Here is a 56,489-nt window from a genome sequence, read left to right as displayed (position 1 = left end):
TCCAGTGCCGAGATGGCGCAGGCCGCCGCCGCGCGCGGACTGGCCTACCGCGACATCCCGGTTGTGCCCGGGCAGTACGAAGCCGCCGTCATCGAAGCCATGGCACGGGCGGTGGCGGAACTGCCTGCGCCGGTGCTGGCCTTCTGCCGCACCGGCACGCGTTCGACCACGTTGTGGGCGCTACAGGCCGCCCGCGCCGGCGACGCCGACGCGATCGTGAAGGCGGCCGGCGAGGCAGGCTATGACATCGCGGCCCTCGCGCCACGGCTGCGGGCGATGCGGCATGCCTGATCCAACGCGGTCCGGCGACGTGTCCCGCTGTGGGGCGGCCCCGTGAGCCTGGTGCCCGGGATCGGCGAACTGCTGGCGGTGCTGTGCGGCTCCGCCGTGGGGTTTTCGCTGGCCCTCATCGGTGGCGGCGGGTCGATCCTGGCCACGCCGCTGCTGCTGTACGTCGTCGGCGTGCGCGATCCGCACCTGGCGATCGGCACCAGCGCGGTGGCCGTGTCGGCCAACGCCTTCGCCAACCTGCTACCGCACGCGCGCGCCGGCCACGTGCGCTGGCGCGCGGGATTCGTGTTCGCCGCGGCCGGCGTGCTCGGCGCCTGGCTGGGATCGAGCGTGGGCAAGGCGATGGACGGCCATCGGCTGCTGGCGTTGTTCGCGTTGCTGATGCTGGTGGTGGCGTTCCTGATGTTGCGCGGGCGGCGCGACGGGGCGGCGGATCGCTATCCATTGCCCAATACCCTGCCGCGGCTGGGCGCCGTCGGTATCGGCGCTGGCGGCCTGGCCGGGTTCTTCGGGATCGGCGGCGGCTTCCTGATCGTGCCCGGGCTGATGTTCGCCAGCGGCATGGAGATCATCAACGCGATCGGCACCTCGTTGTTCTCCGTCGGTACCTTCGCCGCGACCACCGCGGGCAACTACGCGGCGTCGGGCCTGGTCGACTGGCGCATCGCGGCCGAGTTCATCGGCGGTGGCGTGATCGGTGGTTGGCTGGGTGCCCTGGGCGCGCGGCGCCTGGCCGGCACGCGCGGTGCGCTCAACGTGGTCTTCGCCGGCGTGATCGTGGTCGTGGCGATCTACATGCTTTACCGCTCGCTGACGCACGTCGCCTGAGCAGGCTTTCGCAGCCCACCCTATGACCTACGGCGCGGGTGGCGTCTTGTGCCGGTACTTGCAGAGGTCGCGGATCGGGCAGATCGGGCAGTCGGGCTTGCGCGCCTTGCACACGTAGCGGCCGTGCAGGATCAGCCAGTGGTGTGCGTCCTTCTTGAACTCGGCCGGCACCACTTTTTCCAGCTTGTCCTCGACCGCGCGCACGTCCTTGCCCGGCGCGAGGCCGGTGCGGTTGGAGACGCGGAAGATGTGCGTGTCCACCGCGATGGTGGGCTCGCCGAAGGCGGTATTGAGCACCACGTTGGCGGTCTTGCGGCCGACGCCTGGCAGGGCTTCCAGCGCTTCGCGCGTGCGTGGCACCTCGCCGCCGTGCTGCTCGATGAGGATGCGGCACAGCGCGATCACGTTTTTCGCCTTGGCGTTGAACAGGCCGATCGTGCTGATGTAGCGCTTCAGGCCCTCCTCGCCCAGCGCCAGGATCGCCTGCGGCGTGCTGGCCTTGGGGTAGAGCTTGCGGGTCGCCTTGTTGACACCCACGTCGGTGGCCTGCGCCGAGAGCACCACCGCCACCAGCAGTTCGAAGGGCGTGCGGTATTCCAGTTCGGTGGTCGGGTGGGGATTGAGCTCGCGCAGGCGCGTGAACAGTTCGACGATATCGGCGCGCTTCATGCGGAGCCCTGTTTGGCGCGGGCGCGGGCGAGTGCGGCCAGCACCGGGTTTGTCGGCGTGGTGGGCGCATCGACCGCAGCCTTGCGCGCGGCCAGTTCGGCCTCGCGCTCGGCGCGTTCGCGGGCAAGGCGAGACTCGCGGCGCAGGAAATGCGCGCGGGAAGCTTCCGCGTGCGCCGGATCCTCGACCTGCGCCAGCGGCATGGGTTCGAGCACGATGCAGTCGACCGGACAGGCCGGCACGCACAGTTCGCAACCGGTGCAGTGGTCGGGCAGTACCGTGTGCATGAGTTTCGCCGCGCCGACGATCGCATCGACCGGACACGCCTGGATGCACTTGGTGCAGCCGATGCAATCGGCTTCGACCACGCGCGCGAGCATGCGCGGCTTCTCCACTCCGTGGGCGGGATCGAGCGGCAGCACGGGCGTGTCCAGCAGCGCCGCCAGCCTGGCGATGCCGGCCACGCCGCCGGGCGGGCAGCGGTTGATCGGGGCATCGCCGCGCGCCATCGCCTCGGCATACGGGCGACAGCCATGGAAGCCGCACTGCTCGCATTGGGTCTGCGGCAGCAGGGCGTCGATGCGGATGGCAAGATCGGTGACGTCGTTCATGGTGTTCCGGGCGCGTTGCCGGACGGGCATCGGCATAATCGGCGCTCTATTGTCCCGCAAGTCGGCAGGAGCTTCCCATGACCTTTTCCCGTCCTTCCGTGCGTGTCGCCTCGCTGCTGCTCGCCGCAGCGGTCGGCATGACCGGCACGCTGTTGCTCACCCATGCCGCGCCGGTTCGGGCGGAAGCCGTGTCGGGCGATACCGTCACGGTGTTCGTCGACGCCACGCTGGGTTTCCGCAAGAACCACATGGCGAAGAAGTTGACCGAGACGCACGCCGAATACGCCGCGCGCGGCTACCACGTGGTCGACCTGTCGGCGTACAACGAGAACGGCGACCTGGTGGGTTTCTTCGTCACCTACGCGCGTTGAGTTTTCCTGCAGGACATCCTGCCTAGCGGACGGTGGCGCCGGGCTTGGCGCCCTGGTCGGCGTCCAGCAGGAACAGGTCGCCGCCGCCGTCGCCGGCGGACAGGATCATGCCCTCGGACAGGCCGAAGCGCATCTTCCGCGGCGCCAGGTTCGCGATGAACACCACGTTGCGGCCCACCAGCTTTTCCGGCTCCTGGTAGGCGGCGCGGATGCCGGAGAAGATCTGGCGCGTGCCCAGCGGGCCCGCGTCCAGCTCGAAGCGAAGCAGTTTGTCCGAGCCTTCCACGAACTCGCAGGCGACGACCTTGCCGATGCGCAGGTCGAGCCTGGCGAAGTCGTCGATGGAAATGGTGGCGGGCGTGGCGGAGGGCGGGTTTGCGGCGGGCGCGGCAGGTTCGGTCATGGGCTTGCGGTTTTCTCTGGATGGCTTGGGTGCGGCCGCCGGGGCGGGCGTGAGCGATTCCCTGGACGCATCGACCATCGACTCGATGCGCTTGGGATCGATGCGGCCGAGGAGCGGCTCGAACGGGCCGATCGAATGGTTGTGCAGCTCCGCACGGGCCTCGTCGAAGTCGACGATGGGTGCGTTGAGGAAGGCTTCGGCCGCCGCCACGGTGGTCGGCAGGATCGGCTTCAGCAATCCGGCCAGCAGCCGGAAGGCGGCCAGTGCGAACGAACACACCTGGTGCAGCTCGACCCGGCGCGATTCGTCCTTGGCCATCGTCCAAGGCGCGGTAGCGGCGATGTGGCCGTTGACCAGGTCGGCCATCAGCACGAAGCGGCGGGTGACTTCGGCGAAATCGCCCGCGTCGTAGAGTGCGTCGATGCCGTCGTAGTGCTCCAGCAGCGTGTTCCACAGCGCCTGTTCGGCGGCGCCGTGGCGCGTGGCCAGGCGCCCGTCGAAGAACTTGTGCACGAAGCCGGCGGTGCGGCTGGCGATGTTTACCCACTTGCCGACCAGGTGCGAGTTGACGCGTTCCTCGAAGGCCTTGAGGTCCAGGTCCACGTCCACCGGCGCGTCGTCCAGCATGCTGGCGAAGTAGTAGCGCAGGAACTCGGGGTTGAGGCCGGCGTCTAGATAGGTGCGCGCCTGGATGAAGGTGCCGCGCGACTTGGACATCTTCGCGCCGTTGACGGTGAGGTAGCCGTTGACGTGCAGCGCGGTCGGCGTGCGGAAACCGGCGCCGTGCAGCATCGCCGGCCAGAACAGGCCATGGAAGTTGATGATGTCCTTGCCGATGAAGTGGTGCATCTCGGCATGGCTGGACGGGGCGAGGAAGTCGTCGAACTTCAGGCCGCGCTTGTCGCACAGCGCCTTGAAGCTGGCCAGGTAGCCGACCGGCGCGTCCAGCCAGACGTAGAAGAACTTGCCCGGTGCGTCGGGAATCGGGAAACCGAAGTAGGGCGCGTCGCGCGAGATGTCCCAGTCCTTCAGCCCACCGTCCAGCCACTCGCGCAGCTTGGCCGCGACGCCCGCATTGGCGACCGGCTTGCCGTCGGTGTAGCGGCCGGCGAACCAGTCGCGCAGCAGCGCCTCGAACTTGGACAGCTCGAAGAAGTAGTGCTCCGAATCGCGCAGCACCGGCGCGGCGCCGGAAACCACCGAGTACGGCTCGATCAGGTCGGTCGGCGCGTAGGTGGCGCCGCAGTTCTCGCAATTGTCGCCGTACTGGTCGGGCGTCCCGCAGCGCGGGCAGGTGCCCTTGATGTAGCGGTCCGGCAGGAACATTTCCTTTTCCGGATCGAACAGCTGCTTGATGCTGCGCCGCGCGATGGCGCCGCCCTCGCGCAGTCGCGTATAGATCAGCGTCGCCAGTTCGCGGTTCTCTTCCGAGTGGGTCGAGTGGTAGTGGTCGAAGTGCACGCCGAAGTCGGCGAAGTCGGCCTCGTGCCCGGCGCGGATGCCCTCGATGAAGGCCTCCGGCGTCATGCCGGCCTTCTGCGCGGCCAACATGATCGGCGTGCCGTGGGCGTCGTCGGCGCAGACGTACACCACCTCGTTGCCTGCCATGCGCTGCGCACGCACCCAGATGTCGGCCTGGATGTAGCCCAGCAGGTGGCCCATGTGCAGCGGGCCGTTGGCGTAGGGCAGGGCGTTGGTGACGAGCAGGCGGCGGGTCATGGCGGGTGGCGTTGCGACGGGATCGCGCATTATGGCATGCGCGGTTTGGATGGCTGAACGCGCGAAGCCCCTGTGGGAGCGCACCCTGCGCGCGGCCGGGGTGCGGGCGGTTGCGGACGGGGTGCGCTCCTGCCACGGCAGTTCGATGTTGCAGCGCAGCGTCAGGGGTTCGATAATTGCGGGACGCAGGCTGTTCCTGCCGGAAACACAACTGTCATGCACCTGAACATGCTCAAGGCCAAGATCCACCGCGCCACGGTGACCCACGCGGAGCTGCACTACGAGGGCTCGATCGCGATCGACGGCCTGTTGCTGGATGCCTCGGGCATCCGCGAGTACGAGCAGATCCACGCGTGGAACATCAACAGCGGGCAGCGCTTCGTGACCTACGCGCTGCGCGCCGAGGAAGGCTCGGGGATCATCTCGGTCAACGGCAGCGCCGCACGCAGTGCGCAGGCCGGCGACCTGATCATCATCGCCGCGTTCGTGCAGCTCAGCGAGGCGGAGCTGGAGAAGTTCCAGCCGACGCTGGTGTACGTGGGCGCCGGCAACCGGATCAGCCACACCAATCGGTCGATCCCCAAGCAGATGGCTGTCGCCTGATCCGCGCCAGACAGCAGGGTGGGCATCAGCCCACCCGCAAGGGGCGACAAGGCGCGGTGGGTTGAAGCCCATGCTGCGTGGGTCCTACGTGTTCCTCACGCGTGCACGGCTTAAGATGCAAGGCTTCCCTTGCCAGCGCGTCTGCCCATGCCAGCCAACGTCCCGACGTACGCCTCGCTGTTCGCCGACCACGCCCGCCGCCTTTCGCAGACCCACCTGCGCACGCTGATCGCCGACCCCGGCCGCGGGGCGCGCCTGCGTCATCGCGCGGGGCCGCTGCTGCTCGACCTCAGCCGGCAGAAGCTGGACCTGGCGGCGCTCGATGCGCTGGGCGCGCAGTTGGAAGCCGGTGGCTGGCAGGCCGCCCGGGACGCGATGTTCGCCGGCAAGCCGATCAACACGTCCGAGGGGCGCGCGGTGTTGCATACGGCGCTGCGTGCCGGTGGTTCATCCATGCCTTCGCCCGCGCCCGCCGAGGCACGCAGCGAGATCGAGGCCACGCTCGATCGCATCGGCGAGCTGGTCGATGCCATCCATGACGGTCGCCAGGAGGCGCTCGGCCTGCCCGGGACGGTCACCGACGTCGTCAACATCGGCATCGGCGGCTCGGACCTGGGCCCGCGCCTGGCGGTGGCCGCGCTGGCTCCGTTCCGCATGCCGAAGGTGCGCAGCCATTTCCTGACCAACGTCGATGGCCAGGCGGCCTACGACCTGACCAACCGGCTGGATCCGAAGACCACGCTCGTAGTGATGGTCTCCAAGACCTTCACCACGCAGGAGACGCTGCTCAACGGCAACGTGCTGCGCGGCTGGATTTCGGAAGCCTGCGGCGGTGACGAGCGCGCGGTGGCGCGCCATTTCCTGGCGGTCAGCGCCAACACCGAGGTGGCGGGCAGCTGGGGCGTGCCACTCAGGCAGATCTTCCCGATGTGGGATTTCGTCGGCGGGCGCTATTCGCTGTGGTCGGCGGTCGGGCTGTCGCTGGCGCTGGCGATCGGCATGCAGGGCTTTCGTGCCGTGCTGGCCGGTGCCGCTCGGATGGACGATCACTTCCGCAGCGCGCCCTGGCAGGAAAACCTGCCGGCGCTGCTGGCCTTGACCGAAATCTGGAACCGCGACGTGCTGGGGTTCCCCACGCGCGCGGTGGTGCCGTATGCGGACCTGCTCGGCGACTTGCCGAGCTACCTGCAGCAGCTGGAGATGGAAAGCCTGGGCAAGTCGGTCACGCCACAGGGCGCGCCGGTGGGACAGCCGACCGTGCCGGTGGTGTGGGGCAGCGTCGGCACCAACGCGCAGCACGCCTATTTCCAGGCGCTGCACCAGGGCACCGAGGTGGTGCCGCTGGACCTGATCGGTGTCGTCAATCCCGCGCACCCGCTGCACGGCAACCACGATGCGCTGCTGTCCAACCTGCTCGCGCAGGCGGCTGCGCTTGCGCTGGGCAAGACCGCGGACGAGGCGCTGGCCGAGAATCCCGCCGGCGGTCGCGAACTGGCCGCACAGCGGACGTTCCCGGGCGACCGCCCGAGCTCGGTGATCCTGCTCGATGCACTCACGCCCGAAAGCCTGGGTGCGCTGATCGCGATGTACGAGCACAAGGTGTTCCTGCTGGGCCACCTGTGGGGCATCAACGCGTTCGACCAGTGGGGCGTGGAGTTGGGCAAGAGCATCGCGCGGCAGATCCTGCCGGCGCTGCGCGGCGAAGCGTCGGACGTGCCGCCGCTGGATGCGGCAACCTGCGAGTTGATCGCAGCGATCCGCGAGCGCCGCAAGTAGCGGCGGTGGGCTGAAGCCCGCCTACAAAGGCTGCTCGCCGTGTCGGGCCAGCGCCCAGGCCACGTGTTCGCGGACGACCGGGGAGGAATGGCCAGCTCGCGTACGCAGAGCGGCAATCACCTCGAAGGTATGTGGCGCATTGCCCAACGCCACCGCGATGTTGCGCAGCCAGCCCTCGTAACCGGTGCGCCGTATTGCCATGCCTTCGGTGCGGCGCAGGAACTCCTCTTCGCTCCAAGCGAACAGCTCCACCAGCTTCGCACCGTCCAGGCTGTGCCGCGGCGCGAAGTCCGGCTCGGTGGCGTCCTGCGCGAACTTGTTCCAGGGACACACCAGCTGACAGTCGTCGCAGCCGAAGATGCGGTTGCCCATCGGCGCACGCAATTCCTCGGGGATCGAGCCCTTGAGCTCGATCGTGAGGTAGGAAATGCAACGACGGGCGTCGAGCCGGTAGGGCCCCAGGATCGCCTGGGTCGGGCACACGTCGATGCAGCGCGAGCAGGTGCCGCAGTGGGCCGTGGCGGGCGGATCGACCGGCAACGGCAGGTCGGTGTAGAGCTCGCCGAGAAAGAAATACGACCCGGCATCCTTGTTGATCAGTACCGTGTGCTTGCCGATCCAGCCCAGGCCCGCGTTGCGCGCGAGCGCCTTCTCCAGCACCGGCGCCGAGTCCACATAGGCGCGATAGCCGAACTCGCCGATGGCCTCGCGGATGCGTTCGGCAAGCTTCTGCAGCCGGTTGCGCATCAGCTTGTGGTAATCGCGGCCCAGCGCGTAGCGCGCCACGTAGCCGGCCTCGCCGTCGTCGATCACGTCCCAGGCGTGCCTCGTGCCGGGCGCGAGGTAATCCATGCGCACCGAGATCACCCGCAAGGTGCCCGGTTCCAGCTCCGCCGGGCGGCTGCGGCGGGTGCCGTGGCGGGCCATGTAATCCATTTCGCCATGCAGGCCATCGCCCAGCCACTGCTCGAGGTGCGACTCGTCCTCGCCCAGTTCGACGCCGCTGATGGCGGTCTGGGCAAATCCCAGCTCGCGCGCCCACTGCTTGATGTCATGGGCCAGCGCGGCGTAGTCGTGGGAGGGAACAACGGACATGACGCCATTGTAAGGGCGAGCCCGCACCTATAATCGCCCGATGACCGCGCCGCATCGCCACGCCCTCTATACCGTCGCCCAGGTGCGCGCACTGGACCGGCGCGCGATCGGGGAGCTGGGCATTCCCGGTTATGAGCTCATGCGCCGCGCGGCCGCCGCGGCGTTCGCCAGCTTGCGCCGCCATTGGCCGCAGGCGCAGCGCATCGCGGTGTATTGCGGGCCCGGGAACAACGGTGGCGACGGCTACCTGCTCGCGCTGCTGGCGCATGAGTCCGGGCTGGTCGCCGACGTGCTCGCGCTGGCGGAGTCCCCGGGCGAGGGCGATGCCGGCAGCGCCCGGACCGCCTGCGAGCAGGCCGGCGTGCCGATGCATCGCTGGCATGGAACATCATCGTTGCCGGACGCCGACGTCCATGTCGATGCGCTCTATGGCACCGGCCTGAACCGGCCGCCGCAACCGGCCGCGGCCGGCTTGATCGAACGGCTCAACGCCAGCGGCAAGCCGATCCTGGCGCTGGATGTGCCCTCGGGCCTGAATGCCGACACCGGGCATTGCCCGGGCGCGGCGATCCGCGCCAGCCTCACGGTAAGTTTCATTGCGGCCAAGCGCGGCCTGCACACCGGGCAGGCCAGTGCGCACACGGGGCGCGTGGAACTGGCCACATTGGGCCTTCCCGACAGCCTGTGGCAGGAGGCACCCGATGCCCGCCTGCTCGAAGCGGGCACATTGGGACCTCGCCCGCGCGACGACCACAAAGGGCGCAACGGCCACGTGCTCGCCATCGGTGGCGATCACGGCACCGCTGGCGCGATCCGCCTTTGCGGCGAGGCCGCCTTGCGTGGCGGCGCGGGCCTGGTCAGCGTGGCCACGCGCAACGAACACCTGGTCGCGCTCAACGCCGCACGCCCCGAGCTGATGGCGCACGCGGTCAACGGTCCCCAGGCATTGGAGTCGCTGCTCGATCGCGCCACCGTGCTGGCGGTCGGCCCGGGCCTGGGTCAGGGCGCGTGGGGCCACGCGCTGTGGCTGACCGCCCTGGACAGCCCGCTGCCGCTGGTGCTGGACGCCGATGGCCTCAACCTGCTCGCGGCCGAGCCGCGGCGCTTCGATCCGGCCCGGCCCGCGGTACTCACGCCGCATCCGGGCGAGGCCGCACGGTTGCTCGGTTGCTCCGTCGGCGAGGTCGAGGGTGACCGCTTCGCCGCTGCCCGCGCGCTAGCGATGCGGTTCGAGGCGGTGGTGGTGCTCAAGGGCGCGGGTTCGCTGATCGCCGGTCCGGATGGCCGTCTGGACGTCTGTCCATGGGGCAATCCGGGCATGGCCTCCGGCGGCATGGGCGACCTGCTGACCGGCCTCATCGCCGCCTTGCTGGCGCAGGGTTGTACCGCCTGGGATGCCGCCCGCCTCGGCGTAGGACTGCACGCGCGCGCCGGCGACCACGCGGCACGCGCGGGCGAGCGAGGCCTTGTCGCCAGCGACCTGCTGTTCCCGCTGCGTCGCCTGCTGAACGGACTGGATGCATGAGCTACTGGACCCTCCCCGACGAAACCGCCACCTCCGCGCTGGCACAACGCTTCGCCGCGGCGATCGACGGCGGCCTGGTGTTCTACCTGCACGGCGACCTGGGTGCCGGGAAGACCAGCTTCGCCCGTGCGTTGCTCACTGCGCTGGGCGTGGGTGAGCGGGTCAAGAGCCCGACCTACAGCCTGGTCGAGTCTTATCGCGCGGGCGCGCTCAACGCCTGGCATCTGGACCTCTACCGCATCGCCGATCCGGGCGAGCTGGAATGGCTGGGCCTGGACGCCCTGGGCGATCCGGCCGCGCTGGTGCTGGTCGAGTGGCCCGAGCGGGGCACCGGTGCCTTGCCCGCCCCGGACCTCGTCCTGGAGCTGGATCATGCCGACCCCGGGCGGTGTGCCAAAGCCGTCCCGCACAGCGACCGCGGCAGGGCCCTGCTGGGACGTTTGGGAGAGTCCTAAGTTACGGTTCCGTAAGAAAAAAGTGCGTTTGGCGGTTTTGCGCCGGGAAAGCGCGGCTTGGCGGCCATACCTTGGGTTGTCATGACAAATGCGATGCAGGTTATGGATATCCAAGGGAAAAACCCTTGCAATCGCATTTTTGCTGCGTTTCAATGCGACGCCATGACACGTACGTTTGCGCGCCTGGGAAGTCTCGCTCTGGTGGCTCTCGCCGCCGCGCTTCCGTTGCGCCCGGCGCAGGCGGCCGATGTGCAGGGCGCCCGCGTCTGGGCGGGCCCGGATTACACCCGCATCGTGTTCGATCTGTCCGGCCCGGTGGATTACAAGCTGCGCCGCGACGGGAACACGGTCGAGCTGGAGCTGCCCGGCGGTGGCCTGGGACGCGGTTTCGACGCGCCGGTGGCGCAGGGCCTGTACAAGGGCCTGGACAGTCGCGCTTCGGGTGGCGAGTTGCATCTGGTGGCCCATGCCGCCGGGGGATCCCGGCCGAAGAGCTTCCTGCTCAAGCCTGCCGGCGAGCATGGCTACCGCCTGGTGCTGGACCTCTATCCTGGCGAGGACGGGGCCATCGCGGATACGGCGGACGACCGTGCGCCGGGCGTGCTGGCCAGCGTCAAGCCGACCTCCAGCGAGGGCAAGGGCGCCAGGCAGGCTGCCGCGTTGCTCGGCGGCGAGCGCAAGGTGATCGTCGCGATCGACGCCGGCCACGGCGGCAAGGATCCCGGCTCGCACGGACCCAGCGGCACGCAGGAGAAGGACGTCACCCTGGCGGTGGCGCGCGCCCTGGCCGCCGAGATCAACCGCCAACCCGGCATGAAGGCCGTACTGACCCGTGACGGCGACTATTTCATTCCGCTCAAGCGCCGCTACCAGATCGCCCGCGAGCAGAACGCGGACATGTTCGTCTCGGTCCACGCCGATGCCTTCACCAGCAGCGACGCCAAGGGCTCGTCGGTGTGGGTGCTGTCGCCGCGCGGCAAGACGTCCGAGGCCGCGCGCTGGCTGGCCGACCGCGAGAACCGCGCCGACCTGATCGGCGGCGTCTCGCTGGACGACAAGGACGACAGCCTGGCCGCGGTACTGCTGGACCTGCAGCAGGGCTACGCCATCCAGGCCAGCGAGTCGATCGCCGGCAACGTGCTCAAGGCGCTGGCCAACCTGGGGCCAACCCATCGTGGCCACGTCGAGCATGCCAACTTCGTGGTGCTGCGCTCGCCGGACGTTCCCTCGATCCTGGTCGAGACCGCCTTCATCAGCAATCCCGCCGAGGAGCGCAAGCTGCGCGATCCGGCGCATCAGCGCCAGCTGGCCGAGGCGGTGATGGGCGGCGTGCGCAACTACTTCGAGGCGACCCCGCCGCAGGGCACCTGGTTCGCCGCGCAGGCCATGCGCCGCAACGGCACCCTGGCTTCCGCCGCCAAGCCCGCTGCGGCGGTGGCGGACACGCGCGCCGACGCCAACGTGCGCGACCTGCACCGGGTCTCGCGGGGCGAGAGCCTGGGCAGCATCGCGCGCCAGTACGGCGTCAGCGTGAATGCGCTCAAAAGTGCCAATCGCATGAGCAGCGATACGGTGCAGACAGGCGCGGTGCTGGCCATTCCGGCCGGCTGATCAGCTCCGCTTTTCCTTTGCTTCCAGAAGGGCGTCCTGGCATGGGCAATGCCACCGCCACCCTTTAAGCTTGCGCGATGCCCGTTATCCGCCAGCTTCCCCCCGACCTCATCAACCAGATCGCCGCCGGCGAGGTGATCGAGCGGCCATCCTCGGTGGTCAAGGAACTGGTCGAGAACAGCCTCGACGCCGGCGCCAGCCGCATCGAAGTAGACATCGAGCAGGGCGGGGCGCGGCTGATCCGCGTGCGCGACGACGGCGGCGGCATCGGGCCGGACGACCTGCCCTTGGCGGTGGCTTCCCATGCCACCAGCAAGATCGGCAGCTTCGACGACCTCGAGCATGTCGCCAGCATGGGCTTCCGCGGCGAGGCGCTGGCCTCGGTGGCCTCGGTGGCACGCTTTGCGCTGACGTCGCGCCTGCGCGATGCCGACAGCGCGTTCCGGCTGGAGGTCGACGGTGGGCGCATGCAGCCGGTGCGCCCGGCGCAGCATCCGGTGGGCACGAGCGTCGAGGTGCGGGACTTGTTCTTCAACGTGCCGGCGCGGCGGAAGTTCCTGCGCGCCGAGCGCACGGAACTGGCGCACATCGACGACCTGCTCAAGTCCCTCTCGCTCGCCCGCCGATCGGTGGAGTTCCGCCTGAGCAACAACGGCAAGCCGCTGCGCCTGTTCAGGGCCTGCCAGGACCAGTCGGCCGCGCTGGCGCGCGTGGCCGAGGTGCTCGGCGAGGGTTTCCCGGCACAGAGCCTGCACATCGACCACGCCGCGGCCGGCATGCAGCTTTCGGGCTGGGTCGGACTGCCGACCGCCTCGCGCGCGCAGGCCGATGGCCAGTACTTCTATGTCAACGGGCGGCTCGTGCGCGACCGCGTGGTCGCTCATGCGGTGCGCCAGGCCTATGCGGACGTGCTGTTCCACGGTCGCCATCCGGCTTTCGTGCTGTACCTGGAACTCGATCCGGCCGGCGTCGACGTCAACGTGCATCCGGCCAAGCACGAGGTGCGTTTCCGCGAGCAGCGGCTGGTGCACGATTTTCTGTTCCGCAGCCTGCACGAGGCACTGGCCCAAACGCGGGCAGGGCTGGCAGCGCAGCCGTCATCGCCCGAACCGGAGACGGCGTCGACACCGTCGTATGCCTACGGTGGCCAGGCGGGTGGGCGCCCGTCGCAGTTCGCGCAGAGCCGCCTCAACCTCGGCCTGCGTGACGAGCCGCTGGCCGAGTACGCCACCCTGCTGGGCGGGTCTTCGGCGCGGGTGGACACTGCCGTGGCGGCGGCGATGCCCGAGGCCGACGAGCGCGAGGCGCCGCCGCTGGGCTTCGCCATCGCCCAGCTCAAGAGCATCTATATCCTCGCCGAGAATGCGCACGGCCTGGTGCTGGTGGACATGCATGCGGCGCACGAGCGCATCACTTACGAAAAGCTCAAGAACGGTCGCGCCTGCAGCAACCTGCGCTCGCAGATGCTGCTGGTGCCGCTGAACCTGTCGGTGAGCGCAAAGGAAGCGGCGGCCGCCGAGGAACACGCCGAAGCGCTGGCCGACTGGGGCCTGGAGCTCTCGCGCAGCGGGCCGTCGACCGTGGTAGTGCGCCGCATCCCCGCGCTGCTCGAGGGCGCCGACGTCGGGCAGCTCACCACCGACGTGCTGGCCGAGCTGGCCCAGCACGGCAGTTCGCGTCGCCTGCAGGAGCTGGAGAACGAATTGCTCTCGACGATGGCCTGCCACGGTTCGGTGCGCGCGGGGCGGCGGCTGACGCTGCCGGAGATGAATGCGTTGCTGCGCGAGATGGAGGCGACCGAGCGCTCCGGCCAGTGCAACCACGGGCGGCCGACGTGGGTGCAGCTCTCGCTGGGCGAACTTGACCGCCTGTTCCTGCGCGGTCGCTGATCCTGTAGGAACGCACAGGCGCGATCCACAGGGCACGCATACGAGCTCGTCTATACTCGAACGCCACCCCACGCTGGAGAGCCCCATGCTTCGCGCCAGCCTGTTCCTCGCCGCCATTACCTTGGGAGCCGTTGCCGTGCACGCCGCCGATACTGATCCGTATTCCCGCCAGGTCGAACAGTGGCGCGCCGACCGCGTGGCGCGGCTGACCGCGCCGGATGGCTGGCTGAGCCTGATCGGACTGGAGTGGCTGCACGAGGGTGCCAACCGCATCGGCAGCGGCGCCGACAACGACATCGTCCTCTCGGCTGGTCCCGCCCACCTGGGCACGATCACGCTCGCGGCGGACGGCAGCCAGCGCATCGCGCTCGACAAGGACGCGGGAGCCACCATCGACGGCAAGAACGTCTCCGAGGCGACGCTGGTCGACGACATGCACGCCGGCGCGGCTGGCCCGACCCTCGTGCGCTTCGGCAGCGCGAGCTTCTACGTGATCGATCGCGACGGACGCAAGGCGCTGCGCGTGAAGGATCCCGAGGCGCCCACCCGCGCGCACTTCGCGGGCATCGACTATTTCCCGATCGATCCATCCTGGCGCATCGAGGCCGACTGGGTGCCGTTCGCACCCGGCCACAAGCTGGAGATCGGTTCGGTGATCGGCACCATCGAGGCGGTCGACGTTCCCGGCAAGGCCGTGTTCCAGCGCGGCGGCCAGACCTTCGAACTGATGCCCTACCAGGAAGAACCGGGCGGCGAGCTGTTCTTCGTGATCGCCGACCGCACGTCCGGGAAGGAAACCTACGGCGCCGCGCGCTTCTTCTACGCCACGTTGCCCAAGGGCGGCCTGTCGCAGCCGGGCAAGGTGGAGCTGGATTTCAACAAGGCCTACAACCCGCCCTGCGCGTTCACGCCCTTCGCCACCTGTCCGCTGGCGCCACCGGAGAACCGGCTGGATGTCGCCGTGACGGCCGGTGAGAAGAAGTATCGCGGCGGACACTGACGCCGCTGTTGCAGGAGCGCCCGAAGGCGCTCCTGCAGAAGGTCTCAGCGACCCTTGAACTCCGGCTTGCGCTTGGCAAGAAACGCGTTCGTCCCTTCGCGCATGTCCTCGGTGGCAAAGGCCAGCGCGAAGCCCTGTGTCTCGAACTCCAGGCCCTGGTCCAGCGCCGTCTCGCCGCCCAGCAGGATCGCATCGAGGATGCCCGCGGCGGCCAGCGGCGCGGCGGCGGCCAGCTGGTCGGCCAGCGCGTCGACGGTTTCGTCCAGCGCGTCGGGCGCCACCACGCGGTTGACGATGCCAAGCTCAAAGGCCCGCTGCGCACCGATCGGCGCGCCGGTCAGGCACAGCTCGAGCGCTGCGCTGCGGCCGGCCAGCCGTACCAAGCGCTGGGTGCCCCCAAAGCCGGGGATCAGGCCCAGGTTGATTTCCGGCTGGCCGAACTTCGCCTTCTCGCTGGCCACGCGCAGATGGCAGGCCATCGCCAATTCCATTCCACCACCCAGCGCGAAACCCTGGATGCGCGCGATCACCGGCTTGCCCAGCCGCTCGATCGTGCTCATCAGGCGCTGCCCGGTGCGCGAGAACGACTGCGCCTGGACCGGCGTGTAGCCGTTCATCTCGGCGATGTCGGCGCCGGCCACGAAGGCTTTCTCGCCTGCGCCGGTCAGCACCACCGCGCGCACTGCATCGTCCTGCGCCGTCTGGGTGAAGGCGAGGGTCAGCTCGTTGAGCGTGTCGCGGTTGAGAGCGTTGAGCTTGTCGGGGCGGTTGACGGTGATGACGCGCACCGCGCCGCGGTTGGCAATTTCCAGGTTGCGATAGGCCATGACAAGCGCTCCGGCGGAGGGGAAACGACCATGGTAACGCGGGAACCTTTGCCGCCGCGCGGGTTCGAAGCAACGCCGGCTGTGGCGCTGCATGGCGTCGCCATTGCGCTTAGCATGTCGGTACCGTCGACGGTGGAGGCAACGCATGACACGACTGGGTGGGCTGGCGCTTGGCATGCTGCTGCTGGGAAGCGTCGCGCATGCGCAGGACCGCACCGCCGCGCCGACGTCGCAAGTCAAGCTGGACAAGCACAAGCTGTCCTACGCGATCGGCTACCAGATCGGCAGCCAGTTCGCCGGCGGTGAACCCGATGTGGACCTGGCCACCGTGCAGAAGGCCATGGCCGACGCCTACGCCAGGCGCCATCCGGCCGTCCCGATGCAGGACATGCACGCGCAGCTCGAGCGTCTGGAGCAGCAACTGCACGCCAACGCGGTGGACGAGTTCAAGCACATCGCGGCGGCCAACGCGCGCAAGAGCGCGCAATTCATGGCACAGAACCGCAAGCGACCGGGCGTGGTGCAATTGCCCTCGGGCATCCAGTACGCGGTGATCGCCTCGGGCGAGGGCACGCAAACGCCCAGAGTCACCAGCACCGTGACGGTCAACTACCGCGGCATGCTGGTCGACGGCACCGAGTTCGACAGTTCCTGGGCGCACGGTGCGCCGGTCACTTTCCAGGTCGACAAGGTCATTCCCGGCTGGCAGGACGTGATCCCGCGAATGCACGTGGGCGACCGCTGGAAGGTAGTGATCCCGCCGCAACTGGCCTACGGCGAACGCGGGCAACTGCCGCGGATCGGGCCGAACGAGGCGCTGGTGTTCGAGATCGAGTTGCTGGATATCGCGAAGTAGCGACCGGATCCTTCGACTCCGGCGCGTTGGGCCCACGCCCGGGGCGAAGCCGAAACATTGCTGCGGCCATCGGCACAGTCAGGCTCCCGCGCATCGGCTAAAATCGTGCGAATGCCGCACGAACCCCACGTCCCCGTCGCCCCTTTGACCCCCTGCATCGGCATCTGTCGACTGGATGCGCGCGGCTGGTGCGAGGGCTGCCTGCGCAGCGGCGAGGAAATCGCACGCTGGCGCAACATGGACGACGCCGAGCGCCTGCGTTACATGCGCGAGATCCTGCCTTCGCGCGCGAGGGCGTGATGGACGGCGCGCCGGACCGCCTGGACGAGCGCGTGTTCGACGCGCTGCCTCGTATCCTGCGGCCACTTTCCGACCCACCCGCGGCCCCGGGCTGGAACCACGCACAGATGGCCGACCTGCTCGGCGACACACCAAGGCGCCCGGCGGCCGTGCTGGTTGGCGTGCGCGAGGGCGTGCAACCGCGACTGGTCCTCACCGTGCGCACCGCCCACCTGCAGTCGCACGCGGGGCAGGTGGCCTTTCCCGGAGGCCGGCAGGATCCGGGCGACCTCGATGCGATCGACACCGCCCTGCGCGAAAGCGAGGAAGAGATCGGGCTCGAGCGCGCGCTGGTGCAACCGTTGGGCTTCCTCGACTGCTTCGAGACGATCAGCGGCTACTGCGTCACGCCGGTGGTCGCGCGCATTGCCGAACGGGCCGTGCTGTACCCGACTCCGGCGGAAGTGGCTGAGGTGTTCGAGGTGCCGTTCGCGTTCTTCCTTGAACCGGCCAACCTCAGACGCTATGTGATGGACTACCGCGGGCACCGGCGGGCGATGGCGGAATTCGTCCACGGCGGCCACCGCATCTGGGGCGCGACCGCCGCGATGCTGCTCAACCTGCTGGAGAGGATGGAAGACGCATGAGCCTGCATACCACGCTGATCGATGCGGCCACGCTGGCGGCGATGCCGCCGGACCAGATCCTGATCGTCGATTGCCGGGCGGACCCGGCCGGCGCTGGTGCGGCCGATCCGGACAAGCCCGAACGCGAGTACCGCCAAGCCCATATTCCCGGCGCCGTGCATGCCAGCCTGGAACACGATCTGTCCGATCTCGGCCGCAAGGACCAGGGCCTGGGCCGGCACCCATTGCCGCTGGAGCAGGCGTTTTCCGCCGTGCTCGGTCGCTGGGGCTGGCGTCCGGGCCTGCAGGTGGTGGCCTACGATGCCGGCAGCAGTGCGCTTGCGGCGGCCCGGCTCTGGTGGCTGCTGCGCCTGGCCGGCGTGCGCGAGGTTGCCGTGCTCGATGGCGGCTTCGCCGCCTGGCGCGAGGCCGGGTTGCCGGTCGAAAGCGGCGACGTCGAGCGCACGCCCAGCCAGATCGAGGTGCACTTCGACCCGACCCAGGCGATCACCGACCACGCAGCGTTGCACGCCGATCCCGCGCCGGTATTGCTCGATGCGCGCGCGACCGCGCGTTATCGCGGCGATACCGAGCCGCTGGATCGCGCCGCCGGCCACGTGCCCGGCGCGCTCAACCGTCCTTATGCCGACAACCTGGACGCCAGCGGGCGGTTCAAGCCGCCGGCACAACTGCGTGAGGAGTTTGCCGCGGTGCTGGGCGACACGCCGCCACAGGAGGTCGTGCACATGTGCGGCTCGGGCGTCACCGCCTGCCACAACCTGCTGGCGATGGAGCATGCCGGGCTGACGGGTTCGCGCCTTTATGCGCCCTCGTGGAGCGGCTGGGTGAGCGATCCGTCGCGACCGATCGCCACCGGCTGAGCCGATCGCTGCTGCACTGATGGCGTAAGGGAGTGCGGCGGGTCAGGCGCCCTTGGCCTTCAGCCGTGCGACCAGTCCCTGCAGCGTCGCCTGTGTTTCGGCGTGGAAGTAGGCGTCCATGAAGGCGTCCAGCGGCAGGGCATCGACATCCTTCCATGCCGCGCGCAGGTCGGCGCGAGCCAGCTCGCGGGTGGCCAGCATCGCGTGGCGCGGGAGCGCCAGCAGTTCGGCCAGCCAGTGCACGGCGCGGGTCACCACCTGGTCCACGCCAGTCAGCTCGTCCACGAAGCCGCAGGCCAGCGCCTGCTCGGACTCGATCATGGCGCCGGCGACCAGCAGCCGCTCGGCGCGGTACGTGCCGACCACGCGGCGCAGCGCGAGCTGGATGCAGTCGGGCACCATCAGGCCGACCTGGACCTCGTTGAGGCCGATGCGGAAAGGACCTTGCGCCATCACGCGGTAGTCGCAGAACAGCGCCAGCACGGCGCCGCCCGCGGGGCTGTGGCCGGTGATCGCCGCCACCGCCGGGACCGGCAAATGGGCGAGGTCCGCGCACAGGTCGAACAGCGCGCGCCAATACGCCTGCACGCCGGCGCGGTCGCGTTGCAGCAGCTCGGGCACGTCCACGCCTGCGGAGAACAGGCCTTGCGCGCCGGAGATCACCAATCCGCGCGCGCCGTCGCGCGGCGCCTGGGCGAGAGCATCGCGCAGCGCCGCGATCAGGTCCATGTTCAGCGCATTGACCGGCGGGCGGGCCAGGCGGATCTCGGCGATGTCGCCGTCGTGCGGGAGGATGTCGAGCATGGCGTGGTCCTTGGCTTGTTTGTCGAACGCTGCGTAACGGCTGCTGCGGGAGCGCACGTTGCATGACCGGACGGAGGCGGTCGCGCACACGTGCGCACCTGCGGCGATGCGTGGTGGCTACTCGTCCGCGGCCCAGCGGTAATGCACCGCGTATTCCAGCGTCGCCTTGCCCCCGGCCGGCACCTTCACCTGGAACTCCAGCACGTCGGGCGACTGCTTGTCCGGCTTGACCGACGAGGAGGCCAGCGTCCACTCCCGCCAGCGGCTCGGGTGTTCGCGCACGGTCACCACGCGCGCCGACTCGCCTGCGTTGGTGAGCGTGATGCGGAACGCTTCATCCATCGCGCGCGCGGCCTTGTCCACCTTGAACAAGGTGCGTTCGCGCTCGGCTCGCAGGTCGAAGGCGGTGCCGAGCGTGAGGGTGGCGTCGCTGCCCTTGGGCGTGTCGTCGATGCGGCCTTCGCCCAGGAATTGCGGCGTGCCGTGGTTGTCGTCGCCCAGTACGCGCAGGTAGCCGGCCGGCAGGCTGTCGAAGGCGGTGAAACGCAGGGTGCTTTCGATGGTATTGCCACCACCGGTGTTGAAGTCGGGGGCAAGCATGGGCTCCGGCGGCGTCCAGGCGTTGCCGTTCTCGTACAGCGCGGTGCGCTCGCACGTCAGCGTCCGGGTCGCGTAGAGCGGCACCTGGCTGACACTGCCGTCGGGCAGGTCGACCGGTTGGGGCAGGGTGTAGAGGCGATAATCGCCGAGGGACGACTGCTGCGGCATGTCGGCTGCCTCGGCCTTGTAGGCGCGGGTCATCGACATCGCCACGGGCTGCGGCGCGCCCGGTTTGGCGAAGCGCGGTTCGCCCGCGACCAGTTTGAGCGTGGCATCGTGCCAGTCGCGTCCGCTGCGGTTGGCGATGCTGGCGCGCGATTCGAACTGCATGCGGCAGGCATCGCCCCGCACCAGCGTGGCGACGTAGGCGGCGCGCCAACCCAGGCCGGCGGTGGGATAGCTGAGTGTTGCAGTGGCGTTTCCGGCGCGGGCGGCGTCCACGCGAAGGCGCAGGCTGGCGCCGGTGGGAAAGTCCCCGCCGGAGCTGCGCACCGCGGCGTAGTCGCGTACCAGCGTCGTGCCCATCGTGCCCTTGACGAGCAGGCCGTTGCCGGCGCGCAACAAGGTGCCTTGCGCCAGCGATTCGCCGTTGTTGCCCAGGACCGTGATCTCCTGGCCAACCAGTCCGGCGAGCGCTGCCTCGTTGCCCTGGCCAAGCAACAGGCGCTGGGAAACCAGCCTGGCCTGGTCGTTGGCGAAGGAGAGCGCAATGGCTTCGGGATCGAGGTAGAGCGGCAGGTCGCCGACGGTGACGTCCTGCATGCCGGCCTTGAGCTGCAACGTGCGCTGCTCGCGCGCCACCGCATGGCCCTCACCCACGCTGCCGTCGCCGGAGGAAGCGAACAGGGCGGCGCTGTCGCTTCGGTAAAGGGTAAGCGCGGTACCGGCGTCGGCCGCCTGCGCCGTGGACATCGCCATCAAGGCGGCGCAGGCAGAGGCGAGAGCCGCGGAACGGGGGAGTGTCGTCATGGGGCACCTTCCGTTTTGGGGAGCGCTCATCATAGCGACCGTCCTGCCGCTCGCGTGGGCCCTGCCGCGCAGCCCGGCTCATGCGCCGGTCAGGACTGTCCAAGCCCGGCGCGCGCTGCCCGGCTATGGTGGTTCCATCCCTTCCGGATGACCGACCATGCTCACGCCATCGACCATCGACATCGCGCCCGCGCGCCTGCCCGAGGATCTTGAACTCGTGCGCGGGCTTTTCGAGGAATACGTGGCCAGCCTGGATATCGATCTGTCGTTCCAGGACATCGATGCGGAACTTGCGCACCTGCCGGGAAAGTACGTGTCGCCCGGAGGGGTCGTGCTGCTCGCCCGCGACGCGGCGGGCGCCGCCTTGGGCTGCGTCGCGCTGCGGCCGTGGCCAGGGCAGGGCGAGTGCGAGATCAAGCGTCTGTACGTGCGGCCAGCGGCGCGAGGACGATCCCTGGGGCGGCTGTTGGCCGAGGCGGCGATCGCCTGGGCGATCCGGGCGGGCTATCGCCGGGTGTTGCTGGATACGCTCGCCTCGATGCATGCCGCGCGCGCGCTTTATGCCTCGCTCGGGTTCCAGCCCGTCGAGCCGTACTACGTGAACCCCGTGCCCGGCACGCTGTACATGGCGCTCGGCCTCCCGCCCGGCACGGATTGAGCGGGTCAGCCGGCGAGCGCCCAGCCGTCACGGAAGGTGGCCGGCGTCATGCCGAAAGTCCTCACGAACTCCCGGTTGAGGTGCGCCTGGTCATAGAAGCCGGCGTCGAGCGCCACCTCGGCAACCGGCACATGCTGGCGCAGCAACGCCTTGGCACGGTGCAGGGCCAGCAGGACGTGGAAGTTGTGCAGGCCGGTGCCGGTCTCCCGGCGGAACGCACGCGCAAGATGGCCGGCCGAAACCCCGCATGCCTGCGCCACGCTTTCCACATCGGTGTGCAGTGACGAACGGCGGACCAGCAGCGCCCGCGCTTGCGCACCGAGCGTGTCGCCGGACTCCGTGGCCGGGGGAACGCGCGGGTTCGGCACGAACTCCGAAACGAAGGCCCAGCCGTATCGGTCGACCGGTTCGAAGCGATGTACCGTACCCGCCGGCACCGTGACCGTGTCGCCGGCTCTCACCATGCGGGCGCCGGCTGGAAGCCACAGCCGCGCGCGGCCGGCAAGCATCCGTACAACCTCGTCGCCGGCATGGAAATGAGGGCGGAAGCGCCAGGCATGCCGGTCGCCGGCGATGCTTTCGACCGCCCCCGCTTCGCTGCGCTGCACCCGGAAGGCCGTGCGTGGAGCAGGGGCGCGGGCGCGCATGATCAGTCCTGCGCGGCCGCCCGGCGGATCGCGTCGGGCAACGGCACCGGCTTGCCGGTGGCCGGGTCCATCCAGACCATCACCACGTGGCCGTCGCCGTACAGGCGCTCGGGGTCCTCCACATCGAGGATGCGATGGCCGATGGTCATGGAGCTGGTGCCCAGGCGCTCGCAGAAAAGCTCCACGCTCAATTGCGCCGGCCATTCGATCGGCCGTCGGTAGTTGAGCTGGACGGCCGCCATCACCGGCATCGCGTTCTCGTCGAACCACGGGCCCGGCACGTGGCTGAGCCACTGCAGCCGCGCCTCTTCCAGGTAGGTGAGGTAGTTGGAATTGTTGACGTGGTTGAACGCGTCCAGGTCGCGCCAGCGAACCGGCAGCGCCGCGGTGAACAGCGGCGTGGATGTCGGCGGCGGCGCCTGCTCGGCAGGACTTTCGACCGTGGCTTTCCTGGTCGATTTGCGCGGGCTCATGGGGCCTTCTTCTTGCGCGGCATGGGCCGGTGCTTGTCGGCCGAGGCGATGTGCTTGAGCGTGTTCTTGGTGCGCTTGGCCGCCGGCTTTTCCTTTGCGGGTGGCGGCGCCTTGAGATGAGGTACCAGGAAGCGCCCGGTGTGCGACTCGGGCGACGCGGCCACCTCTTCCGGCGTGCCGGCGATGAGGATCCGCCCGCCGCCGGCGCCGCCCTCGGGGCCGAGGTCGACGATCCAGTCGGCGGTCTTGATCACGTCGAGGTTGTGCTCGATCACCACCACGGTGTTGCCCTGGTCGACCAGCTGGTGCAGCACGTCGAGCAACTGCTCGATGTCGTGGAAGTGCAGGCCGGTGGTCGGCTCGTCGAGGATGTAGAGCGTGCGGCCGGTGTCGCGCTTGGACAGCTCCTTGGAGAGCTTCACGCGCTGAGCTTCGCCGCCGGAAAGCGTGGTCGCGCTCTGGCCGAGCTTGATGTAGTCCAGGCCCACGGCGCGCAGCGTGTCGAGCTTGCGCGCGATCGTCGGCACGTTCTCGAACAGCTTGAGCGCGTCCTCCACCGTCATGTCGAGCACGTCGGCGATGGTGTTGCCCTTGTAGTGGATCTCCAGCGTCTCTCGGTTGTAGCGCTTGCCGTGGCAGACGTCGCAAGGCACGTAGACGTCGGGGAGGAAGTGCATCTCCACCTTGATCATGCCGTCGCCTTCGCAGGCCTCGCAGCGGCCGCCGCGCACGTTGAAGCTGAAGCGGCCCGGCGTGTAGCCGCGCGCACGCGCCTCGGGCACCTGCGCGAACAGTTCGCGCAGCGGTGTGAACAGGCCGGTGTAGGTGGCCGGGTTGGAGCGAGGCGTGCGGCCGATCGGCGACTGGTCGATGTCGACGACCTTGTCGAACAGGTCCATGCCGCTGACCGATTCGAACGGCGCCGGCTGCCCGCTGGCGCCATTCAACTCGGAGGCGGCCAGGCGGAACAGCGTGTCGTTGACCAGCGTGGACTTGCCCGAGCCGGACACGCCAGTGACGCAGGTGAACAGCTTGGCCGGGATCGCCAGGTCGACGTGCTTGAGGTTGTTGCCGCGCGCGCCCTTCAGGCGCAGCCAGGCGTCCTCGTCGACCGGCTTGCGCCGCTCGGCGGGGACCTCGATGGCACGCGTGCCCGAGAGGTACTGGCCGGTGATCGAGCGCTCCGAGCCCAGGATGTCCTTGAGCGTGCCCTGTGCCACCACCTCGCCGCCGTGCACGCCGGCGCCGGGGCCGATGTCGAGCACGTGGTCGGCCATGCGGATGGCGTCCTCGTCGTGCTCGACCACGATCACCGTGTTGCCCAGGTCGCGCAGGCGGGTGAGCGTGCCGAGCAGGCGCTCGTTGTCGCGCTGGTGCAGGCCGATCGAGGGCTCGTCCAGCACGTACATCACGCCGACCAGGCCGGCGCCGATCTGGCTGGCCAGGCGGATGCGCTGGGCTTCGCCGCCGGAGAGCGAGTCAGCCTGGCGATCCAGCGTGAGGTAGTTGAGGCCCACATCGTTGAGGAAGGTCAGGCGCTCGCGGATTTCCTTGACGATCTTGGCCGCGATCTCGCCGCGCCAGCCGGCGAGCTTCAGCTCGTCGAAAAACCCCAGCGCGTCGTCGATCGACCGGTTGGTCAGCGCCGGCAGTGGCTGGTCGGACACGAACACGTTGCGCGCCGACCGGTTCAGGCGCTGGCCCTCGCAGGTGGGGCAGGGGTGGTCGCTGATGTACTTGGCCAGTTCCTCACGCACCGCGGACGATTCGGTTTCCTTGTAGCGCCGCTCGAGGTTGGGGAGGATGCCCTCGAAGGCATGCTCGCGGGTCACCCGGCCGCCGCGCTCGGTGAGGTAGCGGAAGGCGATCTTCTCCTTGCCGCTGCCGTAGAGGATCGCCTGCTGGATGTGCGGGGGCAGGTCGCGCCAGCGCGTATCGGCCTCGAAGCCGTAGTGCGCGGCCAGCGAGAGCAGCATCTGGAAGTAGTGCGGGTTGCGCCGGTCCCAGCCGCGGATCGCGCCGTTGGAGAGCGGAAGCTCCGGATGGCCGACCACGCGCGCCGGATCGAACACCTGGGTCACGCCCAGGCCGTCGCAGCTGGGGCAGGCGCCGATCGGCGAGTTGAAGGAGAACAGCCGCGGTTCCAGCTCCGGCAGCGAGTAGTCGCAGACGGGGCACGAGTAGCGCGAGGACAACAGTTGCTCGGGCGCGCTGTCGTCGTCCATGTCGACCACGATCACCAGGCCGTCGCCGAGCCGCAGCGCGGTTTCGAACGATTCGGCCAGGCGCTGCTTGAGGTCTTCGCGCGGGCGGAAGCGGTCGATCACCACCTCGATGGTGTGCTTCTGGCGCAGGGTCAGCGGCGGCACCGCGTCGAGTTCGTACACCACCCCGTCGACGCGGGCGCGCACGAAGCCCTGCGCGCGCAGCTGGTCGAACACCTGCACGTGCTCGCCCTTGCGCTCGCGGACGACCGGCGCGAGCAGCATCCAGCGCTTGTCGGCATCGAGCGCCAGCGTGGCGTCGACCATCTGGCTGACGGTCTGCGCCTCCAGCGGGATGGCATGGTCCGGACAGCGCGGCGTGCCAACGCGGGCGTAGAGCAGGCGCAGGTAGTCGTAGATCTCGGTGATCGTGCCGACGGTCGAGCGCGGGTTGTGCGAAGTCGACTTCTGTTCGATCGAGATCGCGGGCGAGAGGCCTTCGATGTGGTCGACGTCGGGCTTTTCCATCATCGACAGGAACTGCCGCGCGTACGCCGAGAGCGACTCGACGTAGCGGCGCTGGCCTTCGGCGTAGATCGTGTCGAAGGCGAGCGAGGATTTGCCCGAGCCGGACAGGCCGGTGATCACGATCAGGCGATCGCGCGGCAGGTCCAGGTCGATGTTCTTGAGGTTGTGCGTGCGGGCGCCGCGGATGCGTATGGTTTCCATGCGCGCTGGGATATGGGGGAGACCGGCCACTATACCAACCTGCCGAGGTCAGAAATTGAGACTCGGTAGGGTGGGCTTCAGCCCACTGCTCTCGCACACCCGCCGGGGGCCCCGGCCTTCACCGGTCTACGCAAAGGCTGGCGGCTGTGGCCAAATACCCGGCTCGGGACGGGATGAGGAGATGCACATGCGCACGTGGAGCCTGATGGGCATGGCCCTGCTGCTGGGGACCGGCACCGCGCTGGCAGCCACCCCCAAACCGCCCAGCGAGGCGCAGGTGCGCCAGCTGATGGACGTGTTCGGCGTCGACCGGATGCTGGGGCAGATGAACAGCCAGATGGCGGCGATGATGCAGCAGCAGTTGCCCTGCGTGCCGAGCGATTACTGGCAGGGCTTCATCGACGCCAAGGGGGCTCGGGAGCTGACCGAGCGCATGGTGCCGATCTACCAGCGCCATTTCAGCGCGGCCGACATCCAGGGGCTGCTCAAGTTCTACCGCTCACCGCTGGGCAAGAAGGTGATCACCGAAATGCCCGCGACCATGGCCGAGGGCATGCAACTGGGCCAGGAATGGGGCCGCCAGCGAGCTCAGGCGATGCTGGCCGAGCTGCAAAAAAGCGGCAGGATCGACGCCCAGGGCCGCTGCCCGGCCGCGCCGGCAGCGGCGCCGGGGACGAAGCTGGTCGCGCCCGCCGCAGGTACTTCGTCGGCGAGCCCCTGAGGCCCCTGCTCAAAGATTGACCAGCCCCGGACGGCATCGTTATACTTCGCCGTTCACCACGGCCGGTACGCGCGCGGTGAAACCCAAGAGAATAACGACAGAAGGGACAATCCCATGAGTTATGCAGTCATCAAGACCGGCGGCAAGCAGTACCGCGTCCAGCAGGGCGACGTGCTGCGCGTGGAGCTGCTGGATGCCGAGGAAGGCGCCAACGTGAGCTTCGACCAGGTTCTGCTGGTTGGCTCGGGCGACGCGGTCAACGTCGGCGTGCCGACCGTTGCCGGCGCCACCGTTTCGGCCACCGTGCGCCGCCACGGTCGTGCGGACAAGATCCGCATCATCAAGTTCCGCCGCCGCAAGCACCACAAGAAGCAGATGGGGCACCGGCAGCATTTCACCGAAGTCGAGATCACGGGCATCAACGCCTGATACAGAGCCGGAGGATTTAAGTCATGGCACATAAAAAAGGCGTAGGTTCGTCCCGCAACGGTCGCGACTCGAACCCGAAGTACCTGGGCGTGAAGATCTATGGTGGCCAGGCCATCGAGGCCGGCAACATCATCGTCCGCCAGCGTGGCACCAAGTTCCATGCCGGCACCGGCGTGGGCTTGGGCCGCGACCACACCCTGTTCGCGTTGACGGACGGCGTGGTCGAGTTCAAGACCCGCGGCGAGAACAACCGCAAGTTCGTCAGCGTCGTCAAGGGCTGATCGCTCCCGACGCTGCAGCGAAAGCCCCGCTCCGGCGGGGCTTTTGGTTTTTGTGAAGCTTGGGATCGGCGAGCGGGGAACGGGGAACATGCAGCTTCCCGGTTAACCTTGCGCTTCCATCTTCCAGTTATCCCCCCAGTTCCGGTCCCCATCCCATGAAATTCGTCGACGAAGCGATCATCAAAGTCCAGGCCGGTGACGGCGGCAACGGCTGCGTCAGCTTCCGTCGCGAGAAGTTCATCCCGTTCGGCGGCCCCAACGGCGGCGACGGCGGCCACGGCGGTTCGGTGTGGCTGGTGGCCGACGAAGGCCTCAACACGCTGATCGACTTCCGCCACCAGCGGAGCTTCAAGGCCCAGCGCGGCGAGAACGGCATGGGCTCGGACATGTACGGCAAGGGCGGCGACGACACCGCCATTCGCGTGCCGGTCGGCACTGTCGTCACCAATGTCGACACCGACGAGGTGATCGGCGACCTGACCCAGCACGGCCAGCGCCTGCTGGTGGCCGAGGGCGGCAAGGGCGGACTGGGCAACATCCATTTCAAGAGTTCGGTGAACCGCGCCCCGCGCAAGTCCACGCCGGGCACGCCGGGCGAGGTGCGCGAACTCAAGCTCGAGCTCAAGCTGCTGGCGGACGTGGGTCTGCTGGGCTTCCCCAATGCCGGCAAGTCGACCTTCATCCGCGCTGTCTCGGCGGCGACGCCGCGGGTGGCCGATTACCCGTTCACCACGCTGCATCCGAACCTGGGCGTGGTCAGCCTGGGCACCGACCAGAGCTTCGTGATCGCCGACATTCCCGGCCTGATCGAGGGCGCCGCCGAGGGTGCGGGGCTGGGCATCCAGTTCCTGCGCCACGTCTCGCGCACGCGCCTGCTGCTGCATCTTGTGGACATCGCGCCGATCGATGGCACCGACCCGGTGGAACAGGTGCGGGCGATCGAAGAGGAACTGGCCAAGTTCGACCCCGAGTTGCTGGAGCGTCCGCGCTGGCTGGTACTCAACAAGGCCGACGTGCTGCCGGAGGACGAGCGCCAGGCGATCGCCGAGGACATCGTCGCCCGGCTCGAATGGAAGGAGCCGTGGTTCCTGGTGTCGGCGATCGCGCGCGACAACACCATGGCGGTCTGCCAGCAGGTGCAGCGTTTCTTCGAGTCCCAGCGCCAGGTGCGCGAGGAACGCGTGGATATGCAGCCGGGCGACGTGCGGCTGCGCGGCGAGCAGTAAGCCTCGCTCTCGCGAGGCTTTCCACATCCGCCTGTCGTGGCGGTTCCCGTTATCGGGGATGGCCGGGACTGGAGCCGACCGCGGGGTCATTTCCGTCTTCAGGACAAGCGGATGGGGTAGCAGGAACTCGAAATTCGCCTGCCCACCCCGATTCGCGCATCATGCGGAGCTTCTGTTCGAGGAGTCTCCTCCATGCCCTCTCGCCGCGAATTCCTGAAGACTTCCATGCTGGCCGCCGGCGCGCTCGCCGCACCTCGCTTCGCTACCGCCACGGCGGCGCCCTCGAACGGCGCGCTGCCGGGCACCGACGGCGCCCGCGTGATCTCCACCTGGGATTTCGGCGTGCCCGCCAACCGGGCGGCCTGGGCCGTACTCGCCCGCGGCGGCAAGGCGCTGGACGCGGTGGAGCAGGGCGCCCAGGTGCCCGAGTCGGACCTGGCCAACCACAGCGTCGGCAAGGGCGGCTATCCGGATCGGGACGGCCACGTCACCCTGGACGCCAGCATCATGGACGGCGACGGCCGATGTGGCGCGGTCGCGTGCCTGGAACGCATTGCTCACCCGATCCGCGTGGCGCGGCGGGTGATGGAGGCCACCCCGCACGTGCTGCTGGTCGGCGACGGCGCGCTGCAGTTCGCCCGGGAGCAAGGCTTCCACGAGGAAAACCTGCTGACGCCCGAGGCCGAGAAGGCCTGGCACGAGTGGCTGAAGACCGCGAAATACCGGCCGGTGGCCAACAGCGAGAACCTCGACTACCGCCGCAGCCTGCCTGGCGGGCACGACAACCACGACACCATCGGCATGCTCGCCGTGGACGCGCACGGACACCTGGCCGGCGCATGCACCACCAGCGGCATGGCGTGGAAGCTGCACGGCCGTGTCGGCGACAGCCCGATCATCGGCGCGGGTCTCTACGTGGACGGCGAAGTGGGTGGCGCCACGTCCACGGGCGTGGGCGAGGAGGTCATCCGCAATGCTGGCAGCTTCCTGGTGGTCGAGCTGATGCGCCAGGGGCGCAGCCCCCAGGAAGCCTGCGAGGAGGCGGTCCGGCGCATCGTCAGGAAGCGTCCGGACGCGGCGAAGGAAATGCAGGTGGGCTTCCTCGCGCTACGGCGCGACGGTGCCGTGGGCGCGCACGCGATCCAGCGCGGGTTTACCTATGCCGTGTGCGATGCGAAGAAGCAGGATGGCCTGTTCGCCTCGCCCAGCGTTTACACAACCAGCTTTTCCTGACCGGGGCAGGGACGCGGCCGGGTGGCTGCCTGCTTTTCTTCCGGACACACGAAAAGGCCGGCTTGCGCCGGCCTTTTCACCAACCCTTGGATACGCGAGGCCGGCTTACGCCAGCTCGTGGATCTTCGCGTTGAGGCGGCTCTTGTGGCGAGCGGCCTTGTTCTTGTGGATGAGACCGCGCGCGGCGTAGCGGTCCATGACCGGCTGGGCGGCGGCGAAGGCTTCCACGGCGGCGGCCTTGTCCTTCGCCTCGATGGCCTTGACGACCTTCTTCAGGGCGGTGCGCACCATGGAACGGGCGCTGACGTTGCGCAGGCGGCGCTGCTCGGACTGGCGCGCGCGCTTCTTCGCGGACTTGATGTTGGCCAAGGTAGAACTCCAGAGAAGGCTTGGGTTGGAAAAAGACGGGCAATTATGCGGGCAATGCGCTGGCCGGTCAACTGTTTAGGCGGTCTCGACCGCTTGGGGCATGTACACCTCGTGCGGCCGCGGTCGCGCACAGGTGCGCCCCTGCGAACGATTCCAATCCCTCTTGTCGCCATGTCGAGGCTACCTGCGCGCCCCGGCGGGCTGTCACACTAGGCCTTTGGCCGCGCCAGGTTCCGTTCCACGCATGAAATCCCCCAGCATGTTCCGCGGGCTGCTGTCCTTCAGCAGCATGACCATGATCTCCCGCGTGCTCGGCCTGGTGCGCGACATGGCGATCAATTCGGCGTTCGGTGCGAACGCGGCCACCGACGCCTTCTGGGTGGCCTTCCGCATTCCCAATTTCATGCGCCGGCTGTTCGCCGAGGGCTCGTTCTCCACCGCCTTCGTGCCCGTGTTCACGGAGGTGAAGGAGACCGGGAGCCATGCCGATCTCAAGGAGCTGATGGCGCGGGTGTCGGGCACGCTGGGCGGCGTGCTTCTCGTGGTGACGGCGATCGGGCTGATCTTCGCGCCCGAGGTCACCATGCTGTTCTCGCCGGGTGCGCTGGACGAGCCGAAGAAGTTCGCGCTCACCGTGGAGCTGCTGCGACTGACCTTCCCGTTCCTGCTGTTCGTGTCGCTGACCGCGTTGTCCGGTGGCGCGCTCAACAGCTTCCACCGCTTCGGCCTGCCGGCGCTGACGCCGGTGATCCTCAACCTGTGCATGATCGCGGGCGCGCTGTGGCTGTCGAAGTGGCTGGAAACGCCGATCCTTGCACTGGGCTGGGCGATCCTGGCCGCCGGCATCCTCCAGTTGCTGTTCCAGTTGCCGGCGCTGCGCGGACTGGACCTGCTGTCGCTGCCACGTTGGGGCTGGGGCCATCCGCAGGTACGCCGGATCATGCGGCTTATGGTGCCCACGCTGTTCGGTTCCTCGGTGGCGCAGATCAACCTGCTGCTGGACACGGTGATCGCCTCGCTGCTGATCGCGGGTTCGCAAAGCTGGCTGTCGCAGGCGGACCGGTTCCTGGAACTGCCGCTGGGCGTGTTCGGCGTGGCGCTGGGCACGGTGATCCTGCCTTCGCTGTCGCGCCACCACGTGACCACCGACCGCACCGGCTTCTCGCGCGCGCTGGACTGGGGTCTGCGCACCACGCTCCTGATCGCGGTGCCGGCCATGTTCGGCCTGATGCTGCTGGCCGAGCCGCTGGTGGCGACGTTGTTCCAGCATGGCCGATTCGATGCGTTCGATACCCGCATGGCCACGCTGTCGATCACCGCATTGAGCTTCGGGCTGCCGGCCTTCGCGCTGGTCAAGGTGCTGCTGCCGGCGTTCTACGCGCGGCAGGACACGCGCACGCCCGTGCGGGCCGGCGTGGCGTCGCTGGTCGCCAACATGGCGTTCAACGTGCTGTTCGTGGCGCTGCTGTTCGCGCTGTGGGCCACCCCGTCGCAGAAGCAGGCGCCCTGGCTGCAGGCGCTGGCGCAAGTGCCGGGCCTGCACATGGCGTTGGGCATGGCCAGCGCGCTGGCCAGCTACATCAACCTGGGCCTTTTGTGGCGCTGGCTCAGGCAGGCTGGGGTGTACGAACGCCAGCACGGCTGGACGCGGCATTTCCTGCGGCTGGCGGTGGCCTGCGCGGCGATGGTGACCGTGCTGCTGCTGGGGCGCTGGCTGTGGCAGGACTGGACCTCGGTACCGACCCTCACGCGCGTCTGGCACCTGGCTGTGATGGTGGGCGCGGGCGCGGTGACCTACGTGGTGGCGCTGTTCGCCATGGGCTTCCGGCTGCGCGAACTGCGCGGGGTCTGATGTCCGGTGGGGCGCCCAAGGGCGTTCCTGCCAGAGCGTGAACAGCCCGCCACGGGCGTCCGCTTATACTGGCCGGATGACAAGACTTTCCCGGGACCTTGCGGGCCCCTGCCTGGCCCCCGAGGGCAGCGTGGTGGCCATCGGCGCCTTCGACGGCCTGCATCGCGGGCACCAGGCCCTGCTGGCCGAGGTGCACATCCGCGCGGCCGCACTGGAGGCGCAGCCGGCGGTGGTCAGTTTCGAGCCCCTGCCGCGGGCGTACTTCTCGCCCGATCCGGTACCGCGACTGTCCAGCGTGCGAGAAAAGCTCAAGGGTTTTGCGGCCGCCGGAATGGCGCAGGCGCTGATGCTGCGTTTCAACGCGGCGCTGACGGCGATGTCCGCCGAAGATTTCGTGCGGCGCGTGCTGGTCGAGCGGCTGGCGGCGCGGGAGGTCTGGGTCGGTGAGGATTTCCGCTTCGGCCACAAACGCACGGGCGACGTGGCCATGCTCGAGCGCATGGGCGCGGAGTTGGGTTTCATCACGCGCGTGATGCCGCCAGTGTTGCTCGAGGGCGCACGCGTGTCGGCCACCCGCGTGCGGGCGCTGCTCGCGGCCGGCGAGTTCGCCGGCGCCATGCCGTTGCTCGGACGACCGTTCGTGATCGATGGGCGCGTCGAGCGCGGCAACCAGCTGGGCCGGACGCTGGGCTTTCCCACTGCCAACATCCACTTGCGTGGTCGGGTCAGCCCGATCCAGGGCATTTTCGCGGTGCGCGTCGGGCTCGGCGAGGCGCCGTGCAGCTGGCCGGGCGTGGCATCGCTCGGGCTGCGGCCGACGGTCAACCAGGTTGCGCAGCCGGTATTGGAAGTGTGCCTGTTCGACTTCGAGGGCGATCTTTATGGACGGCGCATGGCGGTCGAGTTCGTCGCCAAGCTGCGTGACGAACAGAAGTTCGACGGCTTGGAGACGCTGACGGCGCAGATGCACGAGGACGCGCGCCACGCGCGCGAGCTGCTGGGCATGAATCCGCGGTTGGCGGAAGCCTGAATGTAGGAGCGCACCTGTGCGACGGCGGTCTCCCCGCCTCGCCCGTCGCGTACACGTGCGCTCCCAAGCATCGTCCTCTACCGCAACGCAGCAATTTCCACTATTTTCAACGGTTCGCCGGCGCGTATCGCGCCTTTCCGGCGTCTCCTCACGGACAGCCCTACATGACGCACGACTACAAGAGCACGATCAACCTGCCGCAGACGGATTTCCCGATGCGCGGCGACCTGCCCAAGCGCGAACCGCACTGGCTCGCCGAATGGGAGAAGGTCGGCCGCTACGCGCAGATCCAGCAGAAGGTGGCCGGTCGAGACAAGGCGTTCGTGCTGCACGACGGCCCGCCGTACGCCAACGGCGCGATCCACATCGGCCACGCGGTCAACAAGATCCTCAAGGACATGGTGGTCAAGTCCAAGCTGCTGGCCGGCTACCGCTCGCCGTACGTGCCCGGCTGGGACTGCCATGGCCTGCCGATCGAGATCGCGGTGGAGAAGAAGCACGGCAAGCCGGGCGAAAAACTCGACGCGCGCGCGTTCCGCCAGAAATGCCGCGAGTACGCCCAGGAGCAGGTCGACGCGCAGCGCGCCGATTTCAAGCGGCTGGGCGTGCTGGGCGACTGGTCGCATCCGTACAAGACGATGGACTTCCGTTACGAGGCCGACATGCTGCGCGCGCTGGCGCGCATCGTCGCGAATGGCCACGTGGTGCGCGGCGCCAAGCCGGTCTACTGGTGCTTCGACTGCGGCTCGGCGTTGGCCGAGGCGGAGATCGAGTACGGCGACAAGCAGTCCCCCGCCGTGGACGTGGCTTACGACGCGGTCGATTCGAAGGCATTGGCGGGCAGGTTCGGCGCCGATGCAGGTGACGCGATCGTTTCCGTGCCGATCTGGACCACCACGCCGTGGACGTTGCCGTCCAGTCAGGCGGTGGCACTGGGTGCGGATCTGGAATACGCACTGGTCGAAGGGCCCGCGCGCGATGGCCGGCGGGTGCTGCTGGTGATCGCCAGCGCGTTGGTCGAGCCGGCCCTCAAGCGCTACGGCGTCGACGCTCCGAAGGTGCTCGGTCACGCCTGGGGCGCGGCCCTCGACGGCCTCAAGCTGCACCATCCGTTCTACCCGCGCGAAGTCCCTGTCCTGCTGGGCGAGCACGTCTCCGCCGAGGATGGTACCGGCGCCGTGCACACCGCACCGGACCACGGCATGGAGGACTTCATCGTCGGTCGCGAGAACGGCCTGGGAACGCTCAACTACGTCGGTCCGCGCGGTGCCTACCGCGAGGACGTGCCGGTGGCGGGTGACCTTCCGCTGGCGGGCATGCACATCTGGAAGGCCAACGATGCCATCGTCGATCTGCTGCGCGGCCGCGGGGTGCTGCTGGCGCACGCGAAGATCGAACACAGCTACCCCAACTGCTGGCGCCACAAGACGCCGGTGATCTTCCGCGCCACGCCCCAGTGGTTCATCGGCATGGAGCAGGCGGACCTGCGCGCCACCGCGCTCAAGGCGATCAAGGACGTGCGCTGGGTGCCGACCTGGGGCGAGGAGCGCATCGCCGGCATGGTTGCCGGTCGACCGGACTGGTGCATCAGCCGCCAGCGCACCTGGGGCGTGCCGATCGCATTGTTCGTGCACAAGGCTACGCAGGAGCCACATCCTGAATCGGTCGCGTTGCTGGAGCAGGTGGCGAAGCGGGTCGAGCAGGGCGGCGTCGACGCGTGGTACGAGCTCGACGCGACCGAACTGTTGGGCGATGCGGCCGGCGACTACGAGAAGGTCACCGACATCCTCGATGTGTGGTTCGATTCGGGCGTCACCCATTTCTGCGTTATCGGCCAGCGGCCCGAGCTGCAGAAGGGCGACGCCTCGCAATACAAGGTGATGTACCTGGAAGGCTCGGACCAGCACCGCGGCTGGTTCCAGTCGTCCTTGCTCACTTCCTCGGCGATCCACGGCCGCGCGCCGTATGAGGAAGTGCTGACGCACGGCTTCACGGTCGACGCGTCCGGTCGCAAGATGTCCAAGTCGCTGGGCAACGTGGTCGCGCCGCAGAAGGTGATGGACACGCTCGGCGCCGACGTGCTGCGGCTGTGGGTGGCGTCGGCCGACTACCGCAACGAGATGACCGTCTCGGACGAGATCCTCAAGCGCGTCTCGGACAGCTACCGGCGCATCCGCAACACCGCGCGCTTCCTGCTCGGCAATCTGGACGGCTTCGATCCGACCAGGCACCTGCTGCCGGTGGAGCAGACGCTGCCGCTTGACCAGTGGGCGGTGCAGCAGGCGTTCGACGTGCAGCAGGCAGTGATCGCTGCCTACGAGCGCTACGACTTCCCCGACGTAGTCGCGCGCGTGCAGAACTTCTGCACCAACGAGATGGGCGCGCTGTACCTGGACATCACCAAGGACCGCCTCTACACCATGCCAACCGACAGCCACGGGCGGCGCAGCGCGCAGAGCGCGATGTTCCGCATTGGCGAGGCGCTGGTGCGCTGGCTGGCGCCGATCCTGGCCTTCACCGCCGAAGAGATCTGGCAGCAACTGCCCGGCGAGCGTGGCCAGAGCGTGTTGTTCGAGACCTGGTACGACGGGCTTGCCGCGACGCAGGGATCGCCCGAGCAGCGTTCCTGGTGGGCCGAGCTGCTGGCGATTCGCGAAACGGGCGCAAGGGTTCTCGAGAGCATGCGCAAGGACGGCAAGATCGGCGCGTCGCTGGAGGCGAACCTGGCGATCCATGCCGATCCGGCCCTCCTCGAGCGGTATGCGGGGGCGCAGGACGAGCTGCGCTTCTTCTTCATCACCTCCGACGCGTCGCTGGCGCCGTTGATGCCACGTTCGGACGAGGCAGTGAAGGTGGAACTGGCCGGCGGCGAAGCCTGGGTGTCGGCAACGGCCAGCGACGCGGCCAAGTGCGTGCGCTGTTGGCACCGTCGTCCCGACGTGGGCAGCCAGCCGGACCATCCGGAGCTGTGTGGCCGCTGCGTCGAGAATGTGGCGGGGCAGGGCGAAACGCGCCGCTGGTTCTGATCGGAAAAAGGACGTTCATCCTGAGCGTAGGCTCGCAGTGCCGAAGTCGAGGGGCCACCAAAGCGCTGGCCCTTCGACACCGCTGCGCTACGCTCAGCGCGAACGGTGTTCGATAAATCGCTCCGGACTGGCACATGCATCCCAAACCCAACGCCTTGCCCTGGCTGCTCCTTTCCCTGCTGGTCATTGGCCTCGACCAGCTGACCAAGATATGGGCGCTGCACGCCCTGCAGCCGGCCGGCATGCCACATCCGGTGATCCCGGGGTTTCTCAACTGGACGCTGGCTTTCAATACGGGCGCTGCCTTCAGCTTCCTCGCGCAGGGCGACGGCTGGCAGCGCTGGTTCTTCGTCGTGCTGGCGCTAATCATCAGCGGTGCGTTGATCGTCTGGCTGGCGCGCACCGCGCGGCGCGACTGGCGGACGGCGCTTCCATTGGCACTGATCGTTGGCGGCGCGCTTGGCAACCTGATCGATCGGCTGCATGCGGCGCAGGTGACCGACTTCATCCAGGTCTACTACCAGCAGTGGAGCTATCCGGTGTTCAACGTGGCCGACTGCGGCATTTCGGTCGGTGCGGTCCTGCTGATCCTGTTCGGTTTCAGGAGCGGCAAGGCCGACGTGCGATAATGGGGCTTGTGTAGGAGCGTCCCTGGGCGTGACTCGATGCCCGCGGTCGCCCCGGGGACGCTTCTACAGAACCTGCCACTTCTGCGAAACGCCCATGGATATCCTGCTCGCCAATCCCCGCGGCTTCTGCGCCGGCGTCGACCGCGCCATCGCCATCGTCGAGCGCGCGCTGGAGTCCTACGGCGCCCCGATCTACGTGCGCCACGAGGTTGTGCACAACCGCTACGTCGTGGAGAAGCTGCGCGCCGATGGCGCCATCTTCGTCGAGGAGCTGCATGAGGTCCCCGACGGCGCCACCGTGATCTTCAGTGCCCATGGCGTATCGCAGGCCGTTCGCGAGGAAGCCGGGCAGCGCGCGCTCAAGGTGTTCGACGCAACCTGCCCGCTGGTCACCAAGGTGCACATGGAGGTCGCGCGCCTGGGGCGCACCGGGCGCAGCGTGGTACTGATCGGCCACGCCGGCCATCCGGAAGTCGAAGGCACCATGGGGCAGTGGAATCCCGCCAACAGCGGCGAGATCCTGCTGGTCGAGTCGGTCGAGGATGTGGCCGGACTCACGCCCCGGTTCCCGCACCAGCTGTCCTATGTCACCCAGACCACGCTCTCGGTGGACGACACCAAGGCAATCATCGCGGCCCTGCGCGCGCGTTTCCCGGACATCGAGGGGCCGCGCAAGGACGACATCTGCTACGCCACGCAGAACCGCCAGGACGCCGTACGCCGGCTGGCCGGAGCGGTCGACCTGGTGCTGGTGGTAGGTTCGGTCAACAGCTCCAACTCCAACCGGCTGCGCGAGCTGGCGGAGAAGCAGGGCGTGCGCGCGTTCCTGATCGACGGCGCCGAGCACATCGACCGTGCCTGGCTCGATGGCGTCACGCGCATCGGCATCACCGCCGGCGCGTCGGCGCCGGACAAGCTGGTGCGCGACGTGATCGCCCGGCTGCAGTCCTGGGGCGCCGGCGAAGTGCGCGAGCTGCAAGGCGAGGCCGAAACGATCACCTTCGCGCTGCCGCGCGAACTGCGCCTGGACGGCGGCAACGTCCCCGCCAGCCTCTGACGCGGGGCGCCAGACCAAAGAAAAGGCCCGCTTGCGCGGGCCTTTTCTTTGGTCTGGTGCCGGAAATAGGAATCGAACCTACGACCTACGCATTACGAATGCGCCGCTCTACCAACTGAGCTATTCCGGCAAAGAGGCGGGAATTCTACGGATCGATCGGGGTGCACGCAAGCGCATCAGGCGTGGCAAGCTTGGCGACTGCGGTGGATGGCGTATGGATGGAGGGGACGCCGCCCACTACAGTCTCCGGGTCTCCTGCCGTTACAAGAGGAGGCATACCGCCTAGAGCTCGCCAGGGAAAGGGCGCCCAACGGATTCCTCAGCCTTGCCCATAGCCACTGCCAGAGCAAAGCCGCTGCTGCGGGCAGTGTCGATATTGATCCTCTGCCTTTTCCTGGGGAGGGCGTTTGCGGCGGTGCCGCCCGACCAGGCAGCAGCGTTCGACCAGTACGCCGGCCGGCTGGAGCGCGGCGAAATCTCGCCCGACACCCAGGCGGGCGTGCTCGAAGCGCTGGAGCACATGAAAAGCCTGGTGCCGGCGGGCGATGCACGGCGCGAGCTTCGCTACCGCTACATGTATTGCATCCTCGGGCTGGACACCTCACCCGAACAGGCCATCGCGTACGCGGACAAGGGCATCGAGGATGCCCGTCGCCTCGGCTACGTCGAGGCCGAAGTCAACTTCCACTTCTGCCGCGGCGCCAACCAGGAAGCGCTGACCACGCCACGCGATGCGCTGGCCGACTACGACGCCGGCATCACGCTGGCGCGCCAGCACGAAGACCAGCGGCTGGTTGCCGATGGGCTGACCTGGCGCGGCAGCGTGCAATCGCTGCTCGGCGAACATGCCCTGGCGCTGGTGGATTTTCTCGAGGCGCAGAAGTTCTACGCGACCAGCGGTGCGCCGGTCGAGAGCGAGGACAACCTGTTCAACATCGCCGTGGCCTATCGCCGGTTGGGCGAGGAGACGCAGGCGCGCGGGTACCTGGACAAGCTGCTTGTGCTGGGCGAACAGCGACACGATCGCGCGCAGCAACTCGCTGCGCACATGGAGCTGGGCTTCCTCGAAAGCGAAGCCGGCAACCAGCCGGCGGCCGAGCGGCACCTGCGCAAGGCGCTGGCATTGGCGCACGCGGTCGACAGCCGCTCGCGGGGCGCGAGCATCCACCTGGGGCTGGCGCAGGTCGACAATCTGCAAGGTCGTTATCAGGAGGCGCTGAAAGAGCTCGCCCTGGCCAAGCCGGGGTTCGCCCGCATGGGCGACCGTTCCAACCGCGACATGATCCTCCTGCAGACCGCCGAGGCGCACGCGGGGCTGGGCAAGCAGGCCGAGGCTATCGACGAATACAACCAGGCCGAAAAGCTGCTGCAGGAAAGCGGCAACCTGCGCTACCTGGCCGAGTTGCTCGATGCGCGCGCGCGCAGCTACCAGGCGCTCGACCATCTGGATCTCGCGGTGGCGGACCTGCGCCGGCTGGTCACGGTGCACGAAGCGCTGGACCGCAAGGCGCACTCGGACAACGCCACGCTGATGAACTACCAGTTCCAGACCGCCCAGCGCGAGCAGGAAAACCGCCGTCTGGCGGCGGATCGTGCATTGAAGGAGCAGCAACTGGAGTCGCTCGAACGGGTGCGGCACTGGCAGCGCCTGGCGCTGGTGCTCGGCGGCGTGTTGATCGTGTTGCTGTTGTGGCTCGCGGCGCGCCAGTTCCGGCGCTCGCGCAAGCTGCACCGGTTGGCGATGACCGATCCGCTCACCGGGATCGCGAATCGCCGGCACATCGAACAACTGGCCCGGCAGGCGCTCGCCCATGCCGGGGCCAACGGCGAGTCGTTGTGCGTGCTGGTGCTGGACGTGGATCACTTCAAGGGCGTCAACGATGCCTTCGGGCACGCGGTCGGCGACCAGGTGCTGGTGCGCGTCGCGCAGGCCTGCAAGCAGGCGCTGCGCCGCTTCGACATGATCGGCCGGCTGGGTGGCGAGGAATTCCTGGTGGTGCTGCCAGACACCACCCCGGAAGTCGCCCTGCAGATCGCCGAGCGCCTGCGCCGGAAAGTCGAGTCGCTGCCGCTGGCCAATCTGGCCCCCGGACTGCAGATCACCGCCAGCGTCGGCGCGGCCGTGGCCGACCATGACGTCGACGACCTTGCCGAACTGGTTCGGCGCGCCGACAACGCGATGTATCGCGCCAAGGATGCCGGGCGTAATCGCGTGGAGGTCGGCAGCCGGGCCCAGATGGTGTGACGCAGGCCGCATCCGCCCAGGGGCCGGATGCCGCTCGTCGGGAAAAACCTGCCTTTCGTCCGCCGGGGTCTGGCGGCTGATGCACGGTCGCCTATGCTGGGATCGGCGTGATCCGGAAGGGGGCTGGAATGAATCGTTACGCGCGCAGCCAGCGCGGCGTGTCGCTGGTCGAGGTAATGGTCGCGATCGTCGTGTTCGGCATCGGCATGCTTGGCTTGGCACTGCTGCAGACCAAGGGCGCCCAGTTCACCAAGGAATCGAGTTCGCGTACCAACGCGATCATCCAGGCGCGCAGCCTGGCCGACGCCATGCGCGCCAACCCGCAAGGCGTCGATCCGGCCGACGGCAGCAGTAGCTATTACCTCTACGACGGTTCTGTCGCGCCGGATCCGGCGGCCTGTGCCAGCAACCAGCCGTGCGAGCAGGCCAAGACCGATCTGAAGGAATGGCTGGCCCGGCTCAAGAGCAGCACGATCGGAGCCCAGGGCGCGCCGGCCGCCACGGTGACCCGCGACGCCAAACTCGGCACCTTCACTGTCACCGTGTCCTGGAATGGCCTGGATCTCAACGGTGACAAGCAACTGACTGCCGCCGACAACGGCACCTTCAGCTTCAGCATGCTGCCATGAGGACTCCACGCATGCGGTCGAACCGTTCCCGCCGATCCGCCGGTTTCTCGCTGGTGGAAATGATGATCGCCATGGTGCTCGGCCTGATCGTGGTCGCCGGCCTGATCCAGGTGCTGCTGGCCAACCGCAAGTCCTACCAGTTGCAGCAGGGCACCAACATCCTGCAGCAGAACATGCGCTTCGCCTCCGACCGCATCGGCTGGTCGCTGCGCATGGCGGATTTCTGGGGCGGCAACCCCGGCAGCGTGGTCACCGGCAGTCCTTCGGTGACGCCGCGCGGCGATTGCAAGAAGGATTGGATCCTGAACACCCGGCAGGGTGTCTATGGCTACGATGGCGGCGCGACTTTCCCGATCGCCGGTTGCGTGGACGACAAGGACTACGTCAAGGGTTCGGACGTGCTGGTCACGCGCTACGTCGACGCCGACGGCATGGACCCGGCTGCCAGTTCGACGATCTCGGCCGAGCCCAAGCAGGTGTACCTGGTATCGGCCATCGGCCAGCAGGCCGCGCTGTTCGTGGGCAGCGACAGCGTGCCGACCACTCCGCCGGCATCCGCGATCGGCCGCTACGTCTATCCCTACCGCCTGGACATGTACTACTTGCGCCCCTGCAGCGATCCCGACGGCGGTACCGATACGTCCCACTGCGACGCAGGCGATGACGATGGCAACCCTATCCCGACGCTGATGCGCATGCGCCTGGACAGCACTGGCAACCTCACCGAGGAGCCGCTGGTGGAAGGGATCGAGCAGTTGCAGTTCCGCTACGGCATTACCGGCACCGACATGAGCCAGATCGTGCCCACGGCCTACGAGGACGCCAGCACCGTGGCGGCCGACGAATGGTCGCGGGTCATCACGGTCGACGTGGGCCTGGTGGCCGTATCGCAGCAGCGCGACATGTCGATGCCGCACACCGGCACGTTCCGTGTGGGCAATTGCACCTACAAGGTCGACGATGGCTCGACCACGACGACCGGCTGCGCGAGTTTCTCGGTGGCCGGGACCAAGCCCTGGCAATTCGCCCGTACGCCGCTGACCCAGGTGGTGCAGCTGCGCAACCGCACCCGCATGCTGGTGGCTTCCCGATGAACATGCACATGACCCGCTCCCGCCAGCGCGGCATCGCGCTCTTCGTCGGCCTCGTCTTTCTGGTGGTGCTCTCGCTGGTGGCGGTCATCGCCATGCGCGGCACTTTGATGGAAATGCGCCTGGTGACCAACGTGGCCCGCCATCAGCAGGCGTTCGAGGCTTCGGAGACGCTGCGCTCCGTCCCGATCTCCGTGTTCGACGAGCATGTCTTCCAGCGAGGCTGGCCCGAGCAGCTCGGCGGCACGTTGCCGGACGATGACTTCGACTTCCAGCTGGCCAACCAGATGCTGACTGTCTTCAAGAACGGCCTGCAGAAGAACTGCGCCGGCGACGTGGATCTGTTCTACGGCAACCTGGAGCCGGGCTGCGGCGGGCTCGATGCCGAGAACCGCTACGACACCAACACCTGGCACCCGGACGCGATCCTGTCGATGTGCGACGTGACCAGCACCGGGTGTTCGCGCGACATCACCGCCACGGTCTCGATCGTGCCCGACGGCACGGTGCTCGCCGAAGGCTCCGGCGGCGCCCAGGCGGCCGGCTACCGCGGTATCGGCGGTGGCGCCGCGGCCGGTGGCGGCAGCATGTATTTCGAAGTGATGAGCGTTGGCACCGTGCCGGGGGACGGCCGTGCCGTCACCATGGCCCAGTACCGCCAATCGATCCGCAACTGAAGCAATAGGGAAACATCCCATGCGAACCCTCCACGCATCCTTGCGCACGATCGCGGCGCTGTTCCTCATCACGCTGACGGCGGGCATCAGCGTCGTGCCGGTGGCGCGCGCGGGCAGCGGCTCAGGCGGAAGCGGCAGCGGTGGCGGCACCACTTCCACGCCGGTAGGGCTGGACGCGCCGATTTCGACCACCAGCAACGGCGACAAGTCAAACGCCGACAACTACACCGCTTACCCGCTGCTCAACGTCGGCGCCGTCCCGCCGCTGGTGATGCTGGTGATGTCGCGCGACGAGCAGCTCTACATCAAGGCCTATACCGACTACACCGACCTGAACAACGACGGCGTGGTCGATATCACCTACCAGGACAAGTTCGATTACTCCGGTTACTTCGATCCCAACCTCTGCTACGGGTACGGCAGCGGCCAGTTCAAGGCCTCCGCGGCGGCCACGGATGCCAATGGCAACGGCAAGGCGCACGAGTGCGACGGCAAGACCTGGAGCGGCAACTTCCTGAACTGGGCCGCGATGAGCCGTATCGACGTGTTGCGCTACGTGCTGTACGGCGGCAACCGGTCCACCGACGATGCCGACAGGACGGTGCTGGAACGCGCCTACATCCCCAGCGACCTGCACGCCTGGTCGAAGGTATACCTGGGTACCGACGTCAATTCGTTCACGCCGTTCACTACCTCGGACACCAGCAGCAACGGCCTGTCGATGTGCAACGTGACGCCGACCCTCACCGGCGCGCCGCAGTTGCGCGTGGCCAAGGGCGCGTATTCGGAGTGGGCCTCGACCGCCCGTGAGCAGTGCCGCTGGCGCGAGGACATCACCCAGAGCGGCGCGGACATCAACAAGTCCGATTCGCCCTCCAAGACCAGCGACGGCCTGGGCAACTACGTCTACACCGTGCGCGTGGAAGTCTGCGATCCCAGCAGCAGCGCGGTGCGCGAAAGCTTCTGCAAGGCGTACGTCGAAACCAAGAGCGACGGCACCACGGCAACCCACTACAAGCCCTACGGGCTGCTGCAGCGCTACGGTCAGAATGGCGAGATGCGCTTCGGCCTGATCACCGGCACCTACAGCGCGCCCCGTGCGGGCGGCATGCTGCGCCGGAACATCGGCCTGCTGGCCGGCAACGTGCCCGGTACCGCGTGCTCCAACACTGCCGGCAAGGTCGACGAGATCAACCTGCAGACGGGACAGTTCTGCAACCAGGCGGACGGCAACGAAGGCATCATCAATACGCTCCGGCGCTTCCGCCTCACCTCGTGGGATCCGTCCAACGACGTCTACTCCGACTGCAACACCTACGGCATCCTGCAGCGCGACGTGAAGGGTGCCAACGGCCACCTGCTCGATCCGGATGGCGCCAGCGGCAACACCACGGCATACAACTGCAAGGATTCGGGCAACCCGCTCGCCGAGATGTATGCCGAAGCCCTGCGCTACATCAAGGGCAAGTCCGCGACCAGTACGTTCAACGTCAGTGATGCGAGCATCATCACCGGCCTGCCGCGGGCGAGCTGGCTCGATCCCTACCGCGACCCCAGCCAGGGCGGCAACGCCTACTGCGCCAACTGCAGCATCGTGCTGATCTCCACGGGTCTGAACTCGTTCGACAGTGACCAGATTCCCACGGTCGAGGGCCTGCCCAAGCAGGCGAACGCGGCCACTACCGACGTGGGCATCAACGAGGATCTTTCCGGTGCGCTGAGCGGCAAACCGCCCAAGTACCTGGTCGGCCGCGTGGGCGCGCTTACGTCCACGACCTACCAGGACGTCTGCACGCCGAAATTCATCGCCGATCTTTCGACCACCTTCGGCATCTGCCCGGACATCCCTTCGCTGGAGGGCGGCTATCAACTCGCTGGTCTGGCCTACGAGGCCTGGACCAACGACATGCGCCCGGACCTTCGTCCGTCCAAACCCGGCAAGACCAAGGTGCAGACCTACGCGATCGCGCTGGCCGAAACCCTGCCGACCTTCCAGATCAGCGTGCGCGCCAGTGCCAGCACGACCGACCTGATCACCATCACGCCGGCCTGCCAAGCGAACAACGACGGTTCGGCCAGCCTCAACAGTGCCAACGGCTGGCGCAGCTGCTACCTGGGCAACCTGACGATCGGTACCCGGACCTCGACCACGCTCTCGCAGAGCGATTGGCTCAGAGTAGTGAGCAACCAGTCACCCAAGAACGCAGGTAGCTGCGGCGGTTCCAGCGCGCCCTGTCACGTGTTTGGCCTGCCGTACACACTCGACGCCAATGGCGAACCGATCAGCGGCAGCTTCACCATCACCTGGGAAGATTCCCAGTGGGGTAACGACCACGATAATGACGTGGTCGAGATGCTGACCTTCTGCAAGGGCAGCGGCTGCAGCTACGACGGCAACAAGGACGGCACGGCCGACATCTGCGAAGGGACCACGTCGAACGCCTGCAACAACGTCAAGTCGACCCAGGAAAGCCAGATCCTGGTCCGTACTGAGTCGCTGTCGGCCTATGCAGGCAACGCGTTGCAGGTTGGCTACACGACCGCCGGCGCCTTCAACAGCGGCAATCAGGACGTGAGCGGCGTGAAGTTCACCGTGCTGCGTCCGGGCAATACCAATGGCAGCCTGCTGTTCGGCGATTACGGCGGTGCGCGCAGTTGGACGCAGCCTTCCGTGGAGAAGTACAGCACCGGTCCGGCCGAACAGCTTCCGTTGGAGAACCCGCTGTTCTTCGCGGCCAAGTACGGCGGCTTCGCCGACCAGAACGCCGACAACAAGCCCGACCGTGCCGATTCGGCTGAATGGGACGCCATCGTCAACGACACGGGCGCGGCCGGACAGGACGGCATTCCCGACAACTACTTCCTGGTGCGCAACCCGGCACAGCTTTCCGATCGCCTGTCGCGCACGTTCGACGCCATCCTCAAGCGCGCCGGCTCCGGTACGGCCGCGGCGGTGGTGGCCAACAGCGCCAAGGGCGTGGGCCTGGTCTACCAGGCGCTCTACCAGGCCGAGCGCAAGGACGCCAACGAGCGCGCAGCCGACTGGAACGGCACGCTCAACGGCCTGTGGACCGACAGCTTCGGCCGGCTCCGCGAGAACGGCAACGGTCTCTCCAGCGGCGTGGCCACGCTCGATGGCTACGACGTCGACCCGGTGATCGAGTTCTACTACGACCCCAACGACGGGCAGACCAAGTTCCACCGGGAAATCATGCCCGGTAGCGCCGACGGCTCGCCGGTGACGATCTTCGACAAGACCAAGGCCACCATCACCGATCACGGACTCGATGAGTTGAGGACCGTCTGGAGCGCGCAGGAGCAGCTGTGGGCCACCGGGTTCAACACCGGCGTGAACACCACCGACCTCACCAGCAGCAACCGCAGCTACACCGGGTTGACCAGCGGCGGGCGCTACATCTTCACCTGGATCGACGCCGATCACGACGGCGTGGTCGATGCCAACGAGCAGCAGCCGTTCGTGTTCAGCGGCACCAGCGCGGGCAGCGGTTTCTACGGCAGTCAGAGCACCAGCAAATCCGGTGGCACCACGACCACGACCAGCACCGGCAATTTCCGCTACCTCAACACGGCCGACCCTTCGGTGGCCAAGCGCATCGTGGCCTGGATCCGCGGTTACGAAGTGGCCGACAAGGACAGTCAGGGCACCGCGCTGTGGCGCTCGCGCACGGTCGACTACAACAACGACGGCACGCTGCGCACCCTGCGTTTGGGTGACATCGTGGACTCGACGCCGGTGGTGGTGGGTACCCCGTCCGAGGCGTTCGACCTGCTGTACGGCGATACCAGCTACGGCACGTTCCGCGACCACTACCGCAGCCGCCGCCAGGTGGTGTACGTAGGCGCCAATGACGGCATGCTGCACGCCTTCAACGGCGGCTTCTACAACGCGAAGGAGCAGAAGCTGCAGCTGACCCCGACCGACACCACCCAGACGGTGACGGCCGATCCACTGGGCGGCGAGCTGTGGGCCTATGTGCCGGGCAACCTGCTGCCGCACCTGCGCTGGCTGGCCGACCCCGACTACAAGCACAACTTCTACGTCGACGGCAGCCCGATCGCCCAGGACGTGAAGGTGTTTGCCGACGACACCGACCATCCGGACGGCTGGGGCACCATCCTGATCGTGCCGTTCCGCTTCGGTGGCGGTCCGATCTCGGTCAATACCGCGACCGACAGCACCACGGCCACGCAGAACTCTTTCTCTGCCTACGTCGTGCTGGACGTGACCAACCCGGAGAAGGCGCCAGTGTTGTTGGCCGAGCTGACCAATACCACGCTCTCGGGTACCGACCTCAAGTGCGGTACGAGTGCTGCCGTGCCGTCGTGTGCGGACATCACCAAGGTGGTCGACACGTACACCTCGTCGATCCCCGCGGCAGCGATCTTCCGCGACAACACCTCCGGCAGCCCGAACAAGTTCTTCCTCTTCACCGGTTCGGGCACGACGGACAACGGCGGCGTGGGCAAAACCGAGGGCGGCAACGCCGTGGCGACCACGTCTCTGAAGATCCGTGCCTACGACCTGGAAGACCTGACGTCCACAATGCGTTCGTCCACGCCGGCAAAGACCTTCGACCTGGCCACCATCGGCGCGACGACTGCCGAACCGACCCCGGGCGTCAAGAGTTTCGCGGGCGACCTGATCGCCTCGGACTACAACCTGGACGGCCGTTCGGAAGGGCTCTACTTCGGCAGCGTGCAGGACCAGGGGGCCAACGACTTCGGCGGTTCGCTATGGAAGCTGAGCTTCATTAGTGACGGCAAACCCGATCCGGACCCGGACAACTGGATGCCGCAGCGAGTCATTTCGGACCTGGACCTGCCGATCACCGTCCGCCCGACGGTAGGCCGAAACGACCGCGGCGCGCCCATGGTGTTCTTCGGCACCGGGCGTGCCTACACCAAGACCGATCTGGCCTCGACTGCGCAGCAGAAAATCGTGGGACTCATCGACACGTCATTGCTGTCTGCCAGTGACCGGCAGTGCGATAGCGGCAAGACCAGCGGTTTGTGCGACAACTTGCCGTTGGCGATGTCCGACCTGCTGGATGTCACCGGCATCAAGGTGTTCACCGACGACTCGGTGAGCGGCGCAACCGACGACAGCGGCACCAACATCGACACGTTCGACAAGCTGTTGGGCAGCTTCGATTCGGTCAATCGCCTGGGCTGGTACCAGGAGCTGACCGCGCCGACCACCACCACCGACAAGACGCCGGCCGAGCGTGTGGTCAGCGCACAGGGCCTTCTCGGCGGCGTGTTGCTCACCACCACGTTCTTCCCGGGCACGGACACCTGTACCGACGTGGGCCGCGGCGCGCTCTATGGCCTCAACTACAAGAGTGGTACGGCAAGCCCGACGGAACAGTTCTTCGGCACCACACCCAGTGGTGGGAAGGATGCAGTGAACAAGTCCACCGACCTGGGGCCGGGCCTGCCGGCGCCGCCGAGCCTGCACGTAGGCGAAGGCACCGGTAAGAGTAAGTTGACCGCCTGCGTACAGACGTCCACGGGCGCGATCATCTGCAAGGAGATCACCACCCTCAAGTCGGTGCTCAGCAGCGAGGTATCCTGGCATGAACCGCTGGACAAATAAGGAGCGCCGCATGCGCAGGCAGCAGGGTTTTACGCTGATGGAGATGATGATCGTGCTGGTCATCATCGCGATCCTGGCGTCCATCGCGGTTCCGTCCTACCGCAGGTACGCGGTGCGTTCCCACCGCGTCGACGCGCAACGTGCGGTGACCGACCTGGCCGCCAGGCAGGAGCGTTACCTGTACAGCAACAACGCGTATACCGACGACCTGACCCAACTGGGTGCCAACAGTTCCATCGCGGGCACCTACTACACGGTGGAAGTCGACCCAGCCAGTACCTCGAGCACGACCTTCAAGATCGTGGCCAGTGCCACCGGAACGCAGAAGAGGGACGACGCGCAGTGCCAGACGTTCACGCTGGACCAGGCGGGGCGACAGGGGTCGACCGGTACCACCGCCAACGACCCGGCATGCTGGGGACGCTGAGCATGGTTCGCGCCAGGCTTCTGATCGGCTGTGTGGCCGCGTCGCTGTGCCTCGCCGCCGTGGCGCAGGACGGCACCTACTACAAGTGGACCGACGCCAGCGGCACGGTCCACTTCAGCGCCTCGCCGCCGCCGGGCCACAAGGCCAAAGCGCTTGTGCTCGAGGGACAGGAGGGCAGCCAGGCTGCCCCGGCACCGCCGCCGCCGGACGTGCCTACCGAGCCTTCGGCAGAGCTTGAAAAGGCGCAGGCGGCCTACCGCCAGCACTCGTGCGAAGCCGCCCGCAATGACCTGAAACTGCTGGAACAGAACCGCATGGTGGTAAGCGGTGGCAGTCCGGACGCGGCCACCAAGCTTGACGCCGAACAGCGTGGGCAAGCCAAGCTGCGCGCCCGGCAGCGAATTTCACAGTTCTGCGGTGCGGGGAGCAAACCATGAGCATGCAGGCATCCAGGGCGGCACGCGGCTTCAGCCTGATCGAGCTGATGGTCGCCATCGTCGTGCTCGCCATCCTGACGAGCATCGCGCTGCCCAACTTTCGCAGCTTCGCGCGGCGCAATGCGGTCACGTCGCAGTCCAATGCGATCCTGGCCGACCTGCAGTACGCCCGCAACGACGCCATCACGCGGCGGGTGGTCACGGAAATCTGCGGCAGCACGGACGGCACCGCCTGCACCGGCTCCAACGCGTTCGAGGGGGGATGGGTGGTCTATCGCGAGACCGCACCGGGGCCGACCGCCACGTTCAGCGCGGCGGACGAGGTGCAACGCGTCACGCAGGCCCAGTCAGGCATCAGCATCCTCCTGGTCGACGACACCGGCGCGGCGGTAGACGACGTCGGTTTCAACCAGCAAGGGTCGGTGGTGGGCGATCAGCCACTGCATTTCCTGATCTGCTCCAAGTCCGGAGACGACACCGTCGGAGAGAGCACGCAGGCCGTGCCCGGCTCTGAACTGCTGTTGTCTTCGTCAGGCCGGGCCACGATCCGTCCGATCGCCGTCGGGGGCAGTTGCGGCGGCTGACAGGTGTTCGGGAGCACCTAAAGAAAAACCCGGCGCGAGGCCGGGTTTTTTTATGCGTGGTGGGCGATGCAAGGATCGAACTTGCGACACCTGCCGTGTGAAGGCAGTGCTCTACCGCTGAGCTAATCGCCCGCCGAGAGCGCGCAACTATACGGGGGCTTGCAGGTGTGGTCAATGGCCACGTCGAACCAAGGCGGCGTTGGTTAGAATGCCGCCTTTCAGGCAGGCGCCGATCCCATGGACCTTTTCGCTCCCATCCTGCACGCGTTGCAGCATTTCCAACTGACGCCATGGAAGCTGGTCGGTTTCGTCGGCACCTTCATGTTCACCAGCCGCTGGTTCGTGCAGCTGTATTACACGCGCAAGTACAAGCGGGTGGTGATGCCCCTGGCGTTCTGGTGGCTGTCGGTATTCGGGAGTGCGCTGCTGCTTGCCTACTTCACGGTCGGCAAGAACGACTCGGTGGGCATTCTTTCCAATTTCTTCCCCGTGTTCGTCTCGGTCTACAACCTGGTGGTGCACTTGCGCCAGCGCAGGCACGGAATCGCGGAAGGAACCTGACGTACCGGGCTCCGCGCCTCATCGCGCACGGGTCCCATCGGCGCGGTAGGCCTGCACCCTGGACCGGGTCCCGGTAGCACCCACCCTGTGTGCGACCGCCATGCGCGGCCGTTCGCCGGGACACCGCGGTCGCGCCCAAAACGCGCCTGCAAAGGCCTAATCGGGATCGTAGTCGAGGTTGGGGGCGAGCCAGCGTTCGGCTTCGGCGCGGCTCCAACCCTTGCGACTGGCGTAATCCTCGATCTGTTCGCGGGTCAGGCGGCCTACCACGAAGTACTGGCTGCCCGGATGGGAGAAATACCAGCCCGAGACGGCCGCGGCCGGGTACATCGAGAAGCCCTCGGTGAGTTCGATGCCGGCGTTGGCCTGGGCGTCGAGCAGGCGGAACAGGGTGGTCTTCTCGGTGTGGTCGGGGCAGGCGGGGTAACCCGGCGCCGGTCGGATGCCCTGGTACTTCTCGGCGATCAGAGCCTGGTTGTCCAGTGATTCATCGCACGCGTAGCCCCAGAACTCGCGGCGCACGCGCTCGTGCATGCGCTCGGCGAACGCTTCCGCGAGGCGGTCGGCCAGGGCTTTGAGGATGATCGAGGAATAGTCGTCGTGTTCGGCATGGAAGCGTTGCAGGTGTGGCTCGATGCCGAGCCCCGCGGTGACGGCGAAGCCGCCGATCCAGTCGCGCTTGCCATACGTGCCAGGGGCGATGAAATCGGACAGGCAGAGGTTCGGGCGTTCGACGGGTTTGTCCGCCTGCTGGCGCAAGTGGTGCAGCATGACCGACTGGCCGATCTCTCCCGTCGGAGACGGGCGAAGTTCGATGTCGTCACCTACGCTGGCGGCAGGCCAGAAGCCGATGACGGCGCGGGCGGTCAGCCACTTCTCCGCGACGACGCGGTCGAGCATCTTCTGCGCGTCGTTGAACAGCTCGGTCGCCTGCGGGCCGACTACCTCGTCGGTGAGGATCGCCGGGTAGTGACCGGCGAGTTCCCACGCCTGGAAGAACGGCGTCCAGTCGATGTAGTCGCGCAGTTCGGCCAAGTCGTAATCGTCGAACACGGTGAGGCCGGGCCTGGCCGGTTGCGGCGGGTCATAGGCGGCCCAGTCGCAGGTGAAGCGCTGCGCGCGGGCCTTATCCAGTGGCACCAGCTGCTTGCCGGGCCCGCGATGGCGATGGCGCTCGCGCACCTCGGCGTACTCGGCGCGGACCTTGGCCATGAAGCTGTCCACCAGTTCCTTGCTCACCAGCGATTGCGCCACGCCCACCGCGCGCGAGGCGTCCTTCACCCACACGGTCGGCGCCTTGTAATGCGGCTCTATCTTCAGCGCGGTATGCGCGCGCGAGGTGGTGGCGCCGCCGATCAGCAAGGGCACGGTGAAGCCCTGGCGCTGCATCTCGCGGGCGACGTGGCCCATCTCCTCCAGCGAAGGGGTGATCAGGCCCGATAGGCCGATCATGTCGGCCTTTTCGGCAATGGCGGTTTCCAGGATCTTCTGCGCGGGCACCATCACGCCCAGGTCGATCACGTCGAAGTTGTTGCAGCGGAGCACCACACCGACGATGTTCTTGCCGATGTCGTGCACGTCGCCCTTGACCGTGGCCATCACGATCTTGCCGTTGTTCTTGCCGGTGTCGCCGGTGCGCGCCTTTTCCTCCTCGATGTAGGGCAGCAGGTAGGCCACCGCCTTCTTCATCACGCGGGCGGACTTGACCACCTGCGGCAGGAACATCTTGCCGGCGCCGAAGAGGTCGCCGACCACGTTCATGCCGTCCATCAGCGGACCCTCGATGACATCGAGCGGGCGCGTGCATTGCTGGCGCGCCTCCTCGGTGTCTTCCACCACGAACTGGTCGATGCCGTGGACGAGTGCGTGGCTGAGCCGTTCGCGCACGGGCCTGTCGCGCCAGGCGAGGTTCTCGACGACGGCCTCGCCTTTTTTCTTCTTGTAGTTGTCGGCGACGTCCAGCAATCGTTCGGTGGCATCGGCGCGGCGATTGAGCACGACGTCTTCCACGCGCTCGCGCAATACCGGATCGAGATCGTCGTAGATCGCCAGCGCGCCGGCGTTGACGATGCCCATGTCCATGCCGGCCTTGATCGCGTGGTACAGGAACACCGAGTGGATCGCTTCGCGCACCGTATCGTTGCCCCGGAAGGAGAACGACACGTTGGAAACGCCGCCGGAAACGTGACTGGCCGGAAAGCGCCTCTTCAGCTCGCGGGTGGCCTCGATGAAGTCCACCGCATAGTTGTTGTGCTCCTCGATGCCGGTGGCGATGGCGAAGATGTTGGGATCGAAAATGATGTCTTCGGGAGGAAAGTCGAGCTGCCCGGTGAGCAGTTGGTACGCGCGCGCGCAGATGGCCACCTTGCGCTCGGCGGTGTCGGCCTGGCCTTCCTCGTCGAAAGCCATGACCACTGCGGCCGCACCGTACTGGCGCACCTTGCGAGCCTGCTCCAGGAACGCTTCCTCTCCCTCCTTCATCGAGATCGAGTTGACGATGCCCTTGCCCTGCAGACAGCGCAGGCCGGCCTCGATCACGCTCCACTTGGAGGAGTCGACCATCACCGGCACGCGGGCGATGTCGGGCTCGGCGGCGATCAGGTTGAGGAAGCGCACCATCGCCGCCTCCGAATCGATCAGGCCCTCGTCCATGTTGACGTCGATGATCTGCGCGCCGTTGGCCACCTGCTGGCGCGCGACTTCCACTGCTTCTTCGTAACGGTCTTCCTTGATCAGCTTCTTGAACTGCGCCGAGCCGGTGACGTTGGTGCGCTCGCCGACGTTGACGAAGAGCAGGTCGGGGGTGATGACCAGCGGTTCGAGGCCGGAGAGACGGGTGTGGCGGATGGTGGTCATGCGTTTGCTTTGGCCTCCTCTCCGCCTTGGGGAGAGGATCGATGGGAGGGGGCGGGGCTTGCGGGGAACTGCAAAAGAGCGGACCTGGATGCAGGTTTTTCGCCGGAGCGGCACCTCACCCCAACCGTCTCCCCGCGGGGGAGAGGGAACTGGTAGGCGGTGCTCATGCCGCCTCCTGCACGGCACCAGGCAACCGGCGCGGCGCACAGTCACGCACCGCCTCGGCGATCGCCGCGATGTGCGCCGGCGTGGTGCCGCAGCAGCCGCCGACCAGGTTGAGCAGGCCGTCGCGCGCGAACCCGGCGACGACGCTGGCCATCTGCGCGGGCGTCTCGTCGTATTCGGCGAAGGCGTTGGGCAGGCCGGCGTTGGGATGGGTGCTGACGTAGCAGTCGGCGATGTCGGCCAGGGTCTGCACGTGCGGGCGCAGGTCGGCGGCGCCGAGCGCGCAGTTCAGGCCCACGGCGAGGGGGCGGGCGTGGGCGATCGAATAGTAGAAAGCCTCGGCGGTCTGGCCCGAGAGCGTGCGGCCGGAGCGGTCGGTGATGGTGCCGGAGACCATGATCGGCACGCGCGCACCGCGTTCGATGAAGAGCTCGGACAGGGCGAACAGCGCAGCCTTGGCGTTGAGCGTGTCGAAGATGGTTTCCACCATCACGACGTCGGCGCCACCGTCGATCAGGCCGGCGGCGGATTCGCGGTAATTGGCCGCAAGCTCCTCGAAGGTGACGTTGCGGAAGCCCGGGTCGTTGACGTCCGGCGAGAGCGACGCGGTACGGCTGGTCGGCCCGAGCACGCCGATGACGAAGCGGGGCCGGTCCGGCGTTTTCAGGGTCCAGGCATCGCAGGCGGCGCGCGCCAGCCGTGCGCCTTCGAGGTTCAATTCGTAGGCGAGGTGCTCGAGGTGGTAATCGGCCTGGCTGATGCGGGTGGAATTGAACGTGTTGGTCTCGAGCAGGTCCGCGCCGGCATCGAGATAGGCCTCGTGCACGCCACGGATCAACTCCGGGCGGGTAAGCGAGAGCAGGTCGTTGTTGCCCTTGAGGTCGCAGCTGCCGCGGTGCGAGTGGTTGTGCTGGTCGTCATGCCCATGCGCGAAGCGCTCGCCGCGGAAGCCGGACTCGTCCAGCGCATGGCCCTGCAACATGGTGCCCATGGCGCCGTCGAGGATCAGGATGCGCTCGCGCAGCGCCCGTTCGAGTTGGGCGACGCGATCGGGATGGAGCCAGGGCAGGGTGGACATGGTGTTTTCTCGGCTGTGCGGGCATGAGGCGGGCCCCTCATTCGCCCTTGGGCACCTTCCCCCGCGCGCGGGGGAAGGATCGATTACGGCTTGCGCGCCAGCAGGCTGATCACTTCGAAGTGCGGCGCCTTGCGCTCCCGGCTCAGGCGCACGCAGCTGGACACGCTCAGGCCGGCGTCGGTGGCCAGACCCGACAGCTCCTCGCTCGTGAAGCCGAGGTTGCGGTGGTCGAACGGCTCGACCGCAGTGCGATGGTCGTGCTTGCCCAACGTCACCGCCAGCAAACGGCCACCGCTGCGGAGCAGGCGCGCCGCCTCGGCCACGGCCTGTGACGGGCGTTCGGCATAGGTCAGTGCGTGCAGCATCAGCACCAGGTCGAAGCGACGCTTGCCCAGGTCCAGCGCGTGCATGTCGCCCTCGCGCACTTCCACGTTCGAAAAGGCCTTCAGACGTTGTGCGGCGGCGGCAACCACGCGGTCGCTCGAATCCACGCAGACGATCGAGCGCGCGTGCGGGGCCAGCAACTCGGCGGTGATGCCGTCGCCCGAGGCAATGTCCAGTACGTCGCCGGTTTCCAGCAGCTGCAGCAGCGAGCGGGCAAGGGTTTCCCAGGTGCGGCCGGGCGAGTAGTGGCGTTCCATGTCGCCGGCGACGGTATCGGCCCAGCCTTCCGCACGGGCGCGATTGGCCAGCACGGATGGCAGGCGGGCGGCGTCCTCGCGCAACAGGGCATCGTCGATGCTCTCGCGCAGCGAGTGGAGCAGGGCGTGCTGGTGCGAGTCGCCCTCGTTATTGGCGCGGTAGTAGGCCGACACGCCGGCGCGGCGATCGCGCACCAGCTCGGCTTCCTTGAGTTTGGCCAGGTGCGTGGACACGCGCGGCTGGGCCAGGTGCAGCACCTGCGCCAGCTCGGCCACGGTCAGTTCCTCGCGCTCCAGCAATGCCAGCAGCCGCACGCGGGTGGGATCGGCCAGCAGGCGCAGGACGCCGGAGGCGGTCGCCAGATCCATTTTCATCCTTTCATCGCGATGCGAAGATGGATAGGCTAGGCGGCGGTGGCGTGGGCGTCAAGCGTGACCCCACCCTACGGGCGCGCATGAGGGTCGGTTAAACTAGCGGGCTTCGCCAAGCCTTGGAGCCGCCCCATGGATTTCCGTTTCACCGAAGACCAGCTCTCGATCCAGTCGATCGCCCGCGATTTCGCGCAGAAGCGCATCGCGCCGGTGGCCGCCGAGCTGGATGCCAAGGGTGAGTTCCCGCTGCAGAACATCCAGGAAATGGGCCAGCTTGGCCTGATGGGCATCGAAGTGCCGACCGAATATGGCGGCGCGGGCATGGACCCGATCGCCTACGTGCTGGCGATGATCGAGATCGCCGCGGCCGATGCGGCCACCTCGACCATCATGTCGGTCAACAACTCGCTGTTCTGCAACGGCATCCTCAAGCACGGCAGCGAGGAACAGAAGCAGACCTTCGTGCGCGCCATCGCCTCCGGCGAGGCGATCGGCGCCTACGCGCTGACCGAGCCGCAGTCCGGTTCGGATGCCTCGGCCATGCACACGCGTGCGACCAGGAACGCCGATGGCGACTGGGTGATCAACGGCAAGAAGAGCTGGATCACGTCCGGTCCTGTGGCGCGCTACATCGTGCTGTTCGCGATCACCACGCCGGGGATCGGCGCCAAGGGCGTGTCGGCGTTCATCATCGACACCAAGCGGCCGGGCTTCCACGCCGGCAAGACCGAGCCCAAGCTCGGCATCCGCGCCTCGGCGACCTGCGAGATCGAATTCAACGATTACGTGTGCCCGAAGGAAAACCTGCTGGGCGAGGAAGGCAAGGGTTTCGCCATTGCGATGGGCGTGCTGGACGCCGGCCGCATCGGCATCGCCTCGCAGGCGGTGGGCATTGCCCGTGCCGCGTACGAGGCCACGCTGCAGTGGTCGCGCGACCGCAAGGCATTCGGCGCGCCGATCGGCACGTTCCAGATGACCCAGGCCAAGATCGCCGACATGAAGTGCAAGCTGGACGCGGCCACGCTGCTTACCCTGCGCGCGGCGTGGGCCAAGGGCGAGACGGAGAAGAACGGCGGGCGCTTCGGCACCGAGGCGGCGATCGCCAAGCTCACCGCTTCGGAAGCGGCGATGTGGATCAGCCACCAGGCGGTGCAGATCCACGGTGGCATGGGCTACTCGAAGGAGATGCCGCTGGAGCGCTACTTCCGCGACGCCAAGATCACCGAGATCTACGAGGGCACCAGCGAGATCCAGCGCATCGTGATCGCCCGCAACGAAACCGGCCTGCGCTGAGCGTTCTGCTCCGTCTCCAGTGGGGAGATGGCTGGGGTGAGGGCGGGCCTCGCGGGGAAGTCGACAGAGATACCCTTCGTAAGGGTTGCCCCCTGCAAACCAGCCGTTTCGTCTAGCCAAAAAAAGCCCGGGCATTGCCCGGGCTTTTTCGTCTTGGCCCGAGGCGAGCCCCGGCCCCCCATCCCGACCCTCTCCCCGGAGAGGGGAGAGGGAGCGGGCGGCTAATGCCCGCGACGTGGATCGGAATCGAATGTATGCGGCCCGTGGCCGATCCCCGGCTGCGCGGGACCGTCGCCATCGAGCGTGTCGCCAAGCAGGCGACGCACCACCACGTAAAACACCGGGATCAGCAGAACACCCAGGAACGTGGCGAACAGCATGCCGCCGACTACGCCGGTGCCGATCGCATGCCGTGCGTTCGCGCCGGCGCCGCTGGAGATGAACAGCGGGAACACACCCAGGATGAAAGCCAGCGAGGTCATCAGGATCGGGCGCAGTCGCAGGCGTGCCGCCTCGATCACGCCCTCGCGCAACGTGCGGCCGTGCGCTTGCTGCTCGACCGCG

48 protein-coding genes, 2 tRNA genes and 1 pseudogene (2 of these 51 running past the window's edge) are annotated in these 56,489 nt (G+C 67.7%); 34 read left to right on the top strand and 17 right to left on the bottom strand.

The window, feature by feature from the left end:
- A protein-coding gene (locus tag ACFWZ1_RS11325) for a TIGR01244 family sulfur transferase (protein ID WP_231320705.1) crosses the window boundary here: on the top strand, nt 1–291 show its 3' portion. The gene continues 135 nt to the left of window position 1, outside the view; only the last 291 of its 426 coding nucleotides appear in the window; the start codon falls outside the window, past its left edge; its stop codon occupies nt 289–291.
- A 51-nt stretch (nt 292–342) separates the two neighbouring features.
- Nucleotides 343–1,119 (top strand): sulfite exporter TauE/SafE family protein, encoded by a 777-nt coding sequence (locus ACFWZ1_RS11320; protein WP_231326016.1) that lies wholly within the window; start codon nt 343–345, stop codon nt 1,117–1,119.
- A 27-nt stretch (nt 1,120–1,146) separates the two neighbouring features.
- Here the strand turns inward: ACFWZ1_RS11320 and nth are convergent, their stop codons facing one another.
- Together nth and ACFWZ1_RS11310 are read right to left on the bottom strand one after the other, a co-directional pair.
- Nucleotides 1,147–1,788 carry an endonuclease III gene (nth, locus tag ACFWZ1_RS11315; RefSeq protein ID WP_439666477.1) on the bottom strand — a complete coding sequence of 214 codons (642 nt, stop codon included), beginning with the start codon at nt 1,786–1,788 and terminating at the stop codon, nt 1,147–1,149.
- Nucleotides 1,785–2,399 carry an RnfABCDGE type electron transport complex subunit B gene (locus ACFWZ1_RS11310; protein WP_439666476.1) on the bottom strand — a complete coding sequence of 205 codons (615 nt, stop codon included), beginning with the start codon at nt 2,397–2,399 and terminating at the stop codon, nt 1,785–1,787. The genes nth and ACFWZ1_RS11310 overlap by 4 nt, the downstream gene beginning before the upstream one ends.
- Nucleotides 2,400–2,476: 77 nt before the next feature.
- Between ACFWZ1_RS11310 and ACFWZ1_RS11305 the strand changes: the two genes are divergently transcribed.
- The gene (locus tag ACFWZ1_RS11305; protein ID WP_439666475.1) at nt 2,477–2,770 is read left to right on the top strand and encodes a hypothetical protein; all 294 of its coding nucleotides are present in this window, start codon (nt 2,477–2,479) and stop codon (nt 2,768–2,770) included.
- 22 nt (nt 2,771–2,792) lie between these two features.
- On the opposite strand, the gene metG is transcribed toward ACFWZ1_RS11305, so the two are convergent.
- Nucleotides 2,793–4,892 (bottom strand): methionine--tRNA ligase, encoded by a 2,100-nt coding sequence (gene metG / locus ACFWZ1_RS11300; RefSeq protein ID WP_439666895.1) that lies wholly within the window; start codon nt 4,890–4,892, stop codon nt 2,793–2,795.
- Nucleotides 4,893–5,108: 216 nt separating this feature from the next.
- On the opposite strand from metG, the gene panD reads away from it, so the two are divergent.
- Together panD and pgi are read left to right on the top strand one after the other, a co-directional pair.
- On the top strand, nt 5,109–5,495 hold the full coding sequence (gene panD, locus ACFWZ1_RS11295; protein WP_231320697.1) for an aspartate 1-decarboxylase: 387 nt from the start codon (nt 5,109–5,111) through the stop codon (nt 5,493–5,495).
- 147 nt (nt 5,496–5,642) lie between these two features.
- On the top strand, nt 5,643–7,271 hold the full coding sequence (pgi, locus tag ACFWZ1_RS11290) for a glucose-6-phosphate isomerase (RefSeq protein ID WP_439666474.1): 1,629 nt from the start codon (nt 5,643–5,645) through the stop codon (nt 7,269–7,271).
- Nucleotides 7,272–7,292: 21 nt separating this feature from the next.
- Here pgi and queG read toward each other — a convergent pair whose 3' ends face one another.
- Nucleotides 7,293–8,366 carry a tRNA epoxyqueuosine(34) reductase QueG gene (queG, locus tag ACFWZ1_RS11285; RefSeq protein WP_439666473.1) on the bottom strand — a complete coding sequence of 358 codons (1,074 nt, stop codon included), beginning with the start codon at nt 8,364–8,366 and terminating at the stop codon, nt 7,293–7,295.
- A gap of 40 nt (nt 8,367–8,406) precedes the next feature.
- Between queG and ACFWZ1_RS11280 the strand changes: the two genes are divergently transcribed.
- From ACFWZ1_RS11280 to ACFWZ1_RS11260, 5 genes are all read left to right on the top strand, one after another.
- The gene (locus tag ACFWZ1_RS11280; protein WP_439666472.1) at nt 8,407–9,891 is read left to right on the top strand and encodes an NAD(P)H-hydrate dehydratase; all 1,485 of its coding nucleotides are present in this window, start codon (nt 8,407–8,409) and stop codon (nt 9,889–9,891) included.
- A complete protein-coding gene (gene tsaE, locus ACFWZ1_RS11275; RefSeq protein ID WP_439666471.1) occupies nt 9,888–10,346 on the top strand; it encodes a tRNA (adenosine(37)-N6)-threonylcarbamoyltransferase complex ATPase subunit type 1 TsaE in 459 nt (152 codons plus the stop codon). The genes ACFWZ1_RS11280 and tsaE overlap by 4 nt, the downstream gene beginning before the upstream one ends.
- A gap of 162 nt (nt 10,347–10,508) precedes the next feature.
- Complete coding sequence (locus ACFWZ1_RS11270) at nt 10,509–11,957, top strand: N-acetylmuramoyl-L-alanine amidase (protein ID WP_439666470.1); 1,449 nt, start codon at nt 10,509–10,511, stop codon at nt 11,955–11,957.
- Nucleotides 11,958–12,034: 77 nt separating this feature from the next.
- Nucleotides 12,035–13,846: a DNA mismatch repair endonuclease MutL gene (mutL, locus tag ACFWZ1_RS11265; RefSeq protein ID WP_439666469.1), complete on the top strand. Its 1,812-nt coding sequence runs from the start codon at nt 12,035–12,037 to the stop codon at nt 13,844–13,846.
- 85 nt (nt 13,847–13,931) lie between these two features.
- Nucleotides 13,932–14,846 carry a DUF1684 domain-containing protein gene (locus ACFWZ1_RS11260; RefSeq protein WP_439666468.1) on the top strand — a complete coding sequence of 305 codons (915 nt, stop codon included), beginning with the start codon at nt 13,932–13,934 and terminating at the stop codon, nt 14,844–14,846.
- Nucleotides 14,847–14,890: 44 nt separating this feature from the next.
- Here the strand turns inward: ACFWZ1_RS11260 and ACFWZ1_RS11255 are convergent, their stop codons facing one another.
- Nucleotides 14,891–15,673, bottom strand: coding sequence for an enoyl-CoA hydratase-related protein (locus ACFWZ1_RS11255; RefSeq protein WP_439666467.1), 783 nt, complete (start codon nt 15,671–15,673; stop codon nt 14,891–14,893).
- A 145-nt stretch (nt 15,674–15,818) separates the two neighbouring features.
- Here ACFWZ1_RS11255 and ACFWZ1_RS11250 point away from each other — a divergent pair, with 145 nt between their 5' ends.
- The 3 genes and pseudogenes from ACFWZ1_RS11250 to ACFWZ1_RS11240 all read left to right on the top strand — a co-directional run bounded on the left by ACFWZ1_RS11250 (nt 15,819) and on the right by ACFWZ1_RS11240 (nt 18,315).
- Nucleotides 15,819–16,529 carry an FKBP-type peptidyl-prolyl cis-trans isomerase gene (locus ACFWZ1_RS11250; protein ID WP_439666466.1) on the top strand — a complete coding sequence of 237 codons (711 nt, stop codon included), beginning with the start codon at nt 15,819–15,821 and terminating at the stop codon, nt 16,527–16,529.
- 111 nt (nt 16,530–16,640) lie between these two features.
- A pseudogene (locus ACFWZ1_RS11245) lies at nt 16,641–17,455 on the top strand (NUDIX hydrolase).
- Nucleotides 17,452–18,315: a sulfurtransferase gene (locus ACFWZ1_RS11240; RefSeq protein ID WP_439666465.1), complete on the top strand. Its 864-nt coding sequence runs from the start codon at nt 17,452–17,454 to the stop codon at nt 18,313–18,315. Before ACFWZ1_RS11245 ends, ACFWZ1_RS11240 begins: the two are co-directional and overlap by 4 nt.
- A 42-nt stretch (nt 18,316–18,357) precedes the next feature.
- Here the strand turns inward: ACFWZ1_RS11240 and ACFWZ1_RS11235 are convergent, their stop codons facing one another.
- Nucleotides 18,358–19,119, bottom strand: a complete 762-nt coding sequence (locus ACFWZ1_RS11235; RefSeq protein WP_439666464.1) for an enoyl-CoA hydratase/isomerase family protein — start codon at nt 19,117–19,119, stop codon at nt 18,358–18,360.
- 117 nt (nt 19,120–19,236) lie between these two features.
- Nucleotides 19,237–20,688: a DUF4139 domain-containing protein gene (locus ACFWZ1_RS11230; protein WP_439666463.1), complete on the bottom strand. Its 1,452-nt coding sequence runs from the start codon at nt 20,686–20,688 to the stop codon at nt 19,237–19,239.
- A 157-nt stretch (nt 20,689–20,845) separates the two neighbouring features.
- Between ACFWZ1_RS11230 and ACFWZ1_RS11225 the strand changes: the two genes are divergently transcribed.
- The gene (locus ACFWZ1_RS11225) at nt 20,846–21,346 is read left to right on the top strand and encodes a GNAT family N-acetyltransferase (protein ID WP_439666462.1); all 501 of its coding nucleotides are present in this window, start codon (nt 20,846–20,848) and stop codon (nt 21,344–21,346) included.
- A 5-nt stretch (nt 21,347–21,351) separates the two neighbouring features.
- On the opposite strand, the gene ACFWZ1_RS11220 is transcribed toward ACFWZ1_RS11225, so the two are convergent.
- From ACFWZ1_RS11220 to uvrA, 3 genes are read right to left on the bottom strand one after another with little or no spacing between them, the layout of a single operon-like run.
- A complete protein-coding gene (locus ACFWZ1_RS11220; RefSeq protein WP_439666461.1) occupies nt 21,352–21,993 on the bottom strand; it encodes a helix-turn-helix domain-containing protein in 642 nt (213 codons plus the stop codon).
- A 2-nt stretch (nt 21,994–21,995) separates the two neighbouring features.
- Entirely contained in the window at nt 21,996–22,466 is a 471-nt protein-coding gene (locus ACFWZ1_RS11215; RefSeq protein WP_439666460.1) for an acyl-CoA thioesterase, read from the bottom strand.
- Complete coding sequence (gene uvrA / locus ACFWZ1_RS11210; protein ID WP_231320675.1) at nt 22,463–25,399, bottom strand: excinuclease ABC subunit UvrA; 2,937 nt, start codon at nt 25,397–25,399, stop codon at nt 22,463–22,465. Before uvrA ends, ACFWZ1_RS11215 begins: the two co-directional genes overlap by 4 nt.
- Nucleotides 25,400–25,586: 187 nt before the next feature.
- Here uvrA and ACFWZ1_RS11205 point away from each other — a divergent pair, with 187 nt between their 5' ends.
- From ACFWZ1_RS11205 to ACFWZ1_RS11185, 5 genes are all read left to right on the top strand, one after another.
- Entirely contained in the window at nt 25,587–26,120 is a 534-nt protein-coding gene (locus tag ACFWZ1_RS11205) for a DUF2059 domain-containing protein (protein ID WP_439666459.1), read from the top strand.
- A gap of 114 nt (nt 26,121–26,234) precedes the next feature.
- Nucleotides 26,235–26,549, top strand: coding sequence for a 50S ribosomal protein L21 (gene rplU / locus ACFWZ1_RS11200; protein ID WP_231320672.1), 315 nt, complete (start codon nt 26,235–26,237; stop codon nt 26,547–26,549).
- A 23-nt stretch (nt 26,550–26,572) separates the two neighbouring features.
- Nucleotides 26,573–26,830, top strand: coding sequence for a 50S ribosomal protein L27 (rpmA, locus tag ACFWZ1_RS11195; RefSeq protein WP_091336927.1), 258 nt, complete (start codon nt 26,573–26,575; stop codon nt 26,828–26,830).
- A 155-nt stretch (nt 26,831–26,985) separates the two neighbouring features.
- Nucleotides 26,986–28,056, top strand: a complete 1,071-nt coding sequence (gene cgtA, locus ACFWZ1_RS11190; protein WP_231320670.1) for an Obg family GTPase CgtA — start codon at nt 26,986–26,988, stop codon at nt 28,054–28,056.
- Nucleotides 28,057–28,248: 192 nt separating this feature from the next.
- Nucleotides 28,249–29,289 carry a N(4)-(beta-N-acetylglucosaminyl)-L-asparaginase gene (locus ACFWZ1_RS11185; RefSeq protein WP_439666458.1) on the top strand — a complete coding sequence of 347 codons (1,041 nt, stop codon included), beginning with the start codon at nt 28,249–28,251 and terminating at the stop codon, nt 29,287–29,289.
- 105 nt (nt 29,290–29,394) lie between these two features.
- On the opposite strand, the gene rpsT is transcribed toward ACFWZ1_RS11185, so the two are convergent.
- On the bottom strand, nt 29,395–29,658 hold the full coding sequence (rpsT, locus tag ACFWZ1_RS11180) for a 30S ribosomal protein S20 (RefSeq protein ID WP_008213299.1): 264 nt from the start codon (nt 29,656–29,658) through the stop codon (nt 29,395–29,397).
- 244 nt (nt 29,659–29,902) lie between these two features.
- On the opposite strand from rpsT, the gene murJ reads away from it, so the two are divergent.
- From murJ to ispH, 5 genes are all read left to right on the top strand, one after another.
- On the top strand, nt 29,903–31,510 hold the full coding sequence (gene murJ / locus ACFWZ1_RS11175; RefSeq protein WP_439666457.1) for a murein biosynthesis integral membrane protein MurJ: 1,608 nt from the start codon (nt 29,903–29,905) through the stop codon (nt 31,508–31,510).
- A 76-nt stretch (nt 31,511–31,586) separates the two neighbouring features.
- Nucleotides 31,587–32,540 carry a bifunctional riboflavin kinase/FAD synthetase gene (locus ACFWZ1_RS11170; protein ID WP_439666456.1) on the top strand — a complete coding sequence of 318 codons (954 nt, stop codon included), beginning with the start codon at nt 31,587–31,589 and terminating at the stop codon, nt 32,538–32,540.
- Between the two features lie 164 nt (nt 32,541–32,704).
- Nucleotides 32,705–35,566: an isoleucine--tRNA ligase gene (gene ileS / locus ACFWZ1_RS11165; protein ID WP_439666455.1), complete on the top strand. Its 2,862-nt coding sequence runs from the start codon at nt 32,705–32,707 to the stop codon at nt 35,564–35,566.
- A gap of 134 nt (nt 35,567–35,700) precedes the next feature.
- Complete coding sequence (gene lspA / locus ACFWZ1_RS11160) at nt 35,701–36,195, top strand: signal peptidase II (RefSeq protein ID WP_439666454.1); 495 nt, start codon at nt 35,701–35,703, stop codon at nt 36,193–36,195.
- Between the two features lie 94 nt (nt 36,196–36,289).
- Nucleotides 36,290–37,252, top strand: a complete 963-nt coding sequence (ispH, locus tag ACFWZ1_RS11155; RefSeq protein ID WP_439666453.1) for a 4-hydroxy-3-methylbut-2-enyl diphosphate reductase — start codon at nt 36,290–36,292, stop codon at nt 37,250–37,252.
- 54 nt (nt 37,253–37,306) lie between these two features.
- On the opposite strand, the gene ACFWZ1_RS11150 is transcribed toward ispH, so the two are convergent.
- Nucleotides 37,307–37,382: transfer RNA gene (locus ACFWZ1_RS11150), tRNA-Thr, on the bottom strand.
- 195 nt (nt 37,383–37,577) lie between these two features.
- Between ACFWZ1_RS11150 and ACFWZ1_RS11145 the strand changes: the two genes are divergently transcribed.
- From ACFWZ1_RS11145 to ACFWZ1_RS11110, 8 genes are all read left to right on the top strand, one after another.
- Nucleotides 37,578–39,497 (top strand): diguanylate cyclase, encoded by a 1,920-nt coding sequence (locus tag ACFWZ1_RS11145; protein WP_439666452.1) that lies wholly within the window; start codon nt 37,578–37,580, stop codon nt 39,495–39,497.
- A 128-nt stretch (nt 39,498–39,625) separates the two neighbouring features.
- Nucleotides 39,626–40,126 carry a type IV pilus modification protein PilV gene (gene pilV, locus ACFWZ1_RS11140; RefSeq protein WP_231320652.1) on the top strand — a complete coding sequence of 167 codons (501 nt, stop codon included), beginning with the start codon at nt 39,626–39,628 and terminating at the stop codon, nt 40,124–40,126.
- 11 nt (nt 40,127–40,137) lie between these two features.
- Nucleotides 40,138–41,220 carry a PilW family protein gene (locus tag ACFWZ1_RS11135; RefSeq protein WP_231320650.1) on the top strand — a complete coding sequence of 361 codons (1,083 nt, stop codon included), beginning with the start codon at nt 40,138–40,140 and terminating at the stop codon, nt 41,218–41,220.
- Between the two features lie 8 nt (nt 41,221–41,228).
- Nucleotides 41,229–41,894, top strand: a complete 666-nt coding sequence (locus tag ACFWZ1_RS11130) for a PilX N-terminal domain-containing pilus assembly protein (protein ID WP_231320648.1) — start codon at nt 41,229–41,231, stop codon at nt 41,892–41,894.
- Nucleotides 41,895–41,913: 19 nt separating this feature from the next.
- Nucleotides 41,914–47,511: a pilus assembly protein gene (locus ACFWZ1_RS11125; RefSeq protein ID WP_231320646.1), complete on the top strand. Its 5,598-nt coding sequence runs from the start codon at nt 41,914–41,916 to the stop codon at nt 47,509–47,511.
- A 10-nt stretch (nt 47,512–47,521) separates the two neighbouring features.
- On the top strand, nt 47,522–47,938 hold the full coding sequence (locus ACFWZ1_RS11120; protein ID WP_231320645.1) for a type IV pilin protein: 417 nt from the start codon (nt 47,522–47,524) through the stop codon (nt 47,936–47,938).
- On the top strand, nt 47,923–48,375 hold the full coding sequence (locus ACFWZ1_RS11115) for a DUF4124 domain-containing protein (RefSeq protein WP_231320643.1): 453 nt from the start codon (nt 47,923–47,925) through the stop codon (nt 48,373–48,375). Before ACFWZ1_RS11120 ends, ACFWZ1_RS11115 begins: the two co-directional genes overlap by 16 nt.
- Nucleotides 48,372–48,959 (top strand): GspH/FimT family pseudopilin, encoded by a 588-nt coding sequence (locus ACFWZ1_RS11110; RefSeq protein ID WP_231320641.1) that lies wholly within the window; start codon nt 48,372–48,374, stop codon nt 48,957–48,959. Before ACFWZ1_RS11115 ends, ACFWZ1_RS11110 begins: the two co-directional genes overlap by 4 nt.
- Nucleotides 48,960–49,016: 57 nt before the next feature.
- On the opposite strand, the gene ACFWZ1_RS11105 is transcribed toward ACFWZ1_RS11110, so the two are convergent.
- Nucleotides 49,017–49,091, bottom strand: a tRNA-Val gene (locus tag ACFWZ1_RS11105).
- Between the two features lie 105 nt (nt 49,092–49,196).
- Between ACFWZ1_RS11105 and ACFWZ1_RS11100 the strand changes: the two genes are divergently transcribed.
- A complete protein-coding gene (locus ACFWZ1_RS11100) occupies nt 49,197–49,520 on the top strand; it encodes a lipid-A-disaccharide synthase N-terminal domain-containing protein (RefSeq protein WP_231320640.1) in 324 nt (107 codons plus the stop codon).
- Between the two features lie 156 nt (nt 49,521–49,676).
- Here ACFWZ1_RS11100 and metH read toward each other — a convergent pair whose 3' ends face one another.
- From metH to ACFWZ1_RS11085, 3 genes are all read right to left on the bottom strand, one after another.
- Nucleotides 49,677–52,376 carry a methionine synthase gene (metH, locus tag ACFWZ1_RS11095; protein ID WP_439666451.1) on the bottom strand — a complete coding sequence of 900 codons (2,700 nt, stop codon included), beginning with the start codon at nt 52,374–52,376 and terminating at the stop codon, nt 49,677–49,679.
- 163 nt (nt 52,377–52,539) lie between these two features.
- On the bottom strand, nt 52,540–53,619 hold the full coding sequence (locus tag ACFWZ1_RS11090) for a homocysteine S-methyltransferase family protein (RefSeq protein ID WP_439666450.1): 1,080 nt from the start codon (nt 53,617–53,619) through the stop codon (nt 52,540–52,542).
- An 83-nt stretch (nt 53,620–53,702) separates the two neighbouring features.
- Entirely contained in the window at nt 53,703–54,629 is a 927-nt protein-coding gene (locus tag ACFWZ1_RS11085; RefSeq protein WP_231320637.1) for an ArsR/SmtB family transcription factor, read from the bottom strand.
- A 135-nt stretch (nt 54,630–54,764) separates the two neighbouring features.
- On the opposite strand from ACFWZ1_RS11085, the gene ACFWZ1_RS11080 reads away from it, so the two are divergent.
- On the top strand, nt 54,765–55,925 hold the full coding sequence (locus ACFWZ1_RS11080) for an acyl-CoA dehydrogenase family protein (protein ID WP_231320636.1): 1,161 nt from the start codon (nt 54,765–54,767) through the stop codon (nt 55,923–55,925).
- Nucleotides 55,926–56,146: 221 nt separating this feature from the next.
- Here ACFWZ1_RS11080 and ACFWZ1_RS11075 read toward each other — a convergent pair whose 3' ends face one another.
- Nucleotides 56,147–56,489 carry the 3' portion of a multidrug efflux RND transporter permease subunit gene (locus ACFWZ1_RS11075; protein WP_231320635.1) on the bottom strand. It continues 2,837 nt past the right edge of the window, so only the last 343 of its 3,180 coding nucleotides appear in the window; its start codon lies beyond the right edge, outside the window; it ends in the stop codon at nt 56,147–56,149.

The organism is Frateuria sp. GZRe14, from assembly GCF_051900395.1.
GTDB lineage: Bacteria > Pseudomonadota > Gammaproteobacteria > Xanthomonadales > Rhodanobacteraceae > Frateuria_A > Frateuria_A edaphi.
This window is presented reverse-complemented; position numbering and strand designations above follow the sequence as displayed.

Coding starts and splice junctions, on each gene's coding strand:
- murJ (WP_439666457.1), top strand. CDS start 29,903: ATGAAATCCCCCAGCATGTTCCGCGGGCTGCTGTCCTTCAGCAGCATG.
- ACFWZ1_RS11240 (WP_439666465.1), top strand. CDS start 17,452: ATGAGCCTGCATACCACGCTGATCGATGCGGCCACGCTGGCGGCGATG.
- ACFWZ1_RS11255 (WP_439666467.1), bottom strand. CDS start 15,673: ATGGCCTATCGCAACCTGGAAATTGCCAACCGCGGCGCGGTGCGCGTC.
- ACFWZ1_RS11125 (WP_231320646.1), top strand. CDS start 41,914: ATGCGAACCCTCCACGCATCCTTGCGCACGATCGCGGCGCTGTTCCTC.
- ACFWZ1_RS11205 (WP_439666459.1), top strand. CDS start 25,587: ATGCGCACGTGGAGCCTGATGGGCATGGCCCTGCTGCTGGGGACCGGC.
- ACFWZ1_RS11250 (WP_439666466.1), top strand. CDS start 15,819: ATGACACGACTGGGTGGGCTGGCGCTTGGCATGCTGCTGCTGGGAAGC.
- metG (WP_439666895.1), bottom strand. CDS start 4,892: ATGACCCGCCGCCTGCTCGTCACCAACGCCCTGCCCTACGCCAACGGC.
- ACFWZ1_RS11185 (WP_439666458.1), top strand. CDS start 28,249: ATGCCCTCTCGCCGCGAATTCCTGAAGACTTCCATGCTGGCCGCCGGC.
- ACFWZ1_RS11230 (WP_439666463.1), bottom strand. CDS start 20,688: ATGACGACACTCCCCCGTTCCGCGGCTCTCGCCTCTGCCTGCGCCGCC.
- ispH (WP_439666453.1), top strand. CDS start 36,290: ATGGATATCCTGCTCGCCAATCCCCGCGGCTTCTGCGCCGGCGTCGAC.
- pgi (WP_439666474.1), top strand. CDS start 5,643: ATGCCAGCCAACGTCCCGACGTACGCCTCGCTGTTCGCCGACCACGCC.
- tsaE (WP_439666471.1), top strand. CDS start 9,888: ATGAGCTACTGGACCCTCCCCGACGAAACCGCCACCTCCGCGCTGGCA.
- rpmA (WP_091336927.1), top strand. CDS start 26,573: ATGGCACATAAAAAAGGCGTAGGTTCGTCCCGCAACGGTCGCGACTCG.
- ACFWZ1_RS11120 (WP_231320645.1), top strand. CDS start 47,522: ATGCGCAGGCAGCAGGGTTTTACGCTGATGGAGATGATGATCGTGCTG.
- ACFWZ1_RS11310 (WP_439666476.1), bottom strand. CDS start 2,399: ATGAACGACGTCACCGATCTTGCCATCCGCATCGACGCCCTGCTGCCG.
- uvrA (WP_231320675.1), bottom strand. CDS start 25,399: ATGGAAACCATACGCATCCGCGGCGCCCGCACGCACAACCTCAAGAAC.
- rplU (WP_231320672.1), top strand. CDS start 26,235: ATGAGTTATGCAGTCATCAAGACCGGCGGCAAGCAGTACCGCGTCCAG.
- ACFWZ1_RS11090 (WP_439666450.1), bottom strand. CDS start 53,619: ATGTCCACCCTGCCCTGGCTCCATCCCGATCGCGTCGCCCAACTCGAA.
- ACFWZ1_RS11135 (WP_231320650.1), top strand. CDS start 40,138: ATGCGGTCGAACCGTTCCCGCCGATCCGCCGGTTTCTCGCTGGTGGAA.
- ACFWZ1_RS11085 (WP_231320637.1), bottom strand. CDS start 54,629: ATGGATCTGGCGACCGCCTCCGGCGTCCTGCGCCTGCTGGCCGATCCC.
- ACFWZ1_RS11110 (WP_231320641.1), top strand. CDS start 48,372: ATGAGCATGCAGGCATCCAGGGCGGCACGCGGCTTCAGCCTGATCGAG.
- ACFWZ1_RS11305 (WP_439666475.1), top strand. CDS start 2,477: ATGACCTTTTCCCGTCCTTCCGTGCGTGTCGCCTCGCTGCTGCTCGCC.
- metH (WP_439666451.1), bottom strand. CDS start 52,376: ATGACCACCATCCGCCACACCCGTCTCTCCGGCCTCGAACCGCTGGTC.
- ACFWZ1_RS11080 (WP_231320636.1), top strand. CDS start 54,765: ATGGATTTCCGTTTCACCGAAGACCAGCTCTCGATCCAGTCGATCGCC.
- ACFWZ1_RS11130 (WP_231320648.1), top strand. CDS start 41,229: ATGACCCGCTCCCGCCAGCGCGGCATCGCGCTCTTCGTCGGCCTCGTC.
- ACFWZ1_RS11100 (WP_231320640.1), top strand. CDS start 49,197: ATGGACCTTTTCGCTCCCATCCTGCACGCGTTGCAGCATTTCCAACTG.
- ACFWZ1_RS11115 (WP_231320643.1), top strand. CDS start 47,923: ATGCTGGGGACGCTGAGCATGGTTCGCGCCAGGCTTCTGATCGGCTGT.
- ACFWZ1_RS11170 (WP_439666456.1), top strand. CDS start 31,587: ATGACAAGACTTTCCCGGGACCTTGCGGGCCCCTGCCTGGCCCCCGAG.
- ACFWZ1_RS11220 (WP_439666461.1), bottom strand. CDS start 21,993: ATGCGCGCCCGCGCCCCTGCTCCACGCACGGCCTTCCGGGTGCAGCGC.
- ileS (WP_439666455.1), top strand. CDS start 32,705: ATGACGCACGACTACAAGAGCACGATCAACCTGCCGCAGACGGATTTC.
- ACFWZ1_RS11280 (WP_439666472.1), top strand. CDS start 8,407: ATGACCGCGCCGCATCGCCACGCCCTCTATACCGTCGCCCAGGTGCGC.
- ACFWZ1_RS11215 (WP_439666460.1), bottom strand. CDS start 22,466: ATGAGCCCGCGCAAATCGACCAGGAAAGCCACGGTCGAAAGTCCTGCC.
- queG (WP_439666473.1), bottom strand. CDS start 8,366: ATGTCCGTTGTTCCCTCCCACGACTACGCCGCGCTGGCCCATGACATC.
- lspA (WP_439666454.1), top strand. CDS start 35,701: ATGCATCCCAAACCCAACGCCTTGCCCTGGCTGCTCCTTTCCCTGCTG.
- ACFWZ1_RS11225 (WP_439666462.1), top strand. CDS start 20,846: ATGCTCACGCCATCGACCATCGACATCGCGCCCGCGCGCCTGCCCGAG.
- mutL (WP_439666469.1), top strand. CDS start 12,035: ATGCCCGTTATCCGCCAGCTTCCCCCCGACCTCATCAACCAGATCGCC.
- nth (WP_439666477.1), bottom strand. CDS start 1,788: ATGAAGCGCGCCGATATCGTCGAACTGTTCACGCGCCTGCGCGAGCTC.
- panD (WP_231320697.1), top strand. CDS start 5,109: ATGCACCTGAACATGCTCAAGGCCAAGATCCACCGCGCCACGGTGACC.
- ACFWZ1_RS11260 (WP_439666468.1), top strand. CDS start 13,932: ATGCTTCGCGCCAGCCTGTTCCTCGCCGCCATTACCTTGGGAGCCGTT.
- cgtA (WP_231320670.1), top strand. CDS start 26,986: ATGAAATTCGTCGACGAAGCGATCATCAAAGTCCAGGCCGGTGACGGC.
- ACFWZ1_RS11270 (WP_439666470.1), top strand. CDS start 10,509: ATGACACGTACGTTTGCGCGCCTGGGAAGTCTCGCTCTGGTGGCTCTC.
- pilV (WP_231320652.1), top strand. CDS start 39,626: ATGAATCGTTACGCGCGCAGCCAGCGCGGCGTGTCGCTGGTCGAGGTA.
- ACFWZ1_RS11235 (WP_439666464.1), bottom strand. CDS start 19,119: ATGCTCGACATCCTCCCGCACGACGGCGACATCGCCGAGATCCGCCTG.